We start from the raw sequence: 57,671 nt of genomic DNA, 5'->3' as shown, positions 1-57,671 counted from the left end.
GAGCGGAGATAGCGGTCCATCAGGTCGCCGATCTCGGCCCGGTCGGTCAGGTACTGCAGGCGGCGCTGCATCACTTCGGTGTCCATGGCGGCGATCCTGCTACCTCAAGCGCGCTTCAGGTCAAGGGCCGGCCTGTGCCCTCCGTTTGCCCGTGCGCCCGTGTGCCCGTGCGCGGACGTTCGCCGCAGAGGTGCCCAACTCCCGTAGCGTGCCCCGGAGTCCGGAGTCCCTCGCGCGGCGGCGGGCGAGCCGTACGTCGTGACCGCCCTCCTCCCCGCGGGCCGGCGCGGACGGTCGCGGAGGCGGGAGGAAAGCGGCCGAGGTCATGACGGGGACGCTAGAGTCCGGTCAGTTGACCTCACACGCAAGGTAGGGACGCCATGATTGCGCGAAACGCAAACATCGACCTCAACCTGCTGACGGCGCTGGACGCCCTGCTCGAAGAGCAGAGTGTGACCGCGGCCGCCGACCGGCTCGGGCTCTCCGGGCCGGCCATGAGCCGCACCCTCGGCCGCATCCGCCGCACGACCGGTGACCCCGTCCTGGTGCGCGCCGGCCGCCATATGGTGCCCACCCCGCGCGCCCTGGAAATCAGGGCCGAGGTGCGCCGGCTGGTGGAGGCGGCACAGGGCGTGCTGGCCCCGTCCGCACCGGCCGACCCGGCCCAGCTGGCCCGGGTGTTCACCATCAACGCCAACGACCTCTTCGTCACCGCCGTCGGCCCGCGCCTGGTCGCCCGCGTCGCCCGGGAAGCGCCGCAGGTCGTGCTGCGTTTCCTCGGCGAGAGCTATGTCGATCTGCCGCTGCTGCGGGACGGCGCCGCGGACCTGGAGCTCGGCGTCATCGACAGCCCTGAGCCGGAGATCGTCACGGAGGAGCTGTTCGTCGACCGCAGTGTCGCGGTGGTGCGCGACGGCCACCCCCTGACCACCGGGACCCTCACCGCGCGCCGCTTCGCCGACGCCTCCCATATCAACTTCTCCCGTCGCGGCCGGCTGACCGGCCCCGTCGACGCGGCGCTCGCCGCACGCGGGCTGCGACGCAAGGTGATCGCCACCGTCCCGACCTTCACCGCGTCGCTGATGATGGTCCGCGACAGCGATGCGGTGGGCCTGACCAGCGAGCGGGCCGGGGCGGCAACGGTCCGCTCGCTGGGGCTGCGCACACTGCCGATCCCGCTCGAACTGCCGCCGATGACCATGGAGATGGCCTGGCACCCGCGCCAGGAGGCCGACGCGGGGCACCGCTGGCTGCGCGGGGTGGTAAGGGAGACGGTACGGGAGGCCGTGCGGGACGTACCGCCCGCCGAGGTCTGACCGCCCCGACTGCCCCTGCCGCCCCGGCTGCCCCGGCCGCGCCGGCCCGTCAGTCCTCTCCGGAGGGCCCGTTCGCCGCGCCGAAGTCGTCCATGAAGCGGGTGAACAGCCGGGCGAAGGCGGCGCGTTCGGCGGCCGGCCAGTCCCGGGTCACCCGCGCCACCACGGAGCGGCGGAAGGCGTGCGCCGCCTCCAGCAGCTCCCGCCCGGCCGGTGTCACGGCCAGCAGGGTGCGCCGGCCGTCCGCCTGATCGGCCTCGCGGCGGAGATGGCCGGCCTGTACGGCGGCCGCCACCAGCTTGCTCGCCCGCGGCTGGTCCACCCGCAGTGCGTCCGCCACCTCCCGTACCCCCGCCGGTTCCCCGCGCTCCTCGGCGGCCTCCACGACATCCAGTACGTCGAACGCGGCGCCCTCCGGCACCGGCCCCCCGCCCTGCCGCGCCGCCCGCCGGGCCAGCGTCCGGCGGGCGGCGCTCCGGCGCAGGGCCACCATCGCGCGCTCGATCGCCGCGACCTCTGCCTCCTTGGCGTCGGCCGCCCCGTCCCGCTCCGCCTCCCGCATCCGCACCCGCTCCCTCATCCCGCTCGCCGTAAATGCCTTGCCCCTCACCCCGGACAGAAGAATACTCGGAGACAAGTACTTGTCATTGTGCATGTACCTTGCGATCCGCGGGGCGGGCGGACTCAGGGCATGCCCGCCCCCACTCCCCTTCCGGAGGCAGCCGCCATGACCACCACCCCGCTGAAACCTCTCGGCTACTACCTCAAGGCCCTCGACGCCCTGATCACCGAGGACTTCGCCCGCACCCTGTCCGCGCATGAGCTGACCCGGCGCGACTGGCAGGTGCTCCACAGCCTGGCGCTCCAGGGGCCGCTCGCCCGGCCGGTGCTGAGCGGGCTGCTGGAGCCCTTCTGGGAGCCGGGGGCGCGCACTCTCGACGAGGTCGCCGGTGCCCTGATCGCCCGTGGCCGGCTCACCGCCGACGGCGACACCCTCGCGCTCACCGAGGCCGGCCGGCGGACCCATGCCGAGGTCGCCACCCTGGTGGACGCCGGCCGCGCCCGCCTGATGCGCGGACTGACCGACGACGACTACCTCCGTACCGTGACCGTCCTCGACCGGATGACCGCCAACCTGACTCCCGGGCGCTGACCTGCGGTCCTGCGCGCCGGGCCGCCGGGCGGGCAGCCGTCCGGGCCCGCTCCGGCACGGGCGCAACGAATCACCGCACAGTCCCTTGAATACGCAATGAATCGTCCATCGGGACGCAACAGTGGCGCCTTGTCCCGGGTCACCGGCGGCCCGTACCGTCAATGCGTCCGCCCGCACCGTCCCGCCGAGGGGTCCCATGACGTCGCTGCACACCGCCCTGCTCCAGAGTTCGGGACGGCCCGGCGATGTCGCGCACAATCTGCGGGTGCTCCAGGACGCGGCCCGCGAGGCGGCGGCGACCGGCGCCCGTCTGCTCGCCTGCCCCGAGCTGTTCCTGACCGGCTATGCCATCGGCGGCGACGTCCACCGCCTCGCGGAGACCGCCGACGGCGACAGCGCCCGGGCCATCGGGAAGATCGCCGCCGAGCACGGCATCGCGGTGCTCTACGGCTACCCCGAGCGCGCCGCGCAGGACGAGAGCGACAGCACCGCGGTGTACAACTCCGCGCAGCTCATCGGCCCCGCGGGCGAGCGCCTCGCCAACTACCGCAAGACCCATCTCTTCGGCTGCTTCGAGCGCGAGTGGTTCACCCCGGGGGAGCGGGCCGTCGTCCAGGCCGAACTGGCCGGGCTCCGGATCGGCGTGATGATCTGCTACGACGTGGAGTTCCCGGAGAACGTCCGGGCCCATGCACTGGCCGGCACCGATCTGCTGCTGGTGCCCACCGCCCAGATGCACCCCTTCCAGTTCGTCCCCGAGTCCGTCATCCCGGTCCGCGCCTTCGAGAACCAGATGTACGTCGCGTACGTCAACCGGGTCGGCGCGGAAGGCGAGTTCGAGTTCGTCGGCCTCAGCTGCCTGGCCGGTCCGGACGGTGTGGTCCGCACCCGCGCCGGCCGCACCGAGCAGCTGGTCCGGGCCGAGGTCGACCCCGCCTTCCTGAAGGAATCCCGGGCGGACAACCCCTATCTGCACGACCGCCGGCCCGAGCTGTACGGCCCGCTGACGTGACCTGACCCCGCTCCGCCCCCACCGATCCGCCGCAGGCCGGCCCACCCGGCCTGCGCTGCCCTGCCTGCTGTGCCCTGTCTGCAAGGAGTCCGTCCCCGATGACGTCCACGGTGCCCACCGCCGCCCACCACGCGGATGCCCAGCCGCCGATCACCATGTTCGGCCCGGACTTCCCGTACGCCTACGACGACTTCCTCGCCCACCCGGCGGGCCTCGGCCAGGTCCCCGCGACCGAGCACGGCAAGGAGGTCGCGGTCATCGGCGGCGGCCTCTCCGGCATCATCACCGCCTACGAGCTGATGAAGATGGGCCTCAAGCCCGTCGTCTACGAGGCGGACCAGATAGGCGGCCGGCTGCGGACCGTCGGCTTCGACGGCACCGGGGCCGAGGGCGCCGGCCTGACCGCCGAGATGGGCGCGATGCGCTTCCCGCCGTCCTCGACGGCGCTCCAGCACTACATCGACCTGGTGGACCTGAAGACCACGCCGTTCCCCAACCCGCTGGCGGCGGACACCCCGTCGACCGTCGTCGACCTCAAGGGCGAGTCGCACTACGCCCGTACGGTCGAGGACCTCCCCGAGGTCTACCACCAGGTCATGGACGCCTGGAACGCCTGCCTGGAGGAGGGCGCGGACTTCTCCGACATGAACCAGGCGATCCGGGAGCGCGATGTCCCGCGCATCCGCGAGATCTGGTCCCGGCTCGTCGAGAAGCTCGACAACCAGACCTTCTACGGCTACCTCTGCGACTCGACGGCCTTCAAGTCCTTCCGCCACCGGGAGATCTTCGGTCAGGTCGGCTTCGGCACCGGCGGCTGGGACACCGACTTCCCCAACTCCATCCTGGAGATCCTGCGGGTCGTCTACACCGAGGCCGACGACCACCACCGCGGCATCGTCGGCGGCAGCCAGCAGCTGCCGCTGCGCCTGTGGGAGCGCGAGCCGCAGAAGATCGTGCACTGGGCGCCGGGCACTTCGCTGTCGTCGCTGCACGACGGTGCGCCCCGGCCCGCGGTGACCCGGCTGAACCGGACCGCCGGCAACCGCATCACGGTCACCGACGCCGACGGCGACATCCGCACCTACGAGGCCGCCGTCTTCACCGCGCAGTCCTGGATGCTGCTCAGCAAGATCGCCTGCGACGACTCGCTGTTCCCCATCGACCACTGGACGGCGATGGAGCGCACCCACTACATGGAGTCCAGCAAGCTCTTCGTGCCCGTCGACCGGCCCTTCTGGCTCGACAAGGACGAGGAGACGGGGCGGGACGTCATGTCGATGACGCTGACCGACCGGATGACCCGCGGTACCTACCTGCTCGACAACGGACCGGACGAACCCGCCGTCATCTGCCTCTCCTACACCTGGTGCGACGACAGCCTCAAGTGGCTGCCGCTGGAGGCGAACGAGCGGATGGAGGTCATGCTGAAGTCGCTCTCGGAGATCTATCCGAAGGTCGACATCCGCAAGCACATCATCGGCAACCCGGTCACCGTGTCCTGGGAGAACGAGCCGTACTTCATGGGGGCCTTCAAGGCGAACCTGCCCGGCCACTACCGCTACCAGCGGCGCCTGTTCACCCACTTCATGCAGGACCGTCTCCCCGAGGACAAGCGGGGCCTGTTCCTCGCGGGCGACGACATCTCCTGGACGGCGGGCTGGGCCGAGGGCGCGGTGCAGACCGCGCTGAACGCGGTGTGGGGCGTGATGCACCACTTCGGCGGCGCGACGGACGCCACCAACCCGGGGCCGGGCGATGTGTACGACGAGATCGCGCCGGTCGAACTGCCCGAGGACTGAGGCGTGTTGCAGAAGTGGATCACACCGGGTGATCCACTTCTGCGCCCTCGGGGCTCACCCCGCGGTGCGGTAGTGGTAACCACACCGTTCGCGGAAGCCCGCCCGCCCGTACAGCCGGAGGGCCGGGGCGTTGTCGTGCTCCACCTGGAGATACATGTGGTCGGCCGCATGTGCCCCGGCCCAGCCGGCCAGCGCGGCGAGCACCGCGCGGGCCGCGCCTTTCCCGCGTGCGGCGGGAAGCGTGGCCATACCGAAGACTCCCGCCCAGCCGGTGTCGGCGACTGCGCGGCCCACCGCGACCACCTCGTCCCCTGCCATGGCACGGGCGTAGGCGGACGGCTGCGCCACCCGGGCGAGCAGGTCCCACTCGGGTTGGGGGTCCCCGCCGTGGCCGTGCACGGCGTACCAGCTGTCGAACCACGCGGACGTCGGGCGGTCCTCCACCCGCACCCGCAGCGCGCCGGGCGGCGCCTGCGCCACGACCTCCGCGGCCCGCGCCACCTGCAGTGACATCAGGCTCTCCCGGAGGTAACCACGCTCCGCCAGGACCGTGTCGAGCCCGTCCGGACACGCACCCGGGCTGATCTGGAACCGCGCGACGGCGTGATGACCGGCGTAGAACTCCTCCGCCCCGAGGATCCGCCGCGTCAAGGCGCCCGGCCCGGCCGCAGCATGGGGCAGCACCGTGCCCACCCACCACGAACAGCTGGGGGCGTGGCGCAGCCGCCACCCCGCCACGTCCTCGATGCGCTCAGCCGGAAGCGCCCGGGCCGCTCTCTCCTGCAGGCCGCGCACCGATGCCGTGCCGCTCACCGACGCCGTGCCGTTCACTGCCGGGAACCCTCCGCCCTGTAACGCCCCGATCCTTCGCCCGGCATCCTAGGACCAGGGCGTGTCCTGGATCCCGGCCGCCCGCGCCGCCGTATGGACCACAAGGGAGTTCGGGGGAGCGCGGCGCAGTGACGGCCCGTGCGGGGCCAGGATCAGCCGGGCAGCGGAGTCAGCAGCATCCGCCCGACCAGGCCCACCCCGGCATCCAGCCGCTCGGTGAGCTCCTCCGCCACATCCGGCAGCCGGCGGACGCTCCACAGCGCCCTGGCCGCCACCCAGGCGCCGTCCCTGGCCTTGTCCAGGCTCCACGAACCGATCAGATGCGTCAGCGGATCGGCGACGTCCAGCACATCGGGGCCGGGCATCAGCAGCTCACGGATCCGCTCCTCCAGGCTCGTCAGCACCCCGCCGACCCGGTCGAAGTCGTGCTCCAGCGCCGCCGGTTCGCACTCCAGCGCCCGGCAGGTGTCCAGCACGGCCAGCGCCAGGTCGTGCCCGATATGGGCGTTGATCCCGGCCAGCGCGAACTGCAGCGGACGCACCCCCGGATGACGGCGGAGCTGGAACAGCGGCCGCCAGCAGGCCGGCGGCCGCAGCCCGGCTGCCGCGGCATCCACCGCGTCGAAGTAGCGCCGCGCGAAGCGGATGTCCAGCTCGCCCGCGGCCGCCGGGTCCTGGAACGTGCCGTCCCCGATGCGCCGTGCCACCGCTTCGGTGACGGTCAGATAGACCCCGTTGAAGACGGCCACCCCGTCCTCGGCGGGCAGCCCCGCGGCCAGCGCCCGCATCCGGGCCAGCACCTCCGCCACACCCTTGGTGGCCGTGGGCCCCGCGCCGGTCGGAGGGCGGGCGGCGCACCCCCCGGTCGGTGCCGCACGGCCGGGGCCGGGGCCGGTGCCGGGCCTGGGACCGCCGCATTTCTGAGTCGTCGTCATGCACTCAGCGTGACAGTGGAATTGCGGATAGTGAGGTTTGCCGGTCGTCGATGACCGGAACGGGGTAATGGGCGGCGCGCCCGCTTGTGCCGCGGACGGTGGTGCCCGCGGCCGGGCCGGGAAACCCGCATTCCCCGGACCACTCGATTCCCCTCGGCTTCAGTTTGTCCCGAAGCAGTCGTTCGACTATGAATCACCTCGGCTCTGTGACGTGCAGGGCGTCGCAGAGTGGAGAGTGATCATGGCCGGCTTCGGATGGAAACTGCATGGGGACGGGCGGCATCTGAAGCCCGGCGAGGTGGTCAGACCCGGGGAGCGCCTGACGTGGGGGCGGACGATCGCACTCGGCGCCCAGCACGTGGTGTCGATGATCGGGGCGTGTTTCGTCGCCCCCGTGCTCATGGGGCTGGATCCCAGCCTCGCCCTGATGGCGTCGGGTGTCGCCACCGCACTGTTCCTGGTGATCACCCGCGGACGCATCCCCAGCTACCTGGGCTCCTCGCTCTCTTTCGTGGGCGTGTCCGTCGTGATCGCGGGCCAGGGGGGTGACGCCGGCACCCTGACCGGCGCGATGCTCGTGGTGGGCGCCTGCTTGGCCGGCTGCGGCATCGCCATCCATGTCGTCGGAGCCCGGGTGATCCACGCGGTGCTCCCGCCGACCGTGACGGGCGCGGTCGTGATGCTGATCGGCTTCAATCTCGCCCCCGTCACGGCGTCCACGTACTGGCCCCAGGACCAGTGGACGGCGCTGGCGACGATGCTGTTCACCGGACTCGCTCTCGTCGTGCTCCGGGGCTTCTGGTCACGAATCGCCATTTTCTTGGGCCTGGTCTTCGGCTATGCGCTGTCCTGGATTCTCGACCGCACCGCGGGAAAGATTCATTCCGTCAATGGTGCGGGCAAGCTCACGGACCACTGGCGCATCGACTTCTCCGGCGTCGAAAAGGCGGACTGGATCGGCGTTCCCACCTTCCACGCACCGAATTTCTCCGCCTCCGCGGTCCTCGTCGCGCTGCCGGTCCTCGTCGCGTTGATCGCGGAGAACGCCGGACACATCAAGGCGGTCGGCGCCATGACCGGTGATCCCCTGGACGACAAGATGGGCATGGCCATCATGGCCGATGGCACCGCGACGGTCCTGTCGACCGCGGTAGGCGGCCCCGCCACCACGACCTACGCCGAGAACATCGGCGTCATGGCGGCCACCAGGGTCTACTCCACCGCGGCCTACTGGGCGGCGGCCGGCTTCGCCCTGCTCTTCGGCTTGTGCCCCAAGTTCGGCGCGGTGGTGGCGGCGATCCCCGGCGGGGTGCTGGGCGGTATCACCGTCATCCTGTACGGCATGATCGGCCTGCTGGGAGCCCAGATCTGGGTGCGGAACAAGGTGGACTTCTCGGTCCCCCTGAACCTCATTCCTGCGGCGGCCGGGATCATCATCGCCATCGGCGGCGTCTCGCTGAAGTTCACCGAGAACTTCGAGCTGAATGGCATCGCGCTGGGGACGCTCACCGTGCTCACCGGCTACCACTCCCTGCGCTGGCTCTCCGGAGTGGCGGGCCGCCGGGACACGCCGCTCCTCGACGGCGGGACCAGCGACTACAACGAGCCCACCGACGGCGAGCGCTGATGTCCGCAGCGCCCCGCTCACCGATGTGGTCCACCGGCGCTGTCCGCCGATGCAGGAGTCTCGTACGGCGGTAAAAGGCCTGGCGGAGGGGTGGGGAAGGCCGTCCCAGCTGTTGAGGACGTAGAACCCGTCGGTGTGCCGGGGTGGCGGGACGGTGGCCGTGACTGGCCGGCACGCGGGCATGCGACAGCTCCGTGTCGCACTCTGCAACTGCAGTTGGCCGAAATGTGGCCGGGCGGGCGTGGACGAAGTTGTCGTCAACGTCTCCGGCATGTACTCCGAGCACGGACACCCGGACGCCGTGCAAGACCTCCAGGACATCCTCGCCGCAGGCGGCATGCCGCCTGCCGGGAGCAGGAGCAGGAGCAGACGCACGGTCAGGTGCGGGTGTACGGGCGCGCCCAGGTGCCGCCCGGCCGTACGCAGGGAGGAGACGCACCACGGTGCCCGATGACATCGCCCGCTGGCTGACCGAGCACGCCAGCCCACTCGGCTCGCTGACACCCGGCGCTCCCCACCAGGACCTCGAACCCCTGGGCACCACCCTGCGGGACGTGCGGATCGTCGGCCTGGGCGAATCCACCCACGGCACCCGCGAGTTCTTCCGCCTCAAGCACCGGATCGTGGAATTCCTGGTGCGCGAGGCGGGCTTCACCACCCTCGCCCTGGAAGCCAGCGCATCCGCCGCCCGCGCCCTGGACGCATACGTGCGGCACGGCACCGGGGACCCCGCGCGCCTGATCACCCGCCTGGGGTTCTGGACCTTGCGCACCGAGGAGATGCTCGACCTCGTCGAGTGGCTGCGCGCCCACAACCGCGGCCTCCCCGAAGGCCGGCAGGTGCGCCTCGTCGGCATCGATCCCCAGCGCTGCGCCGACTCGGTCGAGGCGGTCGCGGCCTTCCTGCGCCAGGTGGCGCCCGAACGAGCGGAGGACGTGCGCGAGTTGGAGGTGCTGGCGCAGGCCCACCCCGCTTCCCGGCCCGACCCGCAGCAGGCCCTCCTGCGCCGCGCCGAGGCACTCGCCGGCTTCCTGGAGGACAACCGGGAAAAGTTCGCCCAACACACCACAGCGGACGCCGCGGACGAGGCCCTGGAACATGCGCGCATCCTCACCCGCGCCGCCGATCTGGTGACCCGCTCTCTCGACGTGCCCTCCGGGGAGAACAGCGTCTTCGCCGTCCGGGACCGCTACATGGCCGACGCCGTCACGCGGCTCGTCGACGACAACCCCCAGGCACGCGTCATCGTCTGGGCCCACAACGGACACCTCACGAAAGGCACTTACGGCGACGGAGTGCCCGCACTCGGCAGCAGACTCAGGGAACGCTACGGCGACGCCTACTACGCACTGGCCCTGCTCTTCGGCAGAGGCTCCTTCCTCGCCCGCCGCACCAACGACCCACAAGGACAGCCGGTCCGCCACCGCATCGGCACCGGGATCCGATCCGTCGAAGCGCGTCTGGCGGCCGCCGTCCCCGGCGACTACTACGCCGACCTGCGCACCGACGGCCCGTCACCCGAAACCGCCCAGTGGCTGCGCACCCCGCACATGCAGCGCACCTTCGGCGCCGCCGTCCCACGGTTCGTCTACCGCCTCCACGTGGCACCGCTCGTACCGGCCGAGGACTACGACGGCATCGCCTTCGTCGCCCGCTCCACCTGCTCCCGCCCCCTGCCGTCCCTGGAGACCTGAGCACCCGGGGCACAGGGCTCCAAAGACGGCAGGGGGCGGGAGCGGGACGGCAGGCCGCCCTCGCAAGGAGGCTCCGCCGGCTCAGGAATCGAGCACGGCGGCGATCGATTCGATCTCTACGAGCTGGTCGTTGTAGCCGAGCACGGTGACCCCCATCAGCGTGCTGGGCACATCGTGTTCACCGAATGCGTCCCGGACCACCTCCCATGCCGTCACCAGGTCTTCCTGACGGGAGGAGGCCACGAGAACGCGGGTACTGATGACATCGTGCAGCGACGCACCGGCGTCCGCCAGCGCGGTCCGGAGGTTCTCCACTGCCTTGGCCGCCTGCCCCGCGACGTCCCCGATCGCCGCGGTGGAGCCGTCCTCATTCAGCGGACAGGCACCGGCGAGGAAGATCAGCCGCGACTCTGCCGGTGCCGTGGCCGCGTAGGCGTACTCGGCGACATCGGACAGGGATGCAGAGCGAATCAAGGTGACGGCACGCGGCATGGGCATTCCTCTCACGGTGGATCCGGGACACCCATGACCTTCTCAAGGATCAACCCCGCGTTCGACACAATTTCCGGGGCGGTGCCGACGGCCTCCCACTACTGCGGTGCGATGGCTTTGAGCCAGTCCTCGACGGCGACCACATCGGCCCACTGCGGGAACAGCCTTTCGGTGAGGACCCGGTGGACCTCGGGGTCGGTGTCGAGGCAGGCATCCGCCAAGACGGTGAGGCCGAAGTCCTGGTCGTTGGCCTGGCACAGAGTGTGCAGCACCACGCCACTGGTGGAGAGGCCGGTGAGAACGAGGCTGTCGATGCCGCGAGCCCTGAGCACCACGTCGAGGTCGCTGCCCGAGAACGCACTCGCCCGCCTTTTGGTGACCACGATGTCGTCCTGCTGGGGCGCGACGGCGGGGTGGATCGCGGTACCGGGGGCGCCCTCGGCGAAGAGGCCGGCCTGCACGGCGGCGTTCAGCACCCTGTTGCGGGCGCCGACTTCCGGATGGCCCGGCCGTAACCCGATGACCACGTAGATCACCGGGATACCTGCCGTCCGGGCACCGTCGATCGCTGTACGAAGGCGCGGCAGATATCCGGAGCCGTCGTCGACGATGTCCACGATGTCCTGTTGGATATCCATCACGAGGAGGGCGCTGTTGGCCATGCTTACCGTCCGTTCTTCGTTGGGTTCACTGGCTTACCTCACCCCGACGGGCATCTCCCGGCAAGGGCCGGCTCGTAGCGGCCGCCTCAGGTGACCGGGCCGTCGTCCTGGCGCTGCCCCGGGCCCCGCCCACCGGCACACCTCCGCGATGCACAAAACCCTGCGCCTCGTAGTAGGCGCGCAGCGGGCCGTGGGACTTCACGCAGTCCAGCCGCAGCGCGTCATCGCCCCGCCCCTCAGCAGGCCGATGGAGAGCATCTCTAAGCAGCCGCTTACGATGGCTCCGGCTCGTCGCACGAGCCCCACCCACCCCAACAGCACCCTTCGCACCAACAGCGCCGCTCGGCGCGAGAAACCAGGAGCACCACCCGTGAGCGTCGAACCCCTGCAGACCACCACCGTCCCGTACGGCGAACTGGTCCCCGTCACCGTCCACTTCGACGACCTCGACGCGCTCGGCATGCTCCACAACTCCCGCTACCCGCTGCTCGCCGAGCGCGCCTGGGCGGAGTACTGGCACGAGCAGGGCTTCGGCTTCGACGGCGACTGGGCCGCCGCGGGCGATATGTGCAATGTCATCAAGGAGATGCACGTCTCCTACGAGCGCTCGGTCACCCGGCCCGGCCACTACGCGGCGCACCTGTGGGTCGAACGCCTCGGCCGCACCGGCCTCACCTACGGCTTCCGGCTCTGCTCGGCCGACGGCGCCGAGACCTACGCCCGGGGCCACCGGGTGCTCGTCCGCATCGACGCGCAGACGCTGCGCCCCACCCCGTGGTCCGACCGCGCCCGCGCCATCGCCGGCCGTCTGCTCCGGCCGGAGACCTCGGACGCGGGCACAGGTGCGGGCACGAGTACGGAGGCGGATGCGGCCTGAGCCTTGCCGCTAGGTGGGGCGGACGCTTCCACGGGGAGAAGCGTCCTGGCGACCGCGGAGGGAGCCCGGCCGGACGCCGCCGTCCCACACACCGACCGGGGTCGTCGCCCGCCGGTCCTCACGACCGCTCCAGGTCTCCCGTCACCGCGGGGGCGCTGCCCGACGCCGTACGACTCGGCACCCGCAGCACCCGCGCCCCCGCCACCAGCCCGCACGCCAACGTCGTGACCAGCATGAACGACACCGGCAGGGAGGTCGCCTGGGCGAGCCCGCCGATCGCGGAGGGTGCGATGAGGCCGGAGGTGTAGGTGATCGTGGCGACGCCCGCGATCGCCTGGCTGGGCGCGGGGCCGCTCCGTCCGGCGGCCGCGAAGGCCAGCGGGACCACCACCGCGATCCCGAGGCCCATCAGGCCGAACCCGCCCATCGCCACGGCCGGATGCCGGGCCGCGACGATCAGCAGACCGCCGGCCGCGGCCAGCACCCCGCCCGCCCGCACCGTACGCACCGCACCGAAACGGGCGACCACCTTGTCCCCGGCCAGCCGTGCGATGGTCATCGTGCATGCGAAGGCGGTGGTTGAGGCGGCCGCAAGACCCGCGTCGGTGCCCAGCTCGTCGCGGAGGTAGACCGCCGACCAGTCCAGGCCCGCGCCCTCCGCGAAGACCGCGCAGAATCCTATGGCCCCGATGACCAGTGCCGACCTCGGCGGCAGCGCGAAGCGCGGCGGCGGATGCTCCTCGGGGGCGCTGCGCAGATCCAGTACGCCCCGGCAGGCGAGCGCGCCGAGCAGGGTCAGTACGAGCGCGGCACCGGCCAGATGGAGCCGGGCGTCCCACCCGGCGTGCGCGGCGACGGTGCCGGCCGCCGAGCCGAGCAGGGCGCCCGCGCTCCACATACCGTGCAGCCCCGACATGATCGGTTTGCCGAGCCGGTTCTCGGTCTCCACGCCCAGTGCATTCATGGCGACGTCCGACATCCCGGAGGCCGCGCCGTACATCAGCAGCGCCGGGCACAGCGCGTACAGGCCGGGGGAGAGGGCGGGCAGGACCAGGGACAGGGTCCACAGGGCGAGCAGACCGCGCAGTGCCGTGCGGGCGCCGAAGCGGTGGCTGATCCGGCCGGCCAGCGGCATCGCCAGGGACGCGCCGATCGCCGGGAAGGCGAGCGCCAGGCCGAGTTGGCCCGGTGAGAGAGCGGTGTGGTCCTGGATCCAGGGGATGCGGGTCGCGAAGTTGCCGGTGACCGAGCCATGGATGAGGAACACCACGGCGACGGACCAGCGTGCGCGACGCAGCCCGGGGTGGGGGATCGGGGCTGTGAGGTCGTCGGGGATGCCGTTGCCAGCCATGGGCGGTAAATTATCAGGAACCTTGCCTGATAATAAGGGTGTTGGCCCGACCGGATGAAAGAATCCCGCCATGCATCCACCGCGCGCGGCAGCGGCCGGCCGCACCGCCTCCCCGACCACCGCACGGCTGATCAACGATCGTCTGGCCCTGCAACTCCTGCAGTCCGAGGGGCCGTTGACGGCAGGTCAGCTCAAGTCGCTGACCGGTCTGTCCCGGCCGACCGTGGCGGACCTCGTCGAGCGTCTCCAGGAGGCCGGGCTGATCACCGTGGTCGGCGAGAGCGGCGCACAGCGGCGCGGGCCCAATGCCCGGCTCTACGGGATCGTCGCCGACCGGGCCCATCTCGTCGGCCTCGATCTGCGGACGCACAGCGCCACCGTCGCGGTGGCCGACCTCCTGGGCCGGGTACGCGCCGAGCACACCGTCCTCATCGACCCGGACGGCGCCCCCGATACGGCCGTCGCCACCGCACTCGCCGCCGTGGACAAGGCCCTTGCCGCGGCGGGCGCACACGCCCCGCACACCGTCGCCGTCGGCGCCCCCGGCCTGGTCGACCCCGCCACCGGGCGGTTCGGCGGCACCGACTGGATCCCGTCCTGGCATGTCGGACTGGTCGGCGCGCTGCGCGCGCGGACGGGTGTACCGGTCCTGCTGGAGAACGAGGTCAATCTCGCCGCCATCGCGGAGCAGCGCGACGGCGCGGCCCACGACCGCGACACCTTCGTCCTGCTCTGGCTCGGCCAGGGCACCGGCGCCGCCGTGGTCCTGGACGGCGCACTGCGGCGCGGCGCCTCGGGCGGCACCGGCGAGATCGGCTTTCTGCCGGTCCCCGGCACCGGCGCGCTGCCCTCCGCGAGCGGCTGCGACGGCGGCTTCCACTCCCTGGCAGGCTCCGCCGCGATCTGCGCCCTCGCGGCGGAACACGGCATGCCGTACGGGGCCGCCGTCGGCCCGAAGGGGGCGGACGCATCCTCGCCCGGCACTGGGGTGCACGAGCTCTCGTCCGGCACCGGGGCGAACGAGCCCCCGTCAGGCAGCGGGGCGCACGAGCCCCCGTCCGACACCGGGGCCCCCACCGAGGCCTCGCCCACCGGGGCCTCGCCCACCGAGGCCCCGCCCGCCGAGTCCCTCGTCCGGTCCGCCGTGGCCGCCGGCGACGCCGGCGCCGCGTTCCTCGACGCGCTGGCCGCGCGGATCGCCCTCGGTGTGGCGGCCGTGTGCGCCGTACTCGACCCCGGGTGTGTCGTCCTCGGCGGGGAGATCGGCCGGGGCGGCGGCGCCGCGCTCGCCGACCGGGTCGCCGGCCATCTGGCCCGGCTCTCCCCGCTGCGCACCGACGTACGCGCGGGGGCGGTCGGCGGACGGGCGGTGCTGCTCGGCGCGGTACTCGCCGCACGGGACGCCGCACAGAACGAGCTGTTCGGGGCCGCGGGGCCGGGGGTGTCTCCCCGTCCCTGAGGTGACCCGTCAGGGGGGTGGGAACAGATCCCGTAGGGGATGCGGGCGCCCCTCGCGGGCCACAACGTGCCGGGGGCGGGCGGTATTCCCGAGAACACCCGAACGGGAGGGTGCTGACACCCCCTCACCCGCACGCGGCCCTCACCTACACGCCGGGCCCCCACCCGCATGCCGGGCCCGCACCCGCCCGTCAGGCCCCGGCCCCCACCCCGTCACCCCCTCACCCGCCCATCAGCCCCCCACCCGCCCTCTCCGCCAGGAATTCCGCATAGGTGTGTTGCCCGTCGGCGTGTTCCGGGGTCAGGTTTCCGCCGCGGCGCAGGGCGGCGGCGGACGCGCCCGGCAGCCACAGCGGGAGCAGGAGGCGGCGCCGTCCGCCCGCCTCCAGCGTGGCCCGTACGAGATCGTGGGCGCTCAGCACCTCGGGGCCGCCCATGTCCGGGACCCGGCCGGCCGGGTCGCCGGCCGCCAACCCGGCGAGCCGGGCGGCCACTTCGCGTACCTCGACCGGCTGCACCCGTACCCCGGTCGGCACCGGCAGCACCGGCGACCGGGCGCCCGCCTTGATGAGCTGCAGCACCAGATGGTGGAACTGCGTCGTGCGCAGCACCGTCCAGCCGAGGCCGGAGTCCTCGATCAGCCGCTCCACCGCCAGCTTGGTGCGGTAGTACCTGAGCGGCACCCGGTCCACCCCGACGATCGAGATGTACACCAGGTGCGGGATGCCCGCCGCCTTCGCCGCCTGGACGAGCCGCCCCGCCGCCTCCATGTCGCCGCCGGCCGGCGTCGTGGCGCAGTGCACGATCGTGTCCACGCCCGCCATCGCCTCGGGCAGCCCCGTGCCGTCGCGCAGATCGACCGCGTACGACCGCGGCCGGGGGCGCTCCGTGCCGGTGTGCGGCCGCCGGCTCAGTGACCGGACGTCATGGCCGTCGTCGAGCAGCCGGTCCACCAGGGGCCGCCCGAGTGTGCCCGTGCCGCCGGTCACCAGAATTGTCGCCATCGCGGATCAGTCCTTGAGGGGAGAGGGGAGGGGGACGTCTCCGCTATGACGCCTCACGCGCGCGGTCCGTGACACGGGTGGCGCGCCGGGGGCTGTGAGGCAGCCCACAGGGCTTCGCTCGCATGGGCGACCACGCGGCGTGGCAGACTGAAGCTGTACTGACATAAGAGCAGCAGCGCACTCCGGGGTCGGTGTAATTCCGAACCGGCGGTAACAGTCCGCGACCCGTCCGCAGCCAGCGGCCGGTTGAGCAGGTGAAATTCCTGCACCGACGGTGAAAGTCCGGATGGGAGGCAGTGCGCGGCGGGCGAGCTTCGGTACACCGCCGTCGGCGGCGCGTCCGGTTATTTTCCCGGACGGTCCGTGTATTTCCGGCCGCGGTGTTCCCGTGGCGTCGTTTCCGCTTCTGTCGTCCAGACAGCCCCGGAGTCCGTGCCCTGAGAGGCAGGAGGACCCGGTGGCCACCGCAGCCCCCGTCGAGATCGCGGCGATGCGCCGAGCCATTGAGCTCGCCGCGCGCGGGCTCGGGCACACCAGCCCCAACCCCGTGGTCGGCTGTGTGGTCCTGGACTCCGCGGGCCGTACGGCGGGTGAGGGCTGGCATCAGCGGGCCGGTGGGCCGCACGCCGAGATCCACGCCCTGCGTGCCGCGGGCGAACGCGCCCGGGGCGGCACCGCACTGGTCACCCTCGAACCCTGCAACCACACCGGCCGCACCGGCCCCTGCGCCCAGGCGCTGATCGACGCCGGCGTCGCCCGCGTCGTCTATGCCGTCTCCGACCCCAACCCGGCCGCCACCGGCGGCGCCGTCACCCTGGGCGAGGCCGGGATCGACGTCGAGGGCGGACTGCTCGCCGACGAGGCCGCCGCCGGCAACGAGGCCTGGCTGACCTCGGTGCTGCGCCGCCGCCCCTTCGTGCTGTGGAAGTACGCCGCCACCCTCGACGGCCGGATCGCCGCCGCCGACGGCACCAGCCGCTGGATCAGCTCGCCGCAGTCGCGCGCCGATGTGCACCGGCTGCGGGCCGCCGCGGACGCCGTGATCGTCGGCTCCGGCACCGCCCGCGCCGACGACCCGCAGCTCGGCGCCCGGATCAGCGGGCTGTCCGACGACGAGATCAGCCAGCCGCTGCGGGTCGTCGTCGACTCCGGCGCCACCGCCGTCAAGGCCGGCGCCCGCGTCCTGGACGGCACCGCGCCCACCCTCATCGCGGTCGCCGAGGACGCCGACGCCGGTCACCTCGAAGGCCTCGCCCCGATCGTCCGGCTGCCGCGCGCCGCCGACGGGCGCGGGCTGCACATCCCCGCACTGCTCCAGGCCCTGTACGCACGGGAGGTGCGCTCCGTGCTGCTCGAAGGGGGCCCCACCCTCGCCGGTGCCTTCCTCGCCGCCCAGGCCGTCGACAAGGTCGTCGGCTATCTCGCCCCGGTACTGCTCGGCGCCGGACCGGCCGCCGTCGGCGACGCCGGAATCACCACCATCGCCCAGGCGTTGCGGCTCGACGTGACCGATACCGAACGGCTCGGACCCGACCTGCGCATCACCGCCACTCCCATCCGCCACGCCCTCCACGAGGAGAACTGAAGTGTTCACCGGAATCGTCGAAGAACTGGGTGAGGTCGTCGCCGTCGAGGACCTCGGTGATGCCTCCCGCTTCCGACTGCGCGGACCCGTCGTCACCGAAGACGCCAAGCACGGTGACTCGATCGCCGTCAACGGCGTGTGTCTGACCGTCGTGGAGACCGCCGACGGTGAATTCACCGCCGATGTGATGGCCGAGACCCTCAACCGCTCCAGCCTCGGCGCGCTGGCCGCCGGCTCGCGGGTCAACCTGGAGCGCCCGATGGCGCTCGGCGGGCGGCTCGGCGGACACCTCGTCCAGGGTCATGTCGACGGCACCGGCACGATCCTGGAGCGCACCCCCGGCGAACACTGGGAGATCGTCAAGATCGCGCTGCCGGCCGCGCTGTCCCGCTATGTCGTCGAGAAGGGCTCCATCACCGTCGACGGCGTCAGCCTCACCGTCGTCGACGCGGCCGACGACTACTTCACCATCAGCCTCATCCCCACCACCCTCGCCCTGACCACCCTGGGCATCAAGAAGGCCGGCGACCCGGTGAACCTTGAGGTCGACGTCCTCGCCAAGTACGTCGAGCGGCTGCTCGGGCGAGGCGCCGACGGCAGCGCGGACCTCAAGGACATCGAGGAGATCAAGGAGATGGACCGGTGAGCGTCCTCGACACGCTGAACGGCGAGGCCTTCACGGCCCTCGGGCAGCACGTCATCTGGTCCGACATGATCGGCAACACCATCGGTCTGGCCGCACTGGCACTCGGCTGGCGGCGCTCCATCTGGACCTGGCCCGCCCAGTTCCTCTCCGGTGCCGTCCTCGTCGCCGCCTACGCCTCCGCCCACCTCAGCGGCGGCGTAGGCAAGCAACTCCTCGTCATCGGCGTGGCGTTGTGGGGCTGGCGGCAGTGGCAGCGCGGCCGGCAGCAGGCACAGGACGGCTCCATCGCCGTACGCTTCGCCGGCTGGCGCGAGCGCGGTGTGCTGCTCGGCGGCACCGCCGTGGGCACCGCGGCCGTCGGCACCCTGTTCACCCTGATCCCGCAGCTGTCCTGGAACCCCTGGCCGGACGCCTACATCTTCGTCGGCACGCTCACCGCGATGGTCGCCCAGGCCCGCGGCCTGGTCGAGTTCTGGTTCGCCTGGCTGCTGGTCGACGTCGTCGGCGTCCCGCTCGCCTTCAGCAGCGGGCTCACCTTCTCCGGCCTTGTCTACGTCGTCTATCTCGCCCTCGTCGTGTGGGGCCTGCGCGACTGGTGGCTGCGCTCGCGTGCGAGCGGCCGCCCCGTCCTGGAAGGAGCAGCGGCATGACCGCACTGCAGAGCTGGTACGACGAGGACGCCGCGGCCCTGGCGCTCGACCCCGTCGAGCAGGCCATCGCCGATATCGCCGCCGGCCGCCCCGTGGTCGTCGTGGACGACGAGAACCGCGAGAACGAGGGCGACCTCGTCATCGCCGCGGAGAAGGCCACCCCCGAGATCGTCGCGTTCATGATGAGCGAGTGCCGCGGGCTGATCTGCGCCCCCATGGAGGGCCCGGAGCTGGACCGGCTGGAACTCCCGCAGATGGTCGAGCACAACACCGAGTCGATGCGGACCGCCTTCACCGTCTCCGTCGACGCCACCGCCGCGCACGGCGTGACCACCGGCATCTCCGCCGCCGACCGCGCCACCACCCTGCGGCTGCTCGCCTCCGGGGAATCGGTCGCCGGTGACTTCGTCCGGCCCGGCCACATCTTCCCGCTGCGCGCCCGGCCCGGCGGGGTGCTGGTCCGCAACGGCCACACCGAAGCCGGTGTCGACCTCGCCCGGCTGGCCGGACTGCGCCCGGCCGCCGCCATCGTGGAGATCGCGGGCGAGGACGGCACGATGCTGCGGCTGCCGGAGCTGGTGCCGTTCGCCCGTAAGCACGGACTGTCGATCATCTCCATCGAGGACCTGATCGCCTACCGGCAGTCGTCCGAGCCCACCGTCCGCCGCGAGGCCGAGACCCGGCTGCCCACCGCACACGGTGAGTTCACCGCCTACGGCTACCGCTCCACCGTCGACGGGGTCGAGCACATCGCGCTGGTCGCCGGGGAGCTCGGCGACGGTGAGGACGTCCTGGTCAGGGTGCACTCCGAATGCCTGACCGGCGATATCTTCCACTCGCTGCGCTGCGACTGCGGCCCCCAGCTGGAGGCCTCGCTGCGGCAGATCTCCGAGGCCGGACGCGGTGTGGTGATCTACCTCCGCGGCCACGAAGGGCGCGGCATCGGCCTGCTGTCCAAGCTGCGCGCCTACGAACTCCAGGAGCGCGGCCGGGACACCCTCGACGCCAACCTCGAACTGGGGCTGCCCGCCGACTCCCGCGACTACGCCGCGGGCGCGCAGATGCTCCAGGACCTCGGGGTGCGCTCGCTGCGTCTGATGACCAACAACCCCGAAAAGACCGCCGCCCTGGTGCGGCACGGCCTGCGGGTCTCCGGCCGTGAGCCGATGCCCGTCCAGGCCGGGGAACACAATCTGCGGTATCTGCGCACCAAGCGGGACCGGATGGGGCACGACCTGCCCTGGCTGGAACCCGGTGCAGGCACCACCTCCACCGGAGCGGCCTACGCCGCGCCCGCTTCCGCGACCACCTGCGACAACCAGTAGCCACCCGGCACGACGTCACCACCACCCAGCACATCACCCGAACGAGGAGAACCGTGAGCGGCAAGGGCGCACCCGAACTGACCGTGAAGAACTGTGGCGACCTGCGGGTGGCCGTCATCGCGGCGCAGTGGCACCAGCAAGTGATGGACGGCCTCGTGGACGGCGCGCTGCGCGCCCTCACTGAGCTCGGTATCGACGAGCCGACGCTGCTGCGGGTGCCCGGCACCTTCGAGCTGCCGGTCGTCGCCAAGGTCCTGGCCGGCCGCGGCTATGACGCGGTGGTCGCCCTCGGCGTGGTCATCAGGGGCGGCACGCCGCACTTCGACTACGTCTGCCAGGGCGTCACCCAGGGCCTGACCCAGGTCTCGGTGGACACCGGTGTACCGGTCGGCTTCGGCGTGCTGACCTGCGACACCGAGCAGCAGGCCCTGGACCGCGCGGGCCTGGAGGGCTCCACCGAGGACAAGGGCCACGAGGCGGTCACCGCCGCGGTCGCCACCGCCGCGACGCTGCGCACCGTGTCCGAGCCCTGGCGCTAGGAGCGGGGGCCGACCGCGTAGGGTGGTCACCATCATGTCCAAGAAGACGTTCGAGGAGCTTTTCTCCGAGCTCCAGCAGAAGGCCGCCACCGGCGACCCCACCACCTCCCGCACCGCCGAGCTGGTGCAGGCAGGTGTCCATACGATCGGCAAGAAGGTCGTCGAGGAGGCCGCCGAGGTCTGGATGGCCGCCGAGTACGAGTCCGACGAGGCCGCCGCCGAGGAGATCTCCCAGCTCCTCTACCACCTCCAGGTCATGATGGTCGCCAAGGGCATTTCCCTGGACGACGTCTACGCCCACCTCTGATCCACCCCCAGGCACACCCAACACCGCTTAGCTGCAAAGGAACTCGCTCTCATGCTGCGCATCGCTGTCCCCAACAAGGGTTCACTGTCCGAGCCTGCGTCGGCGATGCTCCATGAGGCCGGCTACCGCCAGCGCAAGGACCGCAGGGAACTGGTCCTGGTCGACGCGGAGAACGAGGTCGAGTTCTTCTTCCTGCGCCCGCGCGACATCGCGGTCTACGTGGGCTCCGGCAAGCTCGACATCGGCATCACCGGCCGTGACCTGCTGCTGGACTCCGGCTCGCCGGCCGAGGAGATCCTCCAGCTCGGCTTCGCCGGCTCGACCTTCCGCTACGCCACCCGTCCGGGCACGGCCAAGGAGGTCACCGACTTCGGCGGCATGACGATCGCCACCTCCTTCTCCGGCCTGGTCCGCCAGCACCTCGCCGACAACGGCGTGGACGCCTCCGTCGTCCACCTCGACGGCGCCGTGGAGACCGCCATCCAGCTCGGCGTCGCCGAGATCATCGCGGATGTCGTGGAGACCGGCACCACCCTGCGCAACGCCGGCCTGGAGATCATCGGCGAGCCGATCCTGAAGTCCGAGGCCGTCGTCATCCGCGGCACCGGCGCACCGGACGACGACCCGAAGGTGCGCCAGTTCCTGCGCCGTATGCAGGGCGTCCTGGTGGCCCGCCGGTACGTGATGATGGATTACGACATCCGGGTCGAGCACGTCGAGAAGGCCGTCGGCCTCACCCCGGGCCTGGAGTCGCCGACCGTCTCCCCGCTGCACCACGAGGGCTGGGTCGCGGTCCGCTCGATGGTCCCGTCCAAGGACGCCCAGCGCATCATGGACGAGCTCTACGACCTCGGCGCCCGCGCGATCCTGACCACCGGCATCCACGCCTGCCGGCTCTGATCCGCGGCCCCAGGCCACCCACCCGTACGCACCGCACCACCCACGACGGAAGACCGACGACGTGTCCGCGCCCCTGCCCAGCCTGCCGGTGACCTTCCGGCCGACCCGCACCCGGGTCGTCCTGTACTCCGTGGGCCTCGCCCAGCTCGCCGCCCTCACGGCGATCGCGCTGGCGCTGCCGAAGCTGAGCGGCGGCGAGCGGCTGAGCTTCGTCCTCACCGGACTGCTGGTTCTGGCCGTCCTCCTGCTGCTCGGCCGCCCGAAGGTGGTCGCGCGGCAGGAGGGCATCACGGTGGTCAACCTCACCACCAAGCGCGAACTGGCCTGGGCGCAGGTCCTGCGGGTCAACCTCCGGGCCGGCGACCCCTGGGTTCATCTCGACCTCGCCGACGGCACCAGCCTGCCCGCCATGGGCATCCAGCCCGGCATCGCCAGGGACCAGGCCATCCGGGACGCCCGTGCGCTGCGCGACCTCACCGAGAAGCATGGTGCTGTCGACCACACGGCCGGGTGAGCCTGCCCTAATCCGGGCCCCGCTGTTTACTCTGTTCTCCGGGGCGCGCCCTGCGCCCTGCCCCTCAGTGGGACCACTGCGACCCGAGGAGTGACTCCCTCCGGCAATGGACGGATCGTCCTGTAGTACCTGCGCCGCCCCTCCCCAACCCCCGCATACCACGGAGGCGGCGGCATGACCGGCCCCCTGCTGCTGCTCGCCGCGGCACTCGTCCTGATCCTGGCCAACGGTTTCTTCGTCGCCGCCGAGTTCGGACTCGTCACCGTCGAGAAGGCGGACGCCGAGCGCGCCGCGGCCGACGGCGACCGCCGCGCCCACACCGTCGTCTCCGCCCTCAGGGAACTCTCCTTCCAGCTGTCCGGCACCCAACTGGGCATCACGATCACCTCCTTGGTGGTCGGTATGCTCGCCGAGCCCGCGCTGGCCGCACTGCTGTCCGGCCCGCTGCTGGCCATCGGCCTGCCCGAGGGCGTGGTCCCCGGCACGGCGGTGGTGATCGGCATGCTGCTGGCCTCCGCCGTCCAGATGGTCATCGGCGAGCTGGTCCCCAAGAACTGGGCGGTCTCCAAGCCGCTGCCCGTCGCCCGCGTCGTGGCCGGCCCGCAGCGGGCCTTCTCCCGCTTCTTCCGCCCGGTGATCACCCTGCTGAACACCGTCGCCAACCGCCTGGTGCGGGTGCTGGGCGTGGAGCCGACCGATGAGCTGGCCTCCGCCCGCACCCCCGGCGAACTGGTCTCGCTCGCCCGGCACTCCGCCCGCGCCGGCGCGATCGAGCAGGACACCGCCGACCTGTTCGTGCGCACCCTGTCGCTGGGCGATCTGACGGCGGAGAACGTCATGACGCCGCGCGTGAGGGTGAGCGCGCTGCAGGCGTCCGCGACCGCCGAGGACGTGGTGAACCTCACCCGCGCCACCGGTCTCTCCCGTTTCCCCGTCTACCGCACCCGCCTCGACGAGATCGTCGGGATGGTGCACCTCAAGGACGCGCTGGCGGTCCTGGAGCACGAGCGGCTGCGCATCCCGGCGGCACGGATCGCGGTACCGCCGCTGCTGGTGCCCGAGACGCTGCCGGTGCAGCCGCTGCTGGAGCGGCTGCGCAGCGAACAGCCGATCGCGGTGGTCGTCGACGAGTACGGCGGCACGGCCGGTGTGGTCACCCTGGAGGACATCATCGAGGAGCTGGTCGGCGAGGTCCGCGACGAGCACGACGGGGTGGACCTGCCCGAGCTCGGCCAGGCCCCGCCCGAGGAGGGCCGCCCCGCCTGGGACGCCGACGGCGGCTGCCGGGTGGACACCCTGCGGCGGATCGGCCTGGACGCCCCCGAAGGACCGTACGAGACGGTGGCAGGACTGGTGGCACACATACTCGGCCGGATCCCGGCCCCCGGCGACATCGCGGAACTCGAGGGCTGGCGGCTGCGGGTGCGGCTGGTGTCGCACCACCGCGCCGAGCGGATAAGGATCGTCCGGACCGCGACCGTCACGGTGCCCGCCGCCCCCGAGGCGCCCCGTGAGCCCGTCGTGGTCGGCGCGGAGGTGGCCCGGTGACGCTGGTCCAGCTCCTCTTCGCGGTGCTGCTCGTGCTCGCCAACGGCTTCTTCGTCGGCGCCGAGTTCGCCCTGGTCTCCGTACGCCGCAGCCAGATCGAACCGCTGGCGACCGAGGGCTCCACCCGGGCCCGGCAGGTGCTGCACGGCCTGGAGAACCTCCCGCAGATGATGGCCGCCGCGCAGTTCGGCATCACCGTCTGCTCACTGACGCTCGGTGCGGTCGCCGAACCGACCGTCGCCCACCTCCTGGAACCGCTCTTCGAGGCGGTCCACCTGCCCGCCGCCCTGGTCCACCCGCTCGGCTATGTCATCGCCCTGGCGCTGGTGGTCTTCCTCCACCTCGTCATCGGCGAGATGGTCCCCAAGAACCTGGCGATGGCGGCGCCGGAGAAGACCGCCCTGTGGTTCAGCCCCGGTCTGGTCGCCTTCGCGCGGCTGTGCCGCCCGGTCACCGCGCTGCTCGGGGCCTGCGCCCGCGGAGTGCTGCGGCTCTTCCGGGTGGAGCCGAAGGACGAGGTCGAGGCGGTCTTCACCAGCGAGCAGCTGACCCACCTCGTCGAGGACGCCGGACAGGCGGGCCTGCTGGAGCCGGCCGAACAGGAACAGCTCTCCGACGTCCTGGAACTGGGCAGCCGCCCCGTCACGGACGTCCTCCTCGACCGGGCGGGACTGGTCACCGTCGAACCGACCGTGACGCCCCGCCAGGTGGAGGAGCTGACCGTACGGACCGGCTACTCCCGCTTCCCGGTGTGCGCCCCCGGCGGCGCGTACATGGGCTATCTCCACGTCAAGGACGTCCTTGACCTGGAGGAACGGGACCGTGCGGTGCCCCAGCGCATCTGGCACCCGATGACCACGCTCCGCGCCGAGCTGCCCCTGGACGACGCGCTGACGGCGATGCGCCGGGCCGCCTCCCATCTGGCGGCGGTCGCCGACGCGACCGGCCGGGTGCTCGGCCTGGTCGCCCTGGAGGACGTCCTGGAGATGCTCGTCGGCGAGGTCCGCGACCCGGCCCACCGCCGGGCCCCGGCGGCCCGCAGCCGCAGGGCCGCGGAAGACCGGGTCGGCGAGCCCCGCGAGGAGACCCCGCTGCCGGCGGAGGACCGGGCGCTCGCGGGCTGAGGCGAGGGCGGGCCGAGGTGCCGCGCCGGCGGCCGGCCCGGTCCGCCGCCCTCAGAACTCCGGCCGCCCCTGCTGATCCGGGCCGCGGCCGGAGAAGACCTCGCCGTAGGCCTGCATCAGATCGGGCAGCCGGAGGGTGGCGAGATCGTCGCGGGTGGGGGTGCCGCGCCAGGTGGAGAGCCGCAGATCGCGGTAGGCGCAGCTCTTCTCGTAGAGGGTGCGCAGAAAACGGCCGTTGCCCAGCTCGTCGATCCAGCCCTGCTCGACGACATGGCCGCTGATGCTGCACAGCTCGTCGCGGGCTTCCTCGTCCCAGCGGTCGCCGTTCTCCGCGGCCAGCACCTCACCGATGGCGGTCAGCTCCAGCGGCCGGTAGCTGGGGAAGTCGACGCGGCTGGTGAAGCGGGACGACAGCCCCGGGTTGGCGGCCAGCAGCCGGTCCATGCCCTCCGGGTAGCCCGCCAGGATGACGACGAGCCGGTCGCGGTTGTCCTCGGCGCGCTTGAGCAGCACCTGCAGCGCCTCGTCGCCGTAGGCGTCGCCCTTGCTGTAGCCGGAGTTGGACAGGCTGTACGCCTCGTCGACGAACAGCACCCCGCCCAGTGCCGAATCGATCAGCTCATTGGCCTTGACGGCGGTCTGGCCGAGGAACTCGCCGACCAGGTCGGACCGCTGGGCCTCCACGAGGTGGTCGCCGCCGAGGAGCCCCAGGGCGTAGAACACCCGCCCCAATATGCGGGCCACGGTGGTCTTGCCGGTCCCGGACGGCCCGGAGAAGACGAAGTGCCGCTTGGGTGGCTGCACCGGCAGCCCCTGACCCGCCCGCAGACGCGCCATCCGCAGCTGGGCCGACAGCGCCCGCACCTGCCGCTTGACCGGCTCCATGCCGACCATCCGCTCCAGCTCCGCCAGCGCCTTCTCCAGCAGCACCGGATCGGCGGGCCCGGCGGGCAGCCGCTCGGCACCGCGCGGCACCGGTGCCGTCGCCTTGACCCGGGCCGCCGCGTCGCCCGCGGCGGGCGCGCCGCCCACCTCGCCGTCCGGCCCGTCCGCCTCGCCGGTCACCAGCAGCTCACGGCCGTCGGCCGGATCGAGCGGGGCCGGCGGATCCGGATCGCCGCCGGCCTCCTGGCCGAGGCCGGCGGCGGAGACCGTCGCGAGATCGGAGCCCTCGTCCAGGCCGTCCCCCTCCGCGATGGCGGCGAGCCGCGCCGCGGTGTCCATGAACGCCGGGTCGACGCGGTGCACGGCACGGTAGAGGGGGAGTGCCGCGGCGCTGCGGCCGGTGCCCTCGTGGGCGCGGGCGAGCCAGTAGCGCAGCTCCTTGCGCTGCGGCTGCTCGCTGCGGCAGCGCATCAGCGCGGCGGCCAGCAGCGGCTCGGCCTGCCCGTACATCTCCAGCCGCACCCGCGCCATGCCGCCGAACAGCCCCGCCTCGATGCCCAGCACCGGATCGCTGAGCAGCGGCTCGGTGTGCCGTACGAGCTGGTCCCAGTCCTTGACGAGATAGGCGCGGCAGGCGTGCAGAAAGCGCACCTGGGGGTCGGTGTCGACCGGCGGGCAGCCGGCCAGTGCCTGGTCCAGCTCGGCGACATGGCGGCCGTCGAGCCAGTGGGAGGCGTGTGCGAGCAGCAGATCGCGGCCCGTCTCCAGCACCGGCTGGACCCACCAGCCCAGCCAGTACCAGGAGTTGAGGGTGCGTCGGTGGCGGGCGCGCATCTCACCGAAGCGGTCGCGGTGCCGGTGCATCCGCAGCAGTGCGATGGAGGTGTCGGCGCGCAGTGCGTGCAGGCCGAGCCAGGCGTCGGCCATCGTCGGATCGAGTCGTACGGCGGCCCGGAACTCCTCCTCCGCCTGCGGATAGGCGCCCACGGTGTAGGCGTCGACCGCGCGCAGCCAGGCGAGCTCGGCCGGGGCGGGCGAACCCTGAGTGCCGAAATCCATCCCGTCCCCCCACAAAACGTCCCCCGTGTACCGCCGGGCGAGTGCCCGGCCGCGGCTCCCTAACCGGCATACGGCGGACGGGAGTTGACCGTCTCCGCGCACACCTCGGTCCCTGGCCTGCGGTGGCACGGACTCGCATGGTACCTGCGGGATCGGCGCGGGCCGTAGAGGGCGGTACGGGGCAAGAGCGGGCGACCGGGCACGACGCGACGGCGTGAAGAGTGCGGTGACCCAGGGTGAGGGAGAGAGGGTGCCCGGCGGCGCCACGGGCTGGTTTTGCACAGAACGAAGCCCCCGATCACGGGGGAACAACCGGGGGCTTCGCATCTGTGGGCGGTCCGTTGAACCGCACATTGAGAACGTAAGTCCTGTACGCCCCCCAGGTCAAGCCGAGTTGAGGCACTCGGCGGGACCCTGTCGGCGTCGCCGGGCGCGTCGGCCGTGGTCCGCTACGGAGCGTGAAATGCGGGGCCGCTCAGGGTGTTCCGGAAGGTCCCACGATCACCTCGTAGCCCATCTGCCCCTGGTGCACCAGGAAATCGGCGTAGGGGCGCGAAGGATCCGCTGCGAAGTGCGCGCGCTCCGCCGGAATCCAGCCACTCCAGAACGCGGAGAGCCCTGGCCCGTCCCGGAGTTGACCCCTTTCCCAGGAGTGTTCGCTCGCCAGTTCCATCCACAGCAGGCACGCCAGATACGGCCGCAGCGCCCGCCGGCCCGCGCCCACGCCTTCGACCAGCACCAGCGGCGCGGGCGCGAGCGCACGCTCCTCGGTGAAGGCCCCGCGCACCCAGTCGTAGACGCCGTAGCGCGCCGTCTCCCCCCGGGACAGCGGCGCGAGGATCTGGGCACCGAACCGCTCACTCCAGGCGAACAACTCCTCATGGGTGGCGAGGTCGTCGGTGTGCACCACCGGCGCCCCGCCCAGCTCCTCCGCCAGCCGCCCGGCGAAGGTGCTCTTGCCCGATCCCGCGTGCCCGTCCACCGCGATCAGCCGCACCGGGCCGCAGGAAGGCGGCACGGTGCGCAGCCGGGCGGCGAGCGAAGCCAGGTCAGGGTCCATTGCGCCAGCGTACGCGCGGGGCCCGGCCCCCCTCATGCCAGTGGTCCACACCAATATTCCTCCGGCGACGCGCGTCGTAGCGCCTTCCGAAGCGGGCCCGCAACGGGAATAGTTGAGCCACTGCCGACCTGCCCGTGCCCACCTGCGGCCCCGGCCCGACCTTCGCACCCGCTCGTACGCATCCGACTGGGGGACCTCCACCATGACCAGCTCCGCGCCCCGGCGCACCGTCCTGGCCGCCGCGCTAGCCGCCGCGGCGGGTGTCGCCACCCCCTCGGCCCAGGCCGTCGACGCCTCCCGCAGACCCGCCGCGGGTACCGCCGCTCCCACCGCCACCACCCCGGACGCCCCCGCGCGCCGATCGAAGAGCCTCGTGGACTATCACGCCTGGACCACCACAGCCGACTGGACCAAGGGCCACGCCAAGGGCACCGTCCTCGCGCCCGGGGCCCGGCCGGGCATCCGCCTGGCGCGCCCGGCCGGCACCTCCGACTACAAGGACCCGCACACCGGCAGGACCACCCGCTGGGAATACGCCACCTGGACCTCCCCGGTCCACCGTCTGGGGACCCCGGCCACCGAGGTCGTCGCCTCCTGGAACGCCCACACCCCGCCCGGCACGTGGATCTCCGTAGAACTGCGCGGCACCTACAGCGACGGCGGCCGCACCCCCTGGTACGTCATGGGCCGCTGGACCTCCGGCGACGGCGACAGCGACATCCGGCGTACCTCCGTCGACGACCAGAAGGACGGCAAGAGCAGCATCTCGACCGACACCTTCGCCATCGACAACCCGGCGAGCGGCCTCCGCCTGGCCTCCTACGAGCTCCGCGTCACCCTCTACCGCAAGCCCGGCGGCACCCTCACCCCCACCGTCTGGCGGCTGGGTGCCATGGGCTCGGACCTCCCCGACCGCTTCGAGGTGCCGGCGTCCGCGCCCGGACGGGTCGGCCGCGAGCTGGTCGTCCCGCGCTACTCGCAGGAGATCCACAAGGGCCAGTACCCGGAGTACGACAACGGGGGCGAGGCCTGGTGCAGCCCCACCTCCTCCCAGATGATCGTCGAATACTGGGGCCGCAAGCCCACCCAGCAGCAGCTGTCCTGGGTCAACCCCGACTACGCCGACCCCCAGGTCTGCCACGCCGCCCGCCACACCTTCGACTACCAGTACGAAGGCTGCGGCAACTGGCCCTTCAACGCCGCCTACGCCGCCACCTACCGCGACCTGCAAGGCGTAGTGACCCGCCTCTCCTCCCTCACGGACGTCGAACGCCTCATCCACGCGGGCATCCCGGTCATCACCTCCCAGTCCTTCCTCAAGACCGAACTCGACGGCGCGGGCTACGGCACCGCCGGCCATCTGATGACCGTCGTCGGCTTCACCAAGGACGGCGACATCATCGCCAACGACCCGGCCGCACCGGACAACGCCGCGGTCCGGCGCGTTTACAAGCGCCGGCAGTTCGAGAACATCTGGCTGCGGACGAAGCGGAAGAACGCCGAGGGCAAGGTGGTCGGGGGTAGTGGCGGGGTCTGTTATCTGTATTTCCCGGCGCGGCCCAGTGCGGTCCAGCGGCGGGCGCTGGCGGAGGTCGGGGTGCGCTGAGCGGAGGGTGAGCGAGGCCGGGCTCCGGGCCCCGGGATGGTGCCGGGGCCCGGTGGGCAGGTTCTTGCCCGTGTCAGGTGCGCCGTCGACCGGGTGGTGTCGGCTCAGAGCAGTGCGTGTGGGTACTGCTCGGCGCGGTTCTGGAAGGCCAGGACTGCGGGGTTCTGGATGGTGCCGCCGCGGATTTCGATGGCCCGGTGGATGGTGGTGTCGCCGTCCCAGCCGGCGGGTCCTTCGAGGACCGGCCGCAGGAACGGGATCAGGGCCTCGCTGTTTTCCCAGGTGGCCGCGTCCCACAGGTAGGAGGGGCTGTGGTCCACGCCGTAGTGGTGGACGTGGTTGCCGACGGTGAACATGGGGTCGTTGAAGGTGGTCGGCCGGGCCCAGGCGAAGCCCATGCCCTCGTCGCAGGAGACGTCGATCACGAGGGTGCCGGGCGCGAGCTTCGGCAGGTCCTCCTTTATCAGGAACATCAGCGGCGCCGCGGTGTCCTGGAGCACGCAGTTGACGATGATGTCGTGCCGGGCGAGGAACTCGGCCAGTGGCTCCGGGCCGTCCTCGGTGAGCGCGACACTGCGTCGTGGGTCGAGGGTGCCGTTGGCCACGTCGTGGTCGAAGTGCACGATCCGCGCGGAGTGGATCGGTGAGCTGACGGCGGTGACGCCGCGGGCAGTCAGCACATCCACTTCGTGAACGCCCAGCGCGCTGAGCGCGGTGACCGCGCCGCGGGCGGTGGCGCCGAAGCCGATCACCACCGCGCGCCGTCGGCGCCCGTAGTCACCGGTCGCACCGGTCAGCTGCATGGCGTGCAGCACCGATGAGTAGCCGGCCAGCTCGTTGTTCTTGTGGAAGACGTGCAGGTTGAACGAACCCTCCCGGGTCCAGTGGTTCATCGCCTCGAAGGCGATCACGGTGAGCCTGCGGTCGATGGCGGCCTGCGTGACCTTCGCGTCCTGCACGCAGTGCGGCCACCCCCACAGCACCTGCCCGTCCCGCAGCTCCGCCAGATCCTCGTGCAGCGGTTTGGCCAGCAGGATGACGTCACACTCCGCGATCAGCTCCTGACGTGAGCGGAAACCGGCGACCAACGGTGCGAGCTGACTGTCCGGGACGCCGAATTGCTCTCCGTAACCGGTCTGCAGATAGATGCTGGGCTGGAGATCGGCGTCGATGCGTGCGAAGTGCGCTGGGTGGATCGGCAGACGGTGCTCGTTCTCTTTGCGGGTCTGCGACATGATTCCGAGCTTGAGCTGCTGCAAAGTACCCCTTTGATTACGCCCTGTTTAGCACACCCCCGGAATGCGGGGGCCGGGCCGGCAGCGCTCTTCAGGACCGGGCGCACCCGTAGGCGCGCCCCACCCCGGCGTCTTCAGGTTGGTGCCGGTCGTGCCGCGCGACGGCCGGTCGACGGCTTCGTCCACGCGGGCCGGGCCATCGGAATCTGGACGTCGGCCGCGCATTTCAAGCCCCGGCGCGCAGCGAGCCGCGCGCCGGGAGAACGTCGTTCTGGCGGCATGCTCCGGGGGAGCGTGATACCTCCGGCTGTCCCTGGCCCTGCCGGCTATCCCGCCGACCGGCCGAAGAACTCCAGCTCGGCGATGGCCACTTGCTTCTCCTCCGTGGCGCCGTATGCGGTGTGCAGCACCAGCCGTACGGTCATCGCGTTCCGTACCGCCACATCGATGCTCTGTGCCCCGCCGTCATTGATCCGGGGGTGCGAGACGTGCTTCTTGCCCGCGGAGTCGGTCACGATCAGGTCGAACTCGCGCGGCCGGGCCGGGTCGGCTGCCTGCGGGGTGCGGGCGGAAACCCCAGGGGTGATCACAACGTTGAGCAGGTCGGTGGGCTGGCTGAATCCGGCCTCCAGGTACTGGCCGTCCGAGTTGCCCGAGTAGCCCGTCCCCCACCAGGTGTTGGAGTAGGTGTCGAACGCGAGCTTCGCGTCCTGGCCGGGGCCGGAGTGTGACGCCTTCCAGAGCGCGGCGGGTACGGGGACCCGCTTGGCGAAGTGGTCCTGCACGGCCTGTGCGGCCGGCGGCCCTCCGATGATGCCCCCGGCCACGACGGCCACGATCACCGCTGCCACCACCGCCCGGGTGATCCACCGGCCGCGGTCGCGCTTCAGCCGCGGCCGCTGACCGGCGTACGGGCCTTCGGCGGTGTCGGGCGCGGTGTCGGTGAGGGGGTTGGCGCAGCTCCGGCAGAAGTGCCGGCCTGCCGCGTTGAGGGCTCCGCAGCTCCGGCAGGGTGCGCCGTGCTCGGGCTCGGGGGCCGGGTGCGGGGTGCGGACCCGGGGCCGGGCCGCCTCGGGACGGCCCGGCAGCACGCCGCCGGGCGCCTCGGGAGGCGGGGTGGGGGAGGCGCCCGGTACGGGGACCAGGAGGGCGCGGATTCCTGTTTCGGAGACGCCGCTTTCACCAGCCGGGCGGGGGGCGGTCGGGCCGTCCTGGCCGTGCTGGCCGTCCGGGCCGTGCTGGCCACCCTGGCTGTCCGGGCCGGACGGGGACCGGCCCACGTTCCTGCCGTCCCCGTCGTTGGCGGCGGCTGACGGGAGCGGGGTGGTCGGGGCGGCGCCCGCGTCCTGCTGCGGAGCGGCGGCCGGGCGGGTGCCGTCGCCGGTGGCGGGAGCAGGAGCAGGAGCAGGAGCGGCAGGAGGGGGAGGGGGAGTGGTGTCGGGCTGTGCGGGGTGGGCCGGGGGGCTCGGGGCGGGGGCGGATGCCGGGGGAGTGGGAGGGGCCGCGGCCGTGCGGTCCGGATCCGTCGTGGATGGCTTCGGCGCCGGGCGGTCCCAGCGCAGGAAGGCTCCGCAGGAGTCGCAGAAGGACTGGTCCGTCTGGGGGGCGGGTGAGCCGCAGTCGGGGCAGGTGGTGTGGTCGCTGGGCATGGTCAGGTTCCTTCAGGGGTGGGCAGGTGGGTCACCTCGGCCGCGAAGGGGAGGTGTGCGGGGCGGGCCGCCGCGACGACGGCGTGCAGACGGTGCGGGTCGACGGCGGCGGGGTCGTGGACCCGCAGGGTCACCCGCAGGCCGGGGTGTGGCGAGCCCGGGAAGGTACCGAGCGGACGCCGCGACCAGGTCGCCCCGCCGCTCTCGATGATCTCCGGGCGTACTCCGAAGGCCAGTTGGACGGCGTCCGACAGGCCGCGCCGGGTGCCGCGTACCCGGTGCAGCGAGATGGCCGTGGCCACCGCGCGGCGGCGGGTGGCCAGCGGTTCCGTCCCGTCGAGTTCGGTGCCGACCCATGTGGTCAGCCAGTCGACGAAGTCCTCGGGCGCGAGGGCGGGCGTGAAGTAGCTCTCCAGGCAGTCCAGGACGTTGAAGAGGGGGGCGAGGACGACATCGAGGCCCTCGACGAAGCGCTGGGCGAAGTCGTCGTCGGCGTAGACCGCGGGGAGCTGTCCGCCCAGTGGGTGCGGGGAGACCATCCCCGCGGGGGTGCCCCTCATCGGGCCTCGATCACGCGGACGCGGTGGTCGAAGGGGAACAGCAGCGCGGAGCGGGCGAGTTCGATGCGGTCGGTGGCGTCGCCGCGGCGGCCGGTGAGCGGGTCGGCGGGGTGCAGGAGGACCTCGTCGACGAGTTCCACGCCGGGCACCCGCTGCAGGGCCGCGAAGATCTCACCGGAGCGCAGCGGACGGCCGAAGGGCCAGCCGTCGCCATGGGCCCCACCGGTCAGCGGGTCGAGGTAGGCGTAGAGCGCGTCCAGGGCCTCGGCGCGTACCCGGTCGGCCCGCGCCGCACGGAAGGAGTGCAGCGTCGCGACGACCGTGACGCCTTGGTAGAAGGGCGGGCCGACCGCGAGGCGGGTGCCCACCGGGCGGCGCTCGTCGAGGAACTGCGTGACACGGCCCAGGAGTTCTTCCCCCGGCACCAGCTGTTCGAAGCGGAGCCGGCCGCCGCGGTCGGGGACGGCCTGGGGGACGACCAGGACCCGGACGGCGTTCTCGCCGGTCCGGCCGGTCTGGCCGGCCTCGGGGCCCGACGCGCCCGCGGTGGCCGTCGAGGGCTCGGCGGGATCGACCGCGAGACAGGCGATCCGGGCGGCCTCCGGGGCGGCGCGCCGCGCCAGTTCCTCGTAGTCGCGGGCGGTCACGGCCCGTTCCTGCGCGCGGAGCGTGATCGGCGCGCGGACCTTCGCCTCCTGCACGGTCTCGCCGTCGACCCCGCCGCGCGCGGCCTCCCGGTTCTCCACGCGCGCCACGTACGGGATCGAGCTGCGCAGCGCCTGGATCGCGCCGCGCGCCACATTGCCCGACCGCCCGCCGCCCGTGCGGTAGTGCGCGGCCCGTATCACCGAGCCCTTGGCGGGCACGGCCCCGAACTGCCGTACCGAACCGTCCGGTTGGCGGACCGACGGGCCGAAGGCGATCTCACCGGTGGCCTCCTCCAGTGTGATGTGCCGGTCGTGCGGGCCGGAGGACGCGAAGTCGGGGACGACCTGCCACTCGTGCCAGCCGTCGCCGTCCGAGACCTCCAGCCGCAGCGGCGGGCGGTCGGCGACGACGGGTGCATGTGCCAGGCGTATCCGCTGGCCGGGCACGCCCGCGGACTCGCCGAGCAGCTCGTCCTGCACCACGACGGCGTGCGCGACCCTCGTCGTGCCCCCGATGGTGAACGCGGAGGCGGACCGTACGGTCGGCGAGGCGCTGTAGAACGGCTGGCCGGGCGCGGCCTCGACGACCCGGCAGCGCAGCCACGCGGCATCCGTCCTGCCCACACGGGAGACGAGGTGCCCGGCCGGGATGTGCAGCACGACCTCGCCGGGCCGGTTGAGGCCGCCGGTGGAGTCCTCCTCGACCTCGCACTCCGCCCATCCGTCCGCGGTCCACGCCTCCCAGCGCAGCGGCGGCTGGCGCGGGTCCACGCCGACCCCGTCCACCCGGCTGTCCAGCTGCAGCACGGCCACGCACCGCGGCACCGCCGCCGACAGCCCGAACAGGAGGGTGTCGCCCGGCTGCGGGGCGGCCGCGAAGACGGCAACGTCGCGGCCGCCGAAGACGTCCTGGCCGCAGTCCTCGGGGGTGGTGCCCGCCTCCTGCCGCAGTACGGCGGACAGTTCGCAGGGCACGACCGTCAGATCGTCCTCGGTGGCGAAGACCACCGCCTCCTCGGTCTCGGTCCGTCCGGTGGCCACCTCCGTCCCGGCGGGCAGCACGACCGGCTCGGGCTGCGGGGCGGAGAGCCAGAAGGTGACGTTGGCGCGGGCGGCGGAGGGCGGGAAGAGGGTGACGCCCAGCAGGTCGAGGAAGGCCAGATGGTTCTTCTCCGGCACCCGGTTGAGCCGGTAGACGATCTGGTCGGCCATATGGGCGACGGCCTCGATGAGGGTCACTCCGGGGTCCGAGACATTGTGGTCGGTCCACTCGGGGCAGCGTTGCTGGATGTAGCGCTTGGCGTCGTCGACGAACTGCTGAAAGCGACGGTCGTCGAGATGGGGTGCGGGCAGGGCCATCAGGCTTCGCTTTCGGTGGACGCGGCGGACGCGGTGGAGGGGGATTCCGTGGACGGGATCACATAGAAGGGGAAGACGAGGCTGCGCGGGTTGTTGGTGCCGCGCACGCTGTAGCGCACGTCGATGAACAGCACGGACGGATCGTCGGGCGCCGGGCTGACCTCGACGTCCTGGACCTCGATACGCGGTTCCCAACGGTCGAGCGAGGACCGCACCTCGTAGCGGATGCGCCCGGCCGTCGCCTCGTTGACCGGCGCGAAGACCATGTCGTGGACGGCGCAGCCGAATTCCGGCCGCATCGGGCGCTCACCGGGCGCGGTGGCGAGGACGAGCCGGATCGACTCCTCGATCTCCCGCTCCCGGCGGGCCAGTGCGATACCGCCGCCCGCGTCGGTACGCAGCGGGAAGCTCCAGCCCGCACCGACGAACTGTTCACTCATGTCCCGTGCCCCCCTTGAGACGCATGTCCCTCACCTTCCTCAAGCTCCCTAGAAGGGAATGCCGTTGCGCAGGACGGCCGGTGCGTTCAGCGTGACCGTGGCCGGCGAGTTGATGGCTGCCGCGGCGCCCGCGTTGACGGCCACTGCGCCGACCGCGCTGACGGAGACCGCGCCGACCGAGTTGACGGCCACCGCGCCGGCCGACTTGAGGCTGATGGCGCCGGTCGCGTTGATGTCCGCCACGGCGCCCGCCATGACGCCGAACTTCGCGCCCGCCTTGATGTCGACCGCCCCGCCGGCGCTCATCGTCAGCGAGCCGCCCGCGGTCAGCGACAGGTTGCCGCCCGCCTTGATGCTCACGTTCCGCGTCCCCGTGATGGAGACGGAACCGTCGCTGCGGATGGTGACGCTGGTGCGCGCCTCGTCCATGTGGACGGTCATCCTGCCGTTGCCGGTCTGCAGCCGGATACCGCTCTTCATCCGGGTCTTGGCGTCCAGCAGCTCGACGATGTGACCGCTGCGGGAGGCGAAGCTGCGCCAGTTGACCCGCCCGCTGGTCGGGTCGATGGCGGGGAGACCGTCCGGCTCCCGGGGCGGCTTGTCCCGGCCGTTGTAGAGCCCGGCGAGGACGTACGGATGCTCCAGCGACCCCCGGTCGAAGGCGCACAGCACCTCGTCGCCGACCTCCGGCAGGACCAGCCCGCCGCCCCGGACGCCGCCCAGCTGCGCGACCCGGCACCAGTCGCTCTCGTAGGTGTCCGACAGCCAGGGGAAGCGCAGCCTGACCCGGCCCAGCCGCAGCGGGTCCTTGGCATTGCTGACCAGCGCCATCGCCACGCCCGGCATGGGCGGCGCCGGGTCCGCGCCGCCGGAGGCGAGCCCGTACAGCGACCGGAACTGCCGCCCCGAGACGGTCAGCCAGGTGGTGAACGGCCGCCCGGACTCGAAGACATGGCGGACACCGGTCGCCGTGTACTTCCCCTCGAAGGGGAAGCCGGCGCCCTTCAGCGCCACGGGCTGTCCCGGCTTCAGGTCCGGATTCCCGGTGACCGCCACCTCCAGCTCGGCGAACGAGCCCGCCGCGTCGTCGGCGAGGGCCCGTGCGGCATGGGTCACCTGGGCCTGGGTGGTGAACGGGGTGTCCGTGGCGGTCAGTTCGGCCTTCCCGAACGGCTTGCTGAGCTGCCCCGGCGTGATGTCCGCGACGATGTCCTTGCTCGTCGTGGCCGGGGACTGCGCGGACAGCGCACGCTTGGCCCGCATGTCCCAGCCGCGCGCGCCCGCCCTGTCGACCTGCCCGGCGGCGGTGACGGCGATCCGGCTGTGCATCGCGTTGTGGCCGAACTCCAGGACGTACGGACTCTGCGCGGCCGGTGTGCTGCCGGCGGGCGCCGACGAGGCCGGGGAGAGCTTGCCGAACTGGAGCTTGCCCTTCGGGTCGAAGGAGAGATGGACGTCGTTCTCCTGGGCGAGGCGGAGCAGGAAGTCCCAGTCGGTGATGTTGGGCTGGGTGGCCAGCTCGTAGACGGTGCGGGTGGGCTCCACCTTGCCGAGGGACAGCTTGTTGAGACCGGCGAGACGGCGCACGATGTCGCTCGCGGTCATATTGGGGTAGCCCGCGACCCGGCGGTTGCGCAGCAGCCGGTGCCCCGGGTCGTATCCCCGGACGACCAGGTACTTGCCGCCGGCGTCCGCGTCCACCTCAAGAGCGGTGATCTCGCCGGTCAGCATGGGCGTACCGCGTCGCCCGTCCGTGAAGGGTGACAGCACCGCCTTCGCACCGACCTTGATCTGCGGGAAGGTCTTGAGGATGTCCGACCCCGTGTCACTGAAGGTGAGCTGGAAGGCGGACGGCACATTCACGCTCGCGTCCACCCAGCCCTCGATGAGGAGGGTGGCGAGCTTGTCGGGCAGCGGCGTGCCGCCGATCTCGGCGTACAGGACGCTGGTGTACGTCTTCTCACTCATCGGATGCTCTCGCTGCTCATCGGGCGGCCTCGTGGGTTGTGGGCTGCGGGGGAAGGCTCGGGGGACGGCCTTCTGGCGGGTCTTCGTCGGCGGCGGGCAGCAGCAGCTCCGTGCCCGGCCGCAGCCGCATCGGATCGTCGATCGCGTTCGCCTCCGCGATCAGCCGCCAGCGGGTCGCGTCCCCGTACTCCCGCCAGGCCAGCGAGGCGAGCGAGTCCCCCGCGACCGTGCGGTGGATACGGCGTGCGGAGAGCGCACCGGAGGTGGGGTTCTGCCCCTTGGTGGGCATGGCCACCTCGGTGAGGGACAGCGTGCAGGTGGCGCGGATCGGCTCCCCGGTGGGGTTGAACAGCGTGTAGGTGGCGCTGACGCTCGTCACATACGCCACGAACTGCACCGTGTTGAACGACCCCCAGGAAAACCGCACCCAAGGGGGCGACGGACGCTTGGAGTTGACGCTCTGTGCCGTCACCTCGCAGCAGGACAGCAGCAGTTCGATCTGCTTCTGCACCTTGCCGGAATTCGGGGTGCCGGAGGCGTCCAGGAACACCTCCAGCTGGAGCGTGGCGGGCCGGGTGCCGGTGAACTTGGGCGGTGCGCCCCGCGTATAGGCGACCGCGGTCTGGGTGTGCCACTCCGCCTCCCGCCCGAGCTGCAACTGGGTCGGATTGAACTGGAACTCCACCTCACCCATGCGGCCGCCCATGGAGCCGCCGAGGTCGGTGGGGGGCTGGTGGATCGCGAGAGCGGCCCGTACGAGGCTCGCGCCCGCCTTGCCGCCGGTCGGTGCGGCCACCTCAGGCACCTCCCGCGTCGGTGAACCCGTGGTGCGCGATCTCCAGCGTCTCGGTCGCCACACCCGGGCTGGACGGGTCCAGGCTCGGCCCCTGCCAGCGCACGGGCAGTACCTCCACCAGCCCCCACTGTGCGACGACCGAGCCGTCGGCGCGGAGCGCGGCGATCTGCGCGGTGGGCCGGCTGATGCCGGTGGCGAGGGACGAGATCCACGCGGCCACACGGGCGGTGTCGGCGGTGAGCGGGCGGGTGAGACGGATCGTGGAGAACGTCACACGGGTGGGCAACTGCCAGACGAAACCGTTGTTGCCGCCCTCCTGCCGCTGCTCCACCTCCACCTCGGAGGCCAGGCCGTCGCAGCCGTTGAACAGGCCGAGGTCCTGGCCGTCGATGGTCAGCTTGAAGAAGACGGTGGAACCGGGGTCCTGGGCCTGGGGCATGGTGGGTGGTTCTTTCGGGTCAGGTGGTGGACGGGGCTGGAGGGCGGCGGGGTTGGAGGGGGACGGGGACGGGGCTGGTGGGCGACTGGGCTGGAGAGGGACGGGCGTGGGGTCAGCGGCCGTGGTCGCGCAGTCGTCCTATGCGCTCGCGGTCGCCGCGCAATTCGGCGCGGAGCAGGCGTGAGAGCGGGGCCACCAGCCGGCGGGCCAGGGCGTCGAGGGTTGCGGGGTCGGTGGGGGTGGGGGGTGTGGTGGAGGTGGTGGGGTCGGTTGAGGTGGGAGTGGTGGGCGTGGTGGGCGTGGTGGTGGGGGCTGTTGGGGTGACTGGGGTGGCTGGGGTGGTTCTTGGGGTGGCTGCTGCGGGGGGTGGGGGTGTGGGGGCGGCCGTGGAGGAGCCGAGGGCGCGCTGGACCGGACGGGAGGTTGCTGCCGCAGCGGGGCCGGGGGGTGTGGCTGACGGTGCCTGTCTGGGGAGGGCGGCTGACGTGAGGAGCTGGGGGGCCGGAGCTGGGGCTGAAGCCGGGGTGCCGGGAGGGGTTCGCATCCCCGGAGCGGTTGGCGCATGCCGCACCACGGGGGTGGTGGGGTGGTTCGGTGCGGTCCGGACCGTACGAGAGGGAGTGTGCGAGGGGCTCGGTGTGCGTGCCGGCGCCGATGCCGGTTTCTGCAGGGCGACGGCAGGGACGGCCGTTCGTCGGGGTGACCGTCCCGCTGTGCCGGCTGGGCTCTTTGCGCTCTCCGTGCTCGTCGGGCTCGCCACGGTGCGGAGGGGGACGGCGGGTGCCGCCTGCACGCTCAATCGCTGCACCGCTGCGGGGCCGGTGGCCTCCGCCCCCTGACCGGTGGGCCGTTGCCGGGTGATGGGGTCCAGCGCACGGGCCGACACGAGCGGCGCTCGGCGGGCGGGGAGGGGGGTGGTCAGGGGAGGGCGAAGGGCGCTGGTCGTCAGCACTTGCTTCGTGGGGGTGGGGGAACCCTGGGCGTGGGATTGCGGTGTGCGGGGTTCCTGTGGGTGGGATTCCTGTGGGTGGGGTTCCGGCGTGCGGGACTCCGGCGTGTGGGATTCCGGCGTGTGGGGCCCCGGCGTGTGGGTCTTGGATGTGCGGCTCTTCGGTGTACGGCTCTCCGATGTACGTGTCGTCGTCAACGGCCCAGCGGAGGTGGCACGTTCGATGGCCGTCGCGGAGCGCTGCACGGGGGCGGGGGCGGGGGCTGCGGCTGGAGCAGGTGTTTGGGGCGTTGTGGGTATTTGGGCCGGCGTCGAGGGTGCTGTTCGTGCTGGTGCTGCTGTCGGTGTCGCTGCTGGTGCTGGTGTCGCTGTCGGCGTCGGCGTCGCTGCAGGGGCAGGCGTCGGTGCAGCGTCCTGGCGGCGAATCGCGGCGGGCTCGGTGGGCACGCTGGTGGACTCGGCGGGTGCGCCGATCAGTGGCTTCCGTCGGATCGTGGGCTGCGTGGGCTGTCCGGGGGGCGGCGTACGTCCCTTGTCGGCAGGAGGCATGGCCGGTTGCGCGTCGGTCGCAACGTCCTTGACGGGGCTCTCGGTGTCCGCACTCGGGAGCAGCGGCGCTCCAAGTCCCAGGCGCCGACTGCCGGTTGCTGAGGTCCGCCGCGCGGGCCGGTGGCCCTCTTCCCTCGCTGCTCGCTGGACCGGCGGACGCGTTCGGTCGCTGTTGCTCGTGGCCGGGCCTGGTGCCGGGCTCGTGGCCGGGCTTGGGGCTGCCGGGCTCGGGGCCGCGTGATCGCTGGTGTCGGCGTTCGCGCGTGAGGGCGTGCTCGCGGGCGAGGAGGGAGGGGAGACCGGTCGTGGGTTCGGGGCAGCGCTCGCGCTCGATGCTGTGCCCGGAGCCGACGAGGTCGAGTCACCGCTCGGCGCCGGGCCGGCGCCGGGTGCGGCGTCCGTGCTCAGGGCGGCCTCCGGCGCGCTGCTCTGGTTCGGGGCGCTCGGTCGGCGTCGGCCAACCGCCCGCCGCTGTACGACCCGTTGAGGGGTGTCGGGCCGTACAGCGGCGGGGGCCGGTGCCGCACCCTCGCTCGCCGGTCCGGCTGCAGGGGTGCGGGGTGAGGGAGACGAGACAGGGGGCGCCGCTTCCGGAGCCGTCGTGGCCAGCGGAGCCGTCGTGGCCGCCGGCGCCGGCGCTTCGGTGCGTTGCAAGGGCGTATTGGTGGGGGAGGGAGTGGTGTCGCTGCTCCCCGGATGCGACGAGGTGGCCGGCCGCAGCCGACGCGGTGGCATCGGGACCTTGCCTGCCGAGGTGAGCGGGGACCGGCCGCCGACGGCCTTCCGTACGGGCATGGGCATGGCTACCGGCATGGCTGAGGGGTGGCCGGCGGGCCGCACTCCACGCGACGCGGAGCGAGCGGCCTCACCTCCGCCACCGGGTACGGCCTCGGCACCGGGCACGGTCGTGGCACCAGCGGTGGCCTTGCCACCGGGCACACCCGTGCCACCCCCACCCGCACCGCCGGCACTCCCGGCACCCCCGGACGCCGTCTCGGTCACCGCCGACCTCGGCTGTCCACCCCGCCGGGCCCCCGACGGCACGGAGGACGGCGTGACGGGCAGCGCGGCAGACGGGGCAGACGGGGCAGACGGGGTGACGGACGGCCCGGCCGCCGACCCGGCCGCCGAGGCGACCGGAGGCGCGCCCGGCGACATGGCCGACGCTGCGCTCGGCGCGTCGTTCCGCGGGGTCGCGGACGACGTCTCGCTCCCCGAAGCCGGTTGACGGGGAGCGCGCGCGGCAGTCGCCCGGGGGCGCGGAGCACCCGGCGACGCCACCCGCTGTACGGGGGCCCCGCCTTGGGATTCGGTAGGTGCCGCCTCTTGGGTCCGGGGACGTGCTGCACGTTCGGTCCGGGTAGGAGGAGCATCCGTCGACGCCGCCCGTTGTACGGCTGCTGCACCTTGAGCCTGGCTACGTGCCGCCCCGTGAGTCTGGTTACCCGGATCACCCGCCGACGCCGCCCGCTGCACGGCCGCCCCACCTTGATCCTGGCTCCGCGCCGCACCCTGAGCCTGGGCACGCGGCGCACCCGGCGACGCCGCCCGCTGCACGGCAGCCCCGCCTCGCGCCTCGGTACGCACCTCACCCCCAGGCCCGCCATGAGCCCCGGAACTAACCCCGGCGCCCTGCCCCGCGCCCATGTCGCGTGCCTCGCCCGTGCCTCGCCCCGCGCCCAAGCCACGCCCGGCGCCCGCACCTCGTCCGGCACCCGCCCCCGGCACGGCAGCGAACCCCGAGGCCGCCCCCGCGCTCCCGTCAGCCGTCTCGTCCACCCGCCCCGCGACCGGAAGTCGCAAGGCCGGCAGGCCCAGTTCGGCGGGGCGGCCGACGACGGGCACCAGCGCATCGCGCAGGACACCACCGGGTGCCGTGGCACGGACGTCGTGCCCCAGCTCCCCTCCGAAGGAGGGGTTGCGGTGCGCGCTCAGCGACGCGGCGAAGCCGGCCTCCGCGACGGTGCGGGGCGCCCCCAGGACCCGCTGGATGGGGGGCGCGGCGGACCAGCCGCCACCGCCGCCACCGTCCGCGCTCCCGGCCGGAGCCTCCGCGGGCGTCCCGACCTCAGGCCCCTGCGCACGCTCCGCCTCCTGGGCACCCCGCGACCCCCGCCGCCACCTGAACAACCCCATCCTCAGTCACTGCTCCCGTTCAGCCCGCTCCACCAGGGCGGCGATCTGTGACACGTACGCGCGCCGGTCGGCGTGTTCGAGGTCGAGGATGTCGTCGATGCCCCAGTGGAAGTGGTAGGCGAGATAGGCGACTTCCTCCTCGATACGCCCGGTCGCGTACGTCACGATTCCCCCAGGCGGCTCCCGGCCAGTTCCACTTCGAAGGGCTCCTCGCAGTGCGGGCAGGACACCGCGGCGCGCGTGTGTCCCTCCGCATTGATCTGCCGGTAGAAGTCCTGCAGAAAGGCCAGATCGGAGGCGAACATGTTCTCCACCGTCCCGTCGTGCACGGATGCGAGCGTCCCGAGCCGGGTGATGACCCGGCCCAGCAGCACGACCGACAGATACGCCGGGTTCTCACGCACGCGCACATCCCGCAGTGGGATGAGTTCGTCCCGTGCGGTCGCGAGCCGCATCGCGCCGTTCCGGTGGACGGTCCCGGACTCGTCCACGAATCCGCGCGGCAACTCGAACTCGAATTCCGTACGCAAGGGCTCACGTTGCTGTTGCGCCCCCGCCGGACCGTCGCGCCGCATTACTCGATGACCAGCTCTTCGAAGACGATGGTGACCTGCTCGGTCAGCGCGGCGGCGTCGCCTGCCTTGACCCCGCTGGTCTCGACCTTGCTGCACCAGGCGTTGCGCATGTTGTAACGCTTCACGGGGTTGTTCTGGTAGTCCATCATCATGATCGTGGCGTTCTTACGGGCCGAACCCATATCGCCCGCGATGGACTTGTTGATCCACTCGCTGAACGCGCCGCTCTGCGTCATACCGCGGGTCACCGTGCATTCGCCGGCCTTCTTCGTGCCGGGCATCTTCTTCACGACGGGCTTTCCGTCCGCCGAGACCTGCTGGTACTCGATGACGTCCTGCTCCATGGTCAGACCACTGACCTCCTGCAGATATTCGACCATCACGCCGTCGATCTGCAGGCCGAAATTGTGTGAGGTGAGGGCATCACCGGGCTGAAGGGACAAGGTGGTTCACTCCTGTTGAGGGAAGGAAAAGGGTGATGAGTGGTGGGTGAGAGGAGGGGAAGAGGCTGTGGCTGTTACTCCTCCAGCTCCCCGCCGCCGCCCGAGAACTGGGCGAGCCGGAAGACCACGAATTCGGCGGGCTTGACCGGTGCGATGCCGATCTCGCACACGACCCGTCCCACGTCGACGGATTCGACAGGGTTGGTCTCCGCGTCACACTTCACATAGAACGCGTCCTCGGGGCGCTGTCCGAACAGGGCGCCCGAGCGCCACTCATTCACCAGGAACGCCGAGATGTTGCGCCGGATACGGGCCCACAGCGCCTGGTCGTTCGGCTCGAACACCACCCACTGGGTGCCGATGAGAATCGACTCCTCCAGGTAGTTGAAGTAGCGCCGTACGTTCAGGTAGCGCCAGGCCGGATCGGAGGCCATGGTCCGTGCGCCCCACACCCGGATTCCGCGGCCGGGGAAGGCCCGGATGCAGTTCACGCCGACCGGGTTGAGCAGATCCTGCTCACCGCGGGTGATCTGCAGTTCCAGGTCGATGGCCCCGCGGACGATTTCATTGGCCGGGGCCTTGTGGACGCCACGCTCGGAGTCGTTACGGGCCCATACGCCGGCCATGTGGCCGGACGGCGGGATGATGCGGGTCTGGCCCGAGGCCGGGTCGAAGGCCTTGATCCACGGGTAGTAGAGCGCGGCATAGCGGGAGTCGTAACCCGCGATCTCCTGGCGCCACTTGCGGATGTCGCGCGCGTTGAGCGCCGGCGGCGGGTCCAGGATCGCCATCCGGTCGCCCATCAGCTCGCAGTGCGAGATCAGACCCAGCTGGACGGCCTTGACCTGCTCCAGGTCGATCAGGCCCTGCTGGTAGGCGGCCATCAGGTCGGGTACGGCCACCATGTTGACCTCGTCGAGCGCCTCCAGGCCGCCGAAGCCGGTGCGGTCGGCGGAGTCGCCGATGAACTGGCCGGAGGCGAGCTGCTCGACCGCGCCGGTCCCGGCGGGAGCGGCGGGCGCCGGGGCGGGCGGGGCCAGTGTGACGGCCTGCGCGTCGGGCTTCGTCACCTGCGCCGCCGGGACGGCCTCTTCGATGGCAATCGCCTTGGACCGCTGCTTGACCTGCGCGACGACATAGTTCCGCGAGCTCTTCTTCGCGCTGACGTCGAAGCTCTCGACGACCTTGTCGCCGTCCCGGACGACCAGCTTGAAGCGGTCGGCGCTGCCCTCGCCCTCGACGTCCTGCACCTCGACGGTGAGCGCCCCGCCGTTGGCGGAACCGGCCGCGATCGCCGAGACCTTGAAGGCCCCGAGGGCGGTCGGCTCCCCGGCAGTCAGCGCCCTGGGGGTCTGAGGGGCCGCGGCGGCCTGCGGCTCTCCCTCGCCGGTACCGCCGACCCGCACGACATACGCGGCCGTTCCGCCGTTGTTGAAGAACCCGTACACGGAGTGGGCGAGGTAGTACCCGTCCGTGAACTCACCGAAGGCGGCCACGTACTGGGACCAGTTCGTCACCAGGGTCGGCTCGTTGAGCGGACCGGTGGGAGCGAGCCCCACAAAGGCCGCCACCGACGTCCCGACCCCTTCAATGGGCCGCGATCCGCTGGCGACTTCCTCGACGTAGACGCCGGGGGAGAGGTAGGTGGGCATGTTCTGTACTCCCTGGATATGCGAACTGATCTGTTCGGTGTTTCTCGTGCTGCGCGAAGGCGAGAGGAACTGATGGCGATGGGGATCAGGGCATCGCGTACTCGAAGGTGGAGGTGAAGGAACTCATCGAGGTGGCCGCGATCTTGTCGCACCCCTTGTAGAACTCTTCCGCGTCGTTCGGATCGAAGCCGTTGGCGGAGACCAGCTGAGCGAGTGCCTGGTACTCGTTGAGTGCTCGCTCCTTGAAGTCCCCGTCCTCCTGGTCCACCTCCGCATCACGGTGGAACTGGGAGTCCTTGGAGCCACCGGTGGCGGAGTTCCCCTTGGCCTTGGCGAAGACGGCGTACTTGGTGAGGGCTTCGTGCAGCGTTCCGGCCGATCCGGAGACGACCTGGTTGAAGGCGGCGATCGCCACGGTCGGGTTGGCTGCGGCGCGGCGGAATTCTGCGCCCTGGATGATGGCGACGATCTTCGCGCAGTACTTGCGCCCGTCCTCGCTCATTCCGTCGAAGTCGTATCCCGGCTCGGTCAGGGCCCGGATGAAATGCTTGGCGAGTTCCTTGTCGGACAGGCCGGTGCTGTTCCCCGCGCGGGCGAAAAGTGCGTCGTACTCGCCTTCCTGGGGGCCGCCCAGGACGAAGTTTCCGGTATGGCCGATGGAGTAGGAGTTCCCGGTCGGCTTGTGTGTGAACGGGTTCACCATCTTCTGGCGGTTACGGAAACCATCCAGGTCCTGTTTCGTCCCGCGTGAGGAAAGCCGCCGGCGGACCTCGGCGAGGCGATGGATCTGATCGGCCTGAGGGAGGTCCACTTCCATGTGATCCGGATTCGACGCACCGGTCTTGATGGCGGTGGGAACCACTGGCGGAAGATTGGCTGCCGCCGCCTCTCGGACCCGCCTTTCGGCGGAATCCAAGAGCTCCTCGTACGACGGCCAGCGACCGAGGTCCCGCTCGTCGCTCGCCATCTTGATGATTTCGTCCCGGACCTCTTTCTTGAATGCGTCGTCCCACCGGGCATGGCGTGCCTTGCCCTTTGCCATGAGGGCGTCGAGGGGGAGGACATCTTCAGCGGCTTTGACGGTCTTGTTCGCCATTTTGAACGTGCGCTGCACGGGACGATGCCCGTCCGCGCTGCCGTGGTCCGGGGCGTGCGCGGGATCGGCCGTCCGCTGCACATCTGCGGAAAGCACCCGGCTCGCCGTGGCCTCCGCCTCTTTCTCGAACCGGTCGGACGGATCGCTCACCTTCGTCCCGTCGCCGCGGTCGGTGCCCGCGACCGGGCCGTTGCGCTGCTGGATCACATGGGTCAGTTCGTGCGCGAGCATGTGGCGGCCCGCCGCGGAGGATGTGTTGTAGCGGCCGCGCTGGAAGACGATGTGCGAACCGGAGGTGTACGCATGGGCGTCGACGGACTCGGCCGACTCATGGGCGGAGGCTTCGGTGTGCACCCGCACGTCGGAGAAGTCCGCGCCGAGGCGGGTCTCCATGTCGGTGCGGACCGGCTCGTCGAGGGGGCGGCCCGGTGCGCGCAGGACCTCCTGGACGGGCGAACGCTGCACGGTGGAGGGCCCGGTGTGTCCGCAGCCCGCGCCGTGCCGATGCTGCTCCTGGCCGGCCAGAAGGGCCGAGAACGCCGCGTTGCCCACGGTCCGTTGAAGGACGGCGGCCGCCTCCGGGGTGAGGCGCTCCGCCTCCCCGGCCGCGGCCAGGCGAGCCGCGTCGGAGGCCGGGGAAGGCGTCGCACGGACGGCGTGCGCCGCCCCCGAGCGGTCGCTCCCCGCGCCGGGCTGCCGGTCCTGTGCCCGCACGATGTTCCTCCCCCGTCACGATTACTGCTGCTTTGCTCCCTACGCTTTCGACCTTCGCGGACGGGCGGTTCCGGTTGTAGAGACGAACGGGCCCCGTCGGGGGCAGAGCGCTTTGCCCGTTCGGTCACGCGGTGGGCGCCGACCGTGACGCGTAGGCCTGGTTCTTGGCGCCGATGACCTGGTCGAAGGACTGGCCGGTCCCGGCCCGGCCGTACAACTCGAAGTAGCCGAGGGACTTGCCCTGCTGAAGTGCGCTGGTGCGGTCGGCGGCGGTCTCGTACGTGAGGCTGTCGGGACCGTCGCGCAGGAGGACGGCGGCGAAGTGGTTCGCCCAGCCGTCCGCCGCCGCTCCGGTCAGGTCCACGAAGTGGTTCTCGCCGACGGCGGGCGCGTCACGTCGCACGCTGAGCCCGCCGTCCGGCGGTGTGCCGATGAGCTGGGCCGCCGCTGCCTTGCAGTCATTGGGGAGCGTGATGAGCAGCTCCTGTACCTGGGCCTCCTGGTTCTCGACGGCGGGGAGCCCGGCGAGGAAGTCGGAGGTCAGGCTCGGCATGATGACGGCGAGGTCGGTCAGGCCCTCCCGGCCGGTGCGTTCCGGGTAGGGGAAGCGCGCGGCGACCCAGCCACCGCCCATCGTGGCCACCGCCAGCTTCATGGCTTCGGACCGCAGGCCGTCGACCGTGGAGCTCCGCGGTTCGGCCCGTGCCTGGAGCGCCGTCACGATGCGCCGGGTGAGCGCGACGAGCTGCCGGACTTCCGGGGGGTCGGTCAGGGACCGCAGATACGCGGCGCGCTTGTCGCCGCGCTGTGCCGCACTGTCCCCGGCCACGGGCTCGTGACCGGCGGCCTCCGGGTTCCGGCCGGCGGCCCGTACGGCGGCCGCGGCCCTGGCCGCGTCCTTGTAGACGGGCAGTACCCGGTAGAGGGTGCGCTCACCGGCCCGCACCGCCGCCCCGCGCTCCAGGGTGATCGGCACCTGGTCCTGGGCGTCGAGGCTGTGCGCGGCGGCGGTGATCATGTCCGCGTCGGCGTAGGCCTCGTGGCGTCCCCGGATGGCGATCCCGCCGTGCGCGGAGACCTTGTCGAAGCCGAGGGCGGCCTCTCCCTCCGCGTACCGCTGGAGGTGCAGTGGGCCTCTTGCGCCCTCCGCGGCCGGGGCCAGGGCGCGGGCGACCGCCGCATTGCCCGCGGCCCGTTGGAGGGTGCGCAGCGCGTCCGGCGGGTGGGTGGACAGGGCTGCGGCGGGGGTGCGGGGGCGTTCGGGTCCGCGGGGCGCGGTGCGTGGCGCCGATTCCCCTCCCGTGGCCCGCCGTTCGTGTGCGTGCACGAGGGCTCCGTTCTGGCGGCCGGTGGTTCGTGGGTCCGTGGTCCTGGGTGGCCCGAATGCCGATTTTCGGCCTCGGCGGAAATTGCCTCCAGAGGCGGAAGGGGAGCCGAACGGGCAGAGCGGTTGCCCTGCTGAACACCGGTAAGCGTCCGGCCGCACCATCGAGAAGCCCTGATGGCCGGAGAAACGGAGGGATGAGTGGTTGGGCCACTATCGGACGTTTCCCGGGAATCGGTGTCCGTGTGCTGGGCTACGTTGGTATGGCCGGTACATCAGTGCTGGTCCGAAGGGTGGGCGGTGGCAGGTGGACAGGGGCAGGGGAGCGAGCGGGCGGTGCGCGGTGGCGCGGACGTGCTGAAGGGCGCGGAGGGGGTGGGCAGCCCGGACCGGGGCGACCGGTTGCGGTTTCAGCTGCTGGGTCCGGTGCGGGCCTGGCGGGGCGACCACCCGCTGAATCCCGGCCCGCCGCAGCAGCGCGCCGTGCTGGCCGTCCTGCTGCTGCACGCGGGACGGCCCGTATCCGTACCGCAGTTGGTGGACGCGCTGTGGGGCGAGCAGCCGCCGCCGCGGGCGGTGGGCACCCTGCGGACGTATGTCTCCCGGCTGCGCGGCCTGCTGGAGCCGGACCGCAGGCCCAGGCAGCAGGCGCACCTGCTGGTGTCGTCGGGCGGCGGCTACGCCCTGCGGGTGCCCGGCGAGGCGCTGGACGCGTCCGTCTTCGAGGAGCGGCTGGCCACGGCGCGCCGGTTACGGGAGGCAGACGACACCGCGGGAGCGTACGAGCAGCTGAGGGGTGCGCTGGCGCTCCCGGCGGGCATGGCCCTGGCCGGACTGCCCGGGCCGTACGCCCAGCGGCAGCGCAACCGGCTCACCGAACTGTGCGTCACCGCTCAGGAGGAACTCTTCGACTGCGTGGTGGAGTTGGGCGGGCAGGCCGGGGCGATCGCCGGACTGCGCGCCTTCGCCGCCGAGCATCCGCTGCGCGAACGCACCCAGGCCCTGCTGATGCGGGCCCTGCACCGGGCCGGCCGGCAGGCGGAGGCCCTCGCGGTGTACGCGGCCACCCGCCGTACCCTCGACGCCGAACTGGGCGCCGAACCGGGCCGCGAACTCCGCGCACTGTACGAGGAGGTGTGTGCGGGATCGAGGGGCTCTGGAACCGGGTCAAGGCCCGGGCCCGGTACCGGCCCTGTCGGCGACCAGGCCCGTCCTGACCGCGACCGCACCGGTGACAGCCGGGACCACCGGCCTCACCCGCCCCGCCCTGCCAGGAGCACCTCGCGGATCGGCCCACCACCACCCGTACCGGCTCAACTCCCGCCCGACATCGCCGATTTCGCGGGGCGCGCGGAGGCCGTCGCCCAGCTGGCCCCGGCGCTGCGCGGGGCGGCCGGCGTACGGGCACCGGTGGTGGCCACGCTCAGCGGGCTCGGCGGAGTCGGCAAGACGGCGCTGGCCGTGCATGTGGCGCATTCCGTACGGGCCCACTTCCCCGACGGGCAGCTGTATGTGGACCTGCAGGGCAGCGGCCTGGCTCCGGAGGACAGCAGCGCCGTTCTGACGCACTTCCTGCACGCCCTCGGCGTCGCGGAGAGCGCCGTACCGGACGGGCCGGCGCAGAAGGCCGCGCTGTACCGCTCACTGCTCGCCGACCGCGAGGTCCTCGTCCTGCTCGACAATGCCCGCGACAGTGCACAGGTGCGGCCGCTGCTGCCCGGGGCACCGGGGTGCGCGGTGCTGGTCACCAGCCGTGCGCGGACGCTCGCGCTGCCCGGGGCCGACCGTGTCGACGTGGAGGTGATGGCCGAAGGGGAGGCCCTGAGGCTGCTCGGCGCGATCGTGGGGGCGGAGCGGGTGGCCGCCGAGCCCATCGCCGCGCGGGAACTGGTCGCCGTCTGCGACGGGTTGCCGCTCGCCGTGCGTATCGCCGCCGCCCGCCTGACGTCCCGGCCCGGCTGGGCCATGGCCGGCCTCGTGGCCCGGCTGAGCGAGGAGCGGCGACTGGACGAGCTGCGGGTGGGCGACCTGGGAGTGGAAGCGACCTTCCGGGTCGGCTACGAGGTGCTCGGGCCCGGCCTCGCCCACGCCTTCCGTGCCCTCGCCCTGTGCGGTATGCCGTCCTTCTGCCGGGGCGCCGCGGCCGCGCTGCTGGACACCACTGACGACGAGGCGGAGGAGGCGGTCGAGACCCTGGTCGACGCCGGGCTCGTGGAGCTGCACGGAGAGGACCGCTACCGCTATCACGATCTGGTCGGGCTCTTCGCCCGGCGGCTGGGCGAGCGCCATGACAGCCCGTGCGAGCGGGCGGCGGCGCAGCGTCGCTTCTTCGACTATGTGCTGGCCACCGTCCTGACCGCGGTGCGGCTGATCGAGCCGCACCGTGTCCTGCCCGGTCTGCTGCGCCACCCGGACTCCCCGGGCCGTACGCTCGCCGATGCCGACGCCGCGCGCGCGTGGCTGCACGACGCGCACCCGCGGCTGTACGCGGCCGTGGAGTGGGCGTTGGGCGCGGCGCCCGGACTGCTGGGTTCCGCCGTGGACCTCCTCACCGCGTGGTCGCAGGTGCTCGGCGGCACCGCGCGCCACCGCGCCCTCGAACCGCTGGTGCGCCGCGCCGTGGACACCGCCCGGCGGCACGGCGACGACACGGCCACCGCGCACGCCCTGCGCCTGCTCAGGGTCCCGCACCACGGCACCGCCCCGCACTACGGCACCGCCCCGCACCACGGCACCGGGACGTACGCATGGGCAGAGCGCGCGCCAGGGGAGAGCCTGCGGCCGGCCCATGCGTCCGCCGGTCCGCCGGTCAGCGCCTTGGCCGAACGTGAACTGGCCGTCGTGCCCGTGACGACGGACCAGGAGCGGGCGGCGCCGCCGCTGCGAACGGCGGCCCCGGACGGAAGCGAGTACAGGCTCCGGCAGATCCGCTACCGGGCCCGCTGTGCGCTGCGGCGGGAAGGGCCTCCGCGGCAGGCGGCGGCTCCCTGTCGGCAGGCGCGACAGCGGTGCCGTCTCCGGGCCGCCCGCGACCGTGCACGGCTGGGCCCTGGGGAATCCGAGCGTGGCCCGCCGCTCCCGACTCCCGCGCCACCGCCCGGCCGCGGGTGCGGGTGCGGGTCCGCGAATATGGGGGAATGCCGCGGTCGGCCGTCCGCCGCAACCCTGCCGGGGAGCCGCGAGGTGCCGTAAGGACATCCCGCTCTGCCCCCGGCTCTGCCCTTACGCACGCTGACCCGGGCCCGGCGTTGCCGGTTGACTGCACTGGTGAGCATGTGGACTTCACTGGAACCGGCCGCGATCACCGTCGACCCCGGTTCCAACGCGAGGGTAAGGCTGCGGGTACGCAACACGGGCGACACCGTCGAGGAGTACCGCTTGCGGCCGGCCGGCGCCGTAGCGGGCTGGACGCGGGTGGAGCCGGACGTGCTGCGGCTGTACCCCGGGGCCGAGGGCACGGCGGAGGTCGAGTTCGCACCCCCGCGTACGTCGGACGCCGTGGCCGGTCCGACGCCCTTCGGCATACGCGTCGAGCCGGCCGAGCACCCCGAGATCCGCGACGTGGTCGAGGGCCAGGTCACGGTCGGGCCGTTCACCGAACTCCGCTGTGAGCTGGTGCCCCTGTCCGTCCGCGGCCGTTGGCGCGCCAAGGCGTCGGTCGCCGTCGACAACCTCGGCAACCAGCCGCTGACGGTGTCCCTCTCCGGCCGCGAGAACGGCGATGCCCTCACCGTCGAGCCCGAGCCGACCTCGGTCCAGGTCGCGCCGGGCCGCGCCGCCTTCGTGGGGCTCAATATCCGTCCCGGAGCCGTGAGTTGGGTCGGTGGTCTCAACAAGCACCCGTTCACCGTCTCCGTGCAGCGAGCCGGAGTCCCGGAACCGACCGAGCTGCGCGGCACCTACCTCCAGCCGTCCGTGCTGCCGCGCTGGGCGATGGCGGTGCTCTCGCTGCTGCTCGTGGCGGCGCTGGCCTTCGTGGCGCTGTGGTTCAGGGCCGTGCCCAAGGTGTCCACGAGCGCGCGGGAGAAGCCCGGCCAGTCCCAGAAGCTCCCGGAGAAGGAGAAGCCGTCCGAGCCGGCGCCGCCCAAGCCCCCGGAGGAGGAGAAGCCCGAGGAGAAGCCCGAGGAGCAACCCCCGGAGGAGCCCGCCGCTGACGGCGCCGGGGAGCCGGAGGGCCCGACGGAGCAGACCATCCGCTCCAACGCCAACGGCGGCTGGTACCTCCAGGCCAACGGGGGCAGCCAGGAGGACGGCACCCCGATCGGCCAGAGCCCCGAGTGGACGGGTGACCGGTTCGGCCGCAACCAGTGGTGGACCATCCACCACTACCCCGAGGACAACACGGTCGCCCTGGAGTCGGCCAGCTCCCCGGGCAGTGTTGCCCAGCTGAAGGAGAACACCAACCAGGTCGAGCTCTGGGCGGCCGACCCGGAGCAACTGACGTCGGGCAAGCTGCCGCCCCAGCAGAAGTGGCGGCTGATGGACGTGGGCGACGGCCGCACCCGCATCGTCAACATGCGCAACGACGAGTGCCTGACCGACCTGCAGAACGACAAGGGCGCGCTGTCCTGGAAGTGCACCGACGGGCCCGACGCCCGGCAGGACTGGAAGATCGCCGAAGGGCAGTGACACCGCAGGGGCCGGCCGCTACCTCGCCCGGCCCCTGCCGCACCCGGAGGGTCAGTCCCACAGAGGCGACGCGTCCGGCACCAGCCGCCCCATCTTGCGGTACTCGCGCCGCGCCCCGGCCCGGACATCCGCCGCCGTCACCGGCCCGCCGCGCCCCGCCGCGAGATAGCCCGCGGTCACCGCCGCCGACCGGATCGCCCCGCCGGACAGCTCGAACTCCTTGGCGCAGACGTCCAGGCCGAGGTCGTCCGCGCAGGGCGTGGCCGCCAGACAGGAACGCCACAGGGCGAGCCGCCGGCCGTCATCCGGGAACGGGAAATCGACCACCAGGTCCAGCCGCCGGGTGAACGCCTCGTCGATGTTGGCGCGCAGATTGGTGGTCAGAACGGCGATCCCGTCGAACGCCTCCAGCCGTTGGAGCAGATACGCGCTCTCCAGGTTCGCGTACCGGTCGTGTGAGCTCTTGACCTCCGAGCGTTTGCCGAAGACGGCGTCTGCCTCGTCGAAGAGCAGCACGGCGTCCGTGCGGTCGGCCTCGGAGAAGATCCGCTCCAGGTTCTTCTCCGTCTCCCCGATGTACTTGTCCACCACCGAGGACAGCTCCACCACATAGAGGTCCAGCCCCAGTGCGCCGGCCACGACCTCCGCGGAGAGCGTCTTTCCGGTACCGGATTCCCCGGCGAACAGGGCCACCACGCCCCTGCCGCGCCCACCGCCGGTGCGCAGCCGCCAGGTGCCGAGCACCTTCTCACGATGCCGTGCCCGCTGCACCAACTCGTGCAGCAGCGACAGCGGTTCGGGCGGCAGGACGAGCCCGTCGAAGCCGACGGCGGGCCGTACGCGCCGGGCGTGCCGGTCCAGCAGCGGCGCGGACTGCTGACGTGCGCTGTGCTGGATGTGGGCGGCGGTCACCGGCGTCCCGTCGAAGGCGGCGAGGGCGGTGGCCGCACGGGCCGCCCGCCGGATCTGAGCGGCGCCCAGCCGGTACGGCGCAACGGCCGCGGCGAGGTCGAAGCCCTCGTCCACGGAGCCGAGTTCGGTGCTCCAGACCTCGTCCGCCGCCGCCCCGTCGTCCGGCGCGTCCAGCGCGAACAGCCCGGAATCCGGGGCCCAGTCCGGGTCGTACGGCTCGCTTCCGAAGAAGACCACCGGCACGTCCCCGCCCGCCAGCGCCCTGACGAGCGCGCCGGGCCGCTCCGGCAGCGGCCCCACGACGACCGCGGCTCCCCGCAGCCGCGCCTCCCGCAGCAGCGCGCCCGCGAGGCCCGCACCGTCGCCGTGGTGTCCATCGGGCCGGTACCGCAGCACGGGCAGGCCGGCGCGCCGCAGCCCGTCGGTCACCGGTTCGGCGGCGGTACCGGGCCGCCGCTCCCGCAGATGGACGGCGAGCGGCCGCTCGCCCGCGAGCGCGGCGAGCCGCCCGGCGAACGACGCGTCGTCGGTGCGGGCAGCGCTTCCCGTAACCCTGGCGGCTCGCTGTCCCGCCGACAGCAACTCCACCTCACCGCCGCTGAGTTCAGGATCAAGACCCTCGTCCCCCAGCAGATGGGCCACCACCCGCTCCGGCACCCGCAGCGCCCGTCCCGGCAGTGGCCGGTCCTCGTCCTCGATGACGAGCAGCCCGCCGGACAGCAGCGGCGCGCCGGGGTGGAAGCGGGCGCGGGCCCCGGCCTCGTACGGGCCGGGGCCCGCCAGGTCCAGCGCCAGCGCGACCGTGGCACGGCGACGCCCGACATCGTCGTTGAGATAGCCGTACAGCGGCTCGAAGCTCCGGTCCACATCGGGCGCGAGCGCGGCCAGGAGGATCTGCAGGTCCAGGGCCGACAGCCCGAACCGCCCGGCGAGCGCGACCGAGCGGTCCGACGGCCCCGGTGCCTCGTCCGCCGGCCCGCCCGTAGGGGCCCCACCCGCTGTGTACGGCGTGCCCGTGTCCTCCGCCGGCGCTTGCGCGGCCAGCCGTCTGGCCGTCTCCGGGGTCACATACAGCCCGCGCAGCGGATCCGCAGCCGTCGGATCGTCGGCGCTGCGTCCCTCGACCAGCCCGGCCACCCGCTCGCGCAGCCCCGCCAGCCGGCCCCGCAGCGCCCCGCCGGCGTTCTCGGTCACCGTGGCACCGCTCACCGCTGCACCGCTCACTGTCCTCCCTCGCTGTCCTTCGCGGACGGCGAGGCGCCCGGAGCGGACCGGAGCATCCTGGGCGCGGAGTCGCCGGGGACCCCGTCGAGTCCGCGGACGACCGTGACCGCACCCTCCGTGACCGGCGGCGCCACCTCGTACGACGGCGAGACCGGGAAGGGCACGGTGATCACCACGTCCAGGGACGGCTTGAGTTCGCCGCCGAGCGCGGACCAGATGTCGGCGATCGAGCGGGACTCGGGGGGCGGCACCGCAACCGTGAGCGGGATGCTCACCTCCAGCGCGCGGAGCGCCTGCGGCAACGCGGCCGGCGGCAGGATCTCGTGCGAGAGCAGGCACCCCAGCGCGGCGGACAGCAGCCGGTGCTCGTCCTCCGGGCGGGTGGTCCACGCCGTGACCAGGTAGGACAGCCGGAACCAGCGCGGCGGCTGACGTCTGCGCACGATCACGCCCCTGGCGTCCCGCTCCGCGATCGCCCCGCGCTCGCGACGGGCGACGTCCTCGCGAATGTCGTAGAGATACGCATTGAGCGTGGGGGCGTTGCGCCGCGCCGCCCAGTCGCGGGAGGGCGCCTCGAAGGCGACATCCCCCGCGCCGTCCGGCAGCACCCCGCCGCGCAGCACGGACCGCATCGCCTCATCGACTTCGTGGATCACGCGCCTTCCCCCGCCCCGCGACCCGCCGACCGCACATCCTCCGCCAACTCCGTCACCGCTCCACCCTTTGCTTTCGCACCCGCACCTGTTGCTGGATCTGCACCTGCACCTGCACCTGCACCTGCACCCGCATCCGGGCCCGTATCCGTGCCTGCTGCCGGCCCCATCAGATGTATCCCTCTCGCAGCGCGTAAGCGACGGCGTGTGCGCGGTTGTGCAACTGCAGCCGTGTCATCAGGGCGTGCAGAACGTTCTTGACGGTGCGTTCGGAGTAGGCGAGCTTTTCGGAGATCTGCCGGGTGTCCAGGCCCTCGGCGACCAGCCGCAGCACATCGACCTCGCGCTGCGCCATCCCGAGCGTGGGTGCGATGCCCACGGGGGCGGAGGTCGTCACCGACCGCCGCAGCCGCCCCACCTGTGTGAGCAGCGTGCTGATCAGGTCCGGCGGCAGGTCGCCCTCACCGCGTGCCGCGTTCTGCACCGCTCGCAACAGCCGCTGCGGGGTGGCCTGATGACGCCAGAGTATGGCCCGCACGCCGTACTCCACGATCGTCATCAGCTCCGGCTCGCGCAGATCCCGGGCGATCAGCACCACGCGCTGTTCGCCGCCCCGTACGAGCCGTCTCAGCTCCGTCGCGGCGATCTCGTCGAACCGGTCGATGGGCATGATCGCCACGGCCCCGACGGCCTGCCCACCGCCTTCTTTCTCTCTCCCCCGCTCCGCCTGTTCCGCCCGTTCCCTGGCCGCCGCGCCGCCCTGGTTCTGGACGATCTCGACAGCGGGCTGGTGCTGTAGGTGACTGACGACCCCGGCCCGACTGAGCGGGTCGGAAGCGTGCACCGTCACCGTGACACGTGTATCCAGCACTTGTGTTCCTCGTCTCGCCCCCGTTTACCGACAGCCGCAGAATGCGCGAAGGCAATCAACAAACGTTTACCGGGCAATCAACGCCGGAGCGGAACCCTCCGGCACGACAGGCGAAGAGGGGCACGAGAAACGGATCGCAGGGGGAGGAAAGCGGCGAGGAGCCGGGGGTAACGCGCGGTGCGGGCGGGCGCGTTACCCCCGTGGCGGGAGTCCTACCGCGAGGTGGAGGCCGACCGCTCCGGCGCCGGCGTCTGCGACGGGTTGCTCCGCGGGTGCTGCGGGTTGAGGAACCACTTACGGGCGGAGGCGAACCACCAGGTGCCGGCGAAGACCAGCACCACACCCACGGTGAGCGGGGCGTAGTTGAACGTCTCGATGGTCACCGGGCTCAGCTGGGGCAGCATGAACAGCACGGTGATGATCACGACCCAGCTGACCGCGATCAGGCCCACGGGCTTCGACCAGCGCCCCAGGTGCCAGGGACCGCGCCGGAAGTTCTCTCCCTGGCGCAGCCGCAGCAGAGTGGGCACCACGTACGCGATGTAGAGGCCGATCGTCGCGATGGAGGTGACGGCGGCGTACGCGGTCGTGTTGAACAGGTACGGCAGACCGAGGACGAACGCACCGCCGGCGGCGAGCCACACGGCGTTGGTCGGGGTGCGGGTCCCGGGGTGGAGCTTGTGCCAGACGGAGGAGAACGGCAGCGCCCCGTCGCGGGAGAAGGCGTAGATCATGCGGGAGTTGGCGGTCACCGAAGCCATCCCGCAGAACAGCTGGGCGCCGATGATGACGAGCAGCATCAGCTTGCCGGTGCTCGCACCGAGCGCGTCCAGGAAGATCTGCGCCGGCGGCACACCGGTGTCCGACTCCAGGGCGCCGTTGTAGGACTGGA

General features: G+C 72.2%; 50 protein-coding genes and 1 riboswitch (2 of these 51 running past the window's edge). Of the genes, 22 read left to right on the top strand and 28 right to left on the bottom strand.

Annotated features, from left to right (window positions below; genetic code table 11):
* Positions 1-86, bottom strand: partial view of a nuclear transport factor 2 family protein gene (locus tag NUT86_RS07855; RefSeq protein WP_274734356.1) — the 5' end (the start) only. It extends 388 nt beyond the left edge of the window; only the first 86 of its 474 coding nucleotides appear in the window; the start codon lies at positions 84-86; its stop codon lies beyond the left edge, outside the window.
* A 294-nt stretch (positions 87-380) separates the two neighbouring features.
* Here NUT86_RS07855 and NUT86_RS07850 point away from each other — a divergent pair, with 294 nt between their 5' ends.
* A complete protein-coding gene (locus NUT86_RS07850; protein ID WP_274734354.1) occupies positions 381-1,316 on the top strand; it encodes a LysR family transcriptional regulator in 936 nt (311 codons plus the stop codon).
* A gap of 49 nt (positions 1,317-1,365) precedes the next feature.
* On the opposite strand, the gene NUT86_RS07845 is transcribed toward NUT86_RS07850, so the two are convergent.
* Positions 1,366-1,896, bottom strand: a complete 531-nt coding sequence (locus NUT86_RS07845) for a MarR family winged helix-turn-helix transcriptional regulator (protein ID WP_274734352.1) — start codon at positions 1,894-1,896, stop codon at positions 1,366-1,368.
* 147 nt (positions 1,897-2,043) lie between these two features.
* Here NUT86_RS07845 and NUT86_RS07840 point away from each other — a divergent pair, with 147 nt between their 5' ends.
* The 3 genes from NUT86_RS07840 (at position 2,044) to NUT86_RS07830 (ending at position 5,280) form a co-directional block, all read left to right on the top strand.
* Positions 2,044-2,469 carry a MarR family winged helix-turn-helix transcriptional regulator gene (locus tag NUT86_RS07840; RefSeq protein WP_266447288.1) on the top strand — a complete coding sequence of 142 codons (426 nt, stop codon included), beginning with the start codon at positions 2,044-2,046 and terminating at the stop codon, positions 2,467-2,469.
* Between the two features lie 196 nt (positions 2,470-2,665).
* Entirely contained in the window at positions 2,666-3,481 is an 816-nt protein-coding gene (locus tag NUT86_RS07835) for a carbon-nitrogen hydrolase family protein (RefSeq protein WP_018087578.1), read from the top strand.
* A 98-nt stretch (positions 3,482-3,579) separates the two neighbouring features.
* Positions 3,580-5,280, top strand: coding sequence for a flavin monoamine oxidase family protein (locus NUT86_RS07830; RefSeq protein WP_018087577.1), 1,701 nt, complete (start codon positions 3,580-3,582; stop codon positions 5,278-5,280).
* Positions 5,281-5,334: 54 nt separating this feature from the next.
* On the opposite strand, the gene NUT86_RS07825 is transcribed toward NUT86_RS07830, so the two are convergent.
* Positions 5,335-6,111 (bottom strand): GNAT family N-acetyltransferase, encoded by a 777-nt coding sequence (locus tag NUT86_RS07825; protein WP_274734348.1) that lies wholly within the window; start codon positions 6,109-6,111, stop codon positions 5,335-5,337.
* Positions 6,112-6,263: 152 nt separating this feature from the next.
* A complete protein-coding gene (locus NUT86_RS07820) occupies positions 6,264-6,899 on the bottom strand; it encodes a DUF5995 family protein (protein WP_037740677.1) in 636 nt (211 codons plus the stop codon).
* 388 nt (positions 6,900-7,287) lie between these two features.
* On the opposite strand from NUT86_RS07820, the gene NUT86_RS07815 reads away from it, so the two are divergent.
* Both NUT86_RS07815 and NUT86_RS07810 read left to right on the top strand, forming a co-directional pair.
* A complete protein-coding gene (locus NUT86_RS07815) occupies positions 7,288-8,673 on the top strand; it encodes a uracil-xanthine permease family protein (protein WP_018087574.1) in 1,386 nt (461 codons plus the stop codon).
* Between the two features lie 443 nt (positions 8,674-9,116).
* Positions 9,117-10,367 carry an erythromycin esterase family protein gene (locus NUT86_RS07810; RefSeq protein WP_274734345.1) on the top strand — a complete coding sequence of 417 codons (1,251 nt, stop codon included), beginning with the start codon at positions 9,117-9,119 and terminating at the stop codon, positions 10,365-10,367.
* 81 nt (positions 10,368-10,448) lie between these two features.
* Here NUT86_RS07810 and NUT86_RS07805 read toward each other — a convergent pair whose 3' ends face one another.
* Entirely contained in the window at positions 10,449-10,859 is a 411-nt protein-coding gene (locus tag NUT86_RS07805; RefSeq protein ID WP_018087572.1) for a RidA family protein, read from the bottom strand.
* Between the two features lie 98 nt (positions 10,860-10,957).
* On the bottom strand, positions 10,958-11,521 hold the full coding sequence (locus NUT86_RS07800; RefSeq protein ID WP_274734344.1) for a cysteine hydrolase family protein: 564 nt from the start codon (positions 11,519-11,521) through the stop codon (positions 10,958-10,960).
* Positions 11,522-11,891: 370 nt separating this feature from the next.
* Here NUT86_RS07800 and NUT86_RS07795 point away from each other — a divergent pair, with 370 nt between their 5' ends.
* On the top strand, positions 11,892-12,398 hold the full coding sequence (locus tag NUT86_RS07795; RefSeq protein WP_274734343.1) for an acyl-CoA thioesterase: 507 nt from the start codon (positions 11,892-11,894) through the stop codon (positions 12,396-12,398).
* A 118-nt stretch (positions 12,399-12,516) separates the two neighbouring features.
* Here the strand turns inward: NUT86_RS07795 and NUT86_RS07790 are convergent, their stop codons facing one another.
* Positions 12,517-13,749, bottom strand: a complete 1,233-nt coding sequence (locus NUT86_RS07790; RefSeq protein WP_274734342.1) for an MFS transporter — start codon at positions 13,747-13,749, stop codon at positions 12,517-12,519.
* Between the two features lie 70 nt (positions 13,750-13,819).
* Here NUT86_RS07790 and NUT86_RS07785 point away from each other — a divergent pair, with 70 nt between their 5' ends.
* Positions 13,820-15,208: an ROK family transcriptional regulator gene (locus tag NUT86_RS07785; RefSeq protein WP_274734341.1), complete on the top strand. Its 1,389-nt coding sequence runs from the start codon at positions 13,820-13,822 to the stop codon at positions 15,206-15,208.
* A 220-nt stretch (positions 15,209-15,428) separates the two neighbouring features.
* Here NUT86_RS07785 and NUT86_RS07780 read toward each other — a convergent pair whose 3' ends face one another.
* The gene (locus tag NUT86_RS07780; protein ID WP_274734340.1) at positions 15,429-16,211 is read right to left on the bottom strand and encodes an SDR family oxidoreductase; all 783 of its coding nucleotides are present in this window, start codon (positions 16,209-16,211) and stop codon (positions 15,429-15,431) included.
* Positions 16,212-16,384: 173 nt separating this feature from the next.
* A riboswitch (FMN riboswitch) is annotated at positions 16,385-16,515 on the top strand.
* Positions 16,516-16,668: 153 nt separating this feature from the next.
* Between NUT86_RS07780 and ribD the strand changes: the two genes are divergently transcribed.
* From ribD to NUT86_RS07730, 10 genes are all read left to right on the top strand, one after another.
* Positions 16,669-17,796, top strand: a complete 1,128-nt coding sequence (ribD, locus tag NUT86_RS07775) for a bifunctional diaminohydroxyphosphoribosylaminopyrimidine deaminase/5-amino-6-(5-phosphoribosylamino)uracil reductase RibD (protein ID WP_174876460.1) — start codon at positions 16,669-16,671, stop codon at positions 17,794-17,796.
* Position 17,797: 1 nt separating this feature from the next.
* Positions 17,798-18,442: a riboflavin synthase gene (locus NUT86_RS07770; protein ID WP_262038467.1), complete on the top strand. Its 645-nt coding sequence runs from the start codon at positions 17,798-17,800 to the stop codon at positions 18,440-18,442.
* Positions 18,439-19,092: a nicotinamide mononucleotide transporter family protein gene (locus tag NUT86_RS07765; protein WP_274734338.1), complete on the top strand. Its 654-nt coding sequence runs from the start codon at positions 18,439-18,441 to the stop codon at positions 19,090-19,092. Before NUT86_RS07770 ends, NUT86_RS07765 begins: the two co-directional genes overlap by 4 nt.
* Positions 19,089-20,417, top strand: a complete 1,329-nt coding sequence (locus NUT86_RS07760) for a bifunctional 3,4-dihydroxy-2-butanone-4-phosphate synthase/GTP cyclohydrolase II (RefSeq protein WP_018087563.1) — start codon at positions 19,089-19,091, stop codon at positions 20,415-20,417. The genes NUT86_RS07765 and NUT86_RS07760 overlap by 4 nt, the downstream gene beginning before the upstream one ends.
* Positions 20,418-20,470: 53 nt before the next feature.
* Positions 20,471-20,956 carry a 6,7-dimethyl-8-ribityllumazine synthase gene (gene ribH / locus NUT86_RS07755; protein ID WP_018087562.1) on the top strand — a complete coding sequence of 162 codons (486 nt, stop codon included), beginning with the start codon at positions 20,471-20,473 and terminating at the stop codon, positions 20,954-20,956.
* Positions 20,957-20,990: 34 nt separating this feature from the next.
* The gene (locus tag NUT86_RS07750) at positions 20,991-21,263 is read left to right on the top strand and encodes a phosphoribosyl-ATP diphosphatase (RefSeq protein ID WP_026169269.1); all 273 of its coding nucleotides are present in this window, start codon (positions 20,991-20,993) and stop codon (positions 21,261-21,263) included.
* 51 nt (positions 21,264-21,314) lie between these two features.
* Entirely contained in the window at positions 21,315-22,163 is an 849-nt protein-coding gene (gene hisG, locus NUT86_RS07745; protein ID WP_018087560.1) for an ATP phosphoribosyltransferase, read from the top strand.
* A gap of 61 nt (positions 22,164-22,224) precedes the next feature.
* Positions 22,225-22,677, top strand: coding sequence for a PH domain-containing protein (locus tag NUT86_RS07740; protein WP_018087559.1), 453 nt, complete (start codon positions 22,225-22,227; stop codon positions 22,675-22,677).
* Positions 22,678-22,851: 174 nt separating this feature from the next.
* The gene (locus NUT86_RS07735) at positions 22,852-24,225 is read left to right on the top strand and encodes a hemolysin family protein (protein WP_274734333.1); all 1,374 of its coding nucleotides are present in this window, start codon (positions 22,852-22,854) and stop codon (positions 24,223-24,225) included.
* On the top strand, positions 24,222-25,349 hold the full coding sequence (locus NUT86_RS07730; RefSeq protein ID WP_274734331.1) for a hemolysin family protein: 1,128 nt from the start codon (positions 24,222-24,224) through the stop codon (positions 25,347-25,349). Before NUT86_RS07735 ends, NUT86_RS07730 begins: the two co-directional genes overlap by 4 nt.
* A gap of 51 nt (positions 25,350-25,400) precedes the next feature.
* On the opposite strand, the gene NUT86_RS07725 is transcribed toward NUT86_RS07730, so the two are convergent.
* Positions 25,401-27,293 carry an AAA family ATPase gene (locus tag NUT86_RS07725; RefSeq protein ID WP_018087556.1) on the bottom strand — a complete coding sequence of 631 codons (1,893 nt, stop codon included), beginning with the start codon at positions 27,291-27,293 and terminating at the stop codon, positions 25,401-25,403.
* A gap of 475 nt (positions 27,294-27,768) precedes the next feature.
* Entirely contained in the window at positions 27,769-28,353 is a 585-nt protein-coding gene (locus NUT86_RS07720; RefSeq protein WP_159489695.1) for a uridine kinase family protein, read from the bottom strand.
* A gap of 202 nt (positions 28,354-28,555) precedes the next feature.
* On the opposite strand from NUT86_RS07720, the gene NUT86_RS07715 reads away from it, so the two are divergent.
* Positions 28,556-29,959 carry a peptidase C39 family protein gene (locus tag NUT86_RS07715; protein ID WP_274734328.1) on the top strand — a complete coding sequence of 468 codons (1,404 nt, stop codon included), beginning with the start codon at positions 28,556-28,558 and terminating at the stop codon, positions 29,957-29,959.
* A gap of 104 nt (positions 29,960-30,063) precedes the next feature.
* Here NUT86_RS07715 and NUT86_RS07710 read toward each other — a convergent pair whose 3' ends face one another.
* From NUT86_RS07710 to NUT86_RS07675, 8 genes are all read right to left on the bottom strand, one after another.
* On the bottom strand, positions 30,064-31,218 hold the full coding sequence (locus NUT86_RS07710; protein ID WP_274734326.1) for a N(5)-(carboxyethyl)ornithine synthase: 1,155 nt from the start codon (positions 31,216-31,218) through the stop codon (positions 30,064-30,066).
* Positions 31,219-31,520: 302 nt separating this feature from the next.
* Entirely contained in the window at positions 31,521-32,843 is a 1,323-nt protein-coding gene (locus NUT86_RS07705; RefSeq protein ID WP_274734324.1) for an NADase-type glycan-binding domain-containing protein, read from the bottom strand.
* A gap of 2 nt (positions 32,844-32,845) precedes the next feature.
* A complete protein-coding gene (locus NUT86_RS07700) occupies positions 32,846-33,403 on the bottom strand; it encodes a phage tail protein (RefSeq protein WP_159489689.1) in 558 nt (185 codons plus the stop codon).
* A complete protein-coding gene (locus NUT86_RS07695) occupies positions 33,400-35,409 on the bottom strand; it encodes a putative baseplate assembly protein (RefSeq protein WP_274734322.1) in 2,010 nt (669 codons plus the stop codon). Before NUT86_RS07695 ends, NUT86_RS07700 begins: the two co-directional genes overlap by 4 nt.
* Positions 35,409-35,849, bottom strand: coding sequence for a GPW/gp25 family protein (locus NUT86_RS07690; protein ID WP_018087548.1), 441 nt, complete (start codon positions 35,847-35,849; stop codon positions 35,409-35,411). Before NUT86_RS07690 ends, NUT86_RS07695 begins: the two co-directional genes overlap by 1 nt.
* Positions 35,850-35,897: 48 nt before the next feature.
* Positions 35,898-37,817 carry a VgrG-related protein gene (locus NUT86_RS07685; protein ID WP_266447971.1) on the bottom strand — a complete coding sequence of 640 codons (1,920 nt, stop codon included), beginning with the start codon at positions 37,815-37,817 and terminating at the stop codon, positions 35,898-35,900.
* Between the two features lie 16 nt (positions 37,818-37,833).
* Complete coding sequence (locus NUT86_RS07680; RefSeq protein WP_018087546.1) at positions 37,834-38,613, bottom strand: CIS tube protein; 780 nt, start codon at positions 38,611-38,613, stop codon at positions 37,834-37,836.
* A 1-nt stretch (position 38,614) separates the two neighbouring features.
* On the bottom strand, positions 38,615-39,052 hold the full coding sequence (locus NUT86_RS07675) for a phage tail protein (protein ID WP_018087545.1): 438 nt from the start codon (positions 39,050-39,052) through the stop codon (positions 38,615-38,617).
* 2,441 nt (positions 39,053-41,493) lie between these two features.
* Between NUT86_RS07675 and NUT86_RS07670 the strand changes: the two genes are divergently transcribed.
* Positions 41,494-41,778 carry a hypothetical protein gene (locus tag NUT86_RS07670; RefSeq protein WP_274734317.1) on the top strand — a complete coding sequence of 95 codons (285 nt, stop codon included), beginning with the start codon at positions 41,494-41,496 and terminating at the stop codon, positions 41,776-41,778.
* A 914-nt stretch (positions 41,779-42,692) separates the two neighbouring features.
* On the opposite strand, the gene NUT86_RS07665 is transcribed toward NUT86_RS07670, so the two are convergent.
* The 6 genes from NUT86_RS07665 to NUT86_RS07640 form a co-directional block, all read right to left on the bottom strand.
* Entirely contained in the window at positions 42,693-42,851 is a 159-nt protein-coding gene (locus NUT86_RS07665) for a DUF6760 family protein (protein ID WP_164764585.1), read from the bottom strand.
* Positions 42,848-43,261 carry a hypothetical protein gene (locus NUT86_RS07660; RefSeq protein ID WP_109888413.1) on the bottom strand — a complete coding sequence of 138 codons (414 nt, stop codon included), beginning with the start codon at positions 43,259-43,261 and terminating at the stop codon, positions 42,848-42,850. Before NUT86_RS07660 ends, NUT86_RS07665 begins: the two co-directional genes overlap by 4 nt.
* Entirely contained in the window at positions 43,261-43,704 is a 444-nt protein-coding gene (locus NUT86_RS07655; protein ID WP_018087540.1) for a phage tail protein, read from the bottom strand. The genes NUT86_RS07660 and NUT86_RS07655 overlap by 1 nt, the downstream gene beginning before the upstream one ends.
* Before the next feature lie 74 nt (positions 43,705-43,778).
* Positions 43,779-45,356 carry a phage tail sheath family protein gene (locus NUT86_RS07650; RefSeq protein ID WP_018087539.1) on the bottom strand — a complete coding sequence of 526 codons (1,578 nt, stop codon included), beginning with the start codon at positions 45,354-45,356 and terminating at the stop codon, positions 43,779-43,781.
* An 85-nt stretch (positions 45,357-45,441) separates the two neighbouring features.
* The gene (locus NUT86_RS07645) at positions 45,442-47,166 is read right to left on the bottom strand and encodes an eCIS core domain-containing protein (protein ID WP_401851845.1); all 1,725 of its coding nucleotides are present in this window, start codon (positions 47,164-47,166) and stop codon (positions 45,442-45,444) included.
* Between the two features lie 124 nt (positions 47,167-47,290).
* Positions 47,291-48,493 carry a hypothetical protein gene (locus NUT86_RS07640; RefSeq protein WP_159489679.1) on the bottom strand — a complete coding sequence of 401 codons (1,203 nt, stop codon included), beginning with the start codon at positions 48,491-48,493 and terminating at the stop codon, positions 47,291-47,293.
* 297 nt (positions 48,494-48,790) lie between these two features.
* On the opposite strand from NUT86_RS07640, the gene NUT86_RS07635 reads away from it, so the two are divergent.
* Both NUT86_RS07635 and NUT86_RS07630 read left to right on the top strand, forming a co-directional pair.
* Positions 48,791-51,682, top strand: coding sequence for an AfsR/SARP family transcriptional regulator (locus NUT86_RS07635; RefSeq protein WP_274734304.1), 2,892 nt, complete (start codon positions 48,791-48,793; stop codon positions 51,680-51,682).
* 81 nt (positions 51,683-51,763) lie between these two features.
* Entirely contained in the window at positions 51,764-53,119 is a 1,356-nt protein-coding gene (locus tag NUT86_RS07630) for a hydrogenase expression protein (RefSeq protein WP_274734302.1), read from the top strand.
* 51 nt (positions 53,120-53,170) lie between these two features.
* Here NUT86_RS07630 and NUT86_RS07625 read toward each other — a convergent pair whose 3' ends face one another.
* The 4 genes from NUT86_RS07625 to NUT86_RS07610 all read right to left on the bottom strand — a co-directional run.
* Positions 53,171-55,255 (bottom strand): ATP-binding protein, encoded by a 2,085-nt coding sequence (locus NUT86_RS07625; protein ID WP_446750754.1) that lies wholly within the window; start codon positions 55,253-55,255, stop codon positions 53,171-53,173.
* Entirely contained in the window at positions 55,252-55,911 is a 660-nt protein-coding gene (locus tag NUT86_RS07620; protein WP_274734300.1) for a DUF4255 domain-containing protein, read from the bottom strand. Before NUT86_RS07620 ends, NUT86_RS07625 begins: the two co-directional genes overlap by 4 nt.
* A 166-nt stretch (positions 55,912-56,077) precedes the next feature.
* A complete protein-coding gene (locus NUT86_RS07615; protein ID WP_274734298.1) occupies positions 56,078-56,779 on the bottom strand; it encodes a helix-turn-helix transcriptional regulator in 702 nt (233 codons plus the stop codon).
* A 212-nt stretch (positions 56,780-56,991) separates the two neighbouring features.
* On the bottom strand, positions 56,992-57,671 hold the final stretch of the coding sequence (locus NUT86_RS07610) for an amino acid permease (RefSeq protein ID WP_274734296.1). It continues 844 nt past the right edge of the window; the window shows 680 of its 1,524 coding nt (coding positions 845-1,524); its start codon lies off the right edge, out of view — the gene reads right to left on this strand; the stop codon is at positions 56,992-56,994.

Origin of the sequence: Streptomyces sp. G7(2002) (assembly GCF_028870195.1) — a bacterium.
In the GTDB taxonomy this organism is placed as follows: Bacteria; Actinomycetota; Actinomycetes; order Streptomycetales; family Streptomycetaceae; genus Streptomyces; species Streptomyces nigrescens.
Note: the sequence above shows the minus strand (reverse complement) of the source record. Positions and strands in the feature narration are given on the sequence as shown.

Bases quoted from the DNA above. Each gene is read 5' to 3' on its own strand.
- NUT86_RS07685 (WP_266447971.1), bottom strand. From the start codon at position 37,817: ATGAGTGAGAAGACGTACACCAGCGTCCTGTACGCCGAGATCGGCGGC.
- hisG (WP_018087560.1), top strand. From the start codon at position 21,315: ATGCTGCGCATCGCTGTCCCCAACAAGGGTTCACTGTCCGAGCCTGCG.
- NUT86_RS07850 (WP_274734354.1), top strand. From the start codon at position 381: ATGATTGCGCGAAACGCAAACATCGACCTCAACCTGCTGACGGCGCTG.
- NUT86_RS07735 (WP_274734333.1), top strand. From the start codon at position 22,852: ATGACCGGCCCCCTGCTGCTGCTCGCCGCGGCACTCGTCCTGATCCTG.
- NUT86_RS07690 (WP_018087548.1), bottom strand. From the start codon at position 35,849: ATGAGTGAACAGTTCGTCGGTGCGGGCTGGAGCTTCCCGCTGCGTACC.
- NUT86_RS07725 (WP_018087556.1), bottom strand. From the start codon at position 27,293: ATGGATTTCGGCACTCAGGGTTCGCCCGCCCCGGCCGAGCTCGCCTGG.
- NUT86_RS07720 (WP_159489695.1), bottom strand. From the start codon at position 28,353: ATGGACCCTGACCTGGCTTCGCTCGCCGCCCGGCTGCGCACCGTGCCG.
- NUT86_RS07820 (WP_037740677.1), bottom strand. From the start codon at position 6,899: ATGCGGGCGCTGGCCGCGGGGCTGCCCGCCGAGGACGGGGTGGCCGTC.
- NUT86_RS07845 (WP_274734352.1), bottom strand. From the start codon at position 1,896: ATGAGGGAGCGGGTGCGGATGCGGGAGGCGGAGCGGGACGGGGCGGCC.
- NUT86_RS07650 (WP_018087539.1), bottom strand. From the start codon at position 45,356: ATGCCCACCTACCTCTCCCCCGGCGTCTACGTCGAGGAAGTCGCCAGC.
- NUT86_RS07835 (WP_018087578.1), top strand. From the start codon at position 2,666: ATGACGTCGCTGCACACCGCCCTGCTCCAGAGTTCGGGACGGCCCGGC.
- NUT86_RS07760 (WP_018087563.1), top strand. From the start codon at position 19,089: ATGACCGCACTGCAGAGCTGGTACGACGAGGACGCCGCGGCCCTGGCG.
- NUT86_RS07800 (WP_274734344.1), bottom strand. From the start codon at position 11,521: ATGGCCAACAGCGCCCTCCTCGTGATGGATATCCAACAGGACATCGTG.
- NUT86_RS07780 (WP_274734340.1), bottom strand. From the start codon at position 16,211: ATGGCGACAATTCTGGTGACCGGCGGCACGGGCACACTCGGGCGGCCC.
- NUT86_RS07715 (WP_274734328.1), top strand. From the start codon at position 28,556: ATGACCAGCTCCGCGCCCCGGCGCACCGTCCTGGCCGCCGCGCTAGCC.
- NUT86_RS07695 (WP_274734322.1), bottom strand. From the start codon at position 35,409: ATGGCCCTGCCCGCACCCCATCTCGACGACCGTCGCTTTCAGCAGTTC.
- NUT86_RS07705 (WP_274734324.1), bottom strand. From the start codon at position 32,843: ATGCCCAGCGACCACACCACCTGCCCCGACTGCGGCTCACCCGCCCCC.
- NUT86_RS07830 (WP_018087577.1), top strand. From the start codon at position 3,580: ATGACGTCCACGGTGCCCACCGCCGCCCACCACGCGGATGCCCAGCCG.
- NUT86_RS07700 (WP_159489689.1), bottom strand. From the start codon at position 33,403: ATGAGGGGCACCCCCGCGGGGATGGTCTCCCCGCACCCACTGGGCGGA.
- NUT86_RS07785 (WP_274734341.1), top strand. From the start codon at position 13,820: ATGCATCCACCGCGCGCGGCAGCGGCCGGCCGCACCGCCTCCCCGACC.
- NUT86_RS07630 (WP_274734302.1), top strand. From the start codon at position 51,764: ATGTGGACTTCACTGGAACCGGCCGCGATCACCGTCGACCCCGGTTCC.
- NUT86_RS07660 (WP_109888413.1), bottom strand. From the start codon at position 43,261: ATGCGGCGCGACGGTCCGGCGGGGGCGCAACAGCAACGTGAGCCCTTG.
- NUT86_RS07840 (WP_266447288.1), top strand. From the start codon at position 2,044: ATGACCACCACCCCGCTGAAACCTCTCGGCTACTACCTCAAGGCCCTC.
- NUT86_RS07750 (WP_026169269.1), top strand. From the start codon at position 20,991: ATGTCCAAGAAGACGTTCGAGGAGCTTTTCTCCGAGCTCCAGCAGAAG.
- NUT86_RS07805 (WP_018087572.1), bottom strand. From the start codon at position 10,859: ATGCCGCGTGCCGTCACCTTGATTCGCTCTGCATCCCTGTCCGATGTC.
- NUT86_RS07675 (WP_018087545.1), bottom strand. From the start codon at position 39,052: ATGCCCCAGGCCCAGGACCCCGGTTCCACCGTCTTCTTCAAGCTGACC.
- NUT86_RS07815 (WP_018087574.1), top strand. From the start codon at position 7,288: ATGGCCGGCTTCGGATGGAAACTGCATGGGGACGGGCGGCATCTGAAG.
- NUT86_RS07790 (WP_274734342.1), bottom strand. From the start codon at position 13,749: ATGGCTGGCAACGGCATCCCCGACGACCTCACAGCCCCGATCCCCCAC.